Annotated in this window: 52 protein-coding genes and 1 tRNA gene (2 of these 53 cut by a window edge); 25 read left to right on the top strand and 28 right to left on the bottom strand. The window is 59.0% G+C overall.

Annotation, left to right across the window (positions count from 1 at the left end; genetic code table 11):
- The 4 genes in view from AC1DZ5_RS09305 to AC1DZ5_RS09290 are tightly spaced (at most 12 nt apart) and all read left to right on the top strand, a layout consistent with a single transcriptional unit that may run on beyond the window.
- Window positions 1–690: the 3' end of an ABC transporter ATP-binding protein gene (locus AC1DZ5_RS09305; RefSeq protein ID WP_477888319.1), read on the top strand. 864 nt of this gene lie to the left of the window's left edge; the window shows 690 of its 1,554 coding nt (coding positions 865–1,554); the start codon falls outside the window, past its left edge; it ends in the stop codon at window positions 688–690.
- Window positions 687–1,811, top strand: a complete 1,125-nt coding sequence (locus AC1DZ5_RS09300) for an ABC transporter permease (protein ID WP_477888317.1) — start codon at window positions 687–689, stop codon at window positions 1,809–1,811. Before AC1DZ5_RS09305 ends, AC1DZ5_RS09300 begins: the two co-directional genes overlap by 4 nt.
- The gene (locus tag AC1DZ5_RS09295) at window positions 1,804–2,772 is read left to right on the top strand and encodes an ABC transporter permease (RefSeq protein WP_477888315.1); all 969 of its coding nucleotides are present in this window, start codon (window positions 1,804–1,806) and stop codon (window positions 2,770–2,772) included. Before AC1DZ5_RS09300 ends, AC1DZ5_RS09295 begins: the two co-directional genes overlap by 8 nt.
- Before the next feature lie 12 nt (window positions 2,773–2,784).
- Entirely contained in the window at window positions 2,785–3,522 is a 738-nt protein-coding gene (locus AC1DZ5_RS09290; protein ID WP_477888313.1) for a hypothetical protein, read from the top strand.
- Here the strand turns inward: AC1DZ5_RS09290 and AC1DZ5_RS09285 are convergent.
- Window positions 3,519–5,237, bottom strand: coding sequence for an FAD-dependent oxidoreductase (locus AC1DZ5_RS09285; RefSeq protein WP_477888311.1), 1,719 nt, complete (start codon window positions 5,235–5,237; stop codon window positions 3,519–3,521). The genes AC1DZ5_RS09290 and AC1DZ5_RS09285 overlap by 4 nt on opposite strands.
- On the bottom strand, window positions 5,234–5,506 hold the full coding sequence (locus AC1DZ5_RS09280; RefSeq protein ID WP_029709568.1) for an oxidative damage protection protein: 273 nt from the start codon (window positions 5,504–5,506) through the stop codon (window positions 5,234–5,236). The genes AC1DZ5_RS09285 and AC1DZ5_RS09280 overlap by 4 nt, the downstream gene beginning before the upstream one ends.
- Before the next feature lie 128 nt (window positions 5,507–5,634).
- Here AC1DZ5_RS09280 and AC1DZ5_RS09275 point away from each other — a divergent pair, with 128 nt between their 5' ends.
- Entirely contained in the window at window positions 5,635–6,150 is a 516-nt protein-coding gene (locus AC1DZ5_RS09275) for a disulfide bond formation protein B (RefSeq protein ID WP_477888308.1), read from the top strand.
- On the opposite strand, the gene AC1DZ5_RS09270 is transcribed toward AC1DZ5_RS09275, so the two are convergent.
- Window positions 6,147–7,070: a sterol desaturase family protein gene (locus tag AC1DZ5_RS09270; protein ID WP_477888306.1), complete on the bottom strand. Its 924-nt coding sequence runs from the start codon at window positions 7,068–7,070 to the stop codon at window positions 6,147–6,149. The two genes, AC1DZ5_RS09275 and AC1DZ5_RS09270, sit on opposite strands and share 4 nt — an antisense overlap.
- Window positions 7,071–7,218: 148 nt before the next feature.
- On the opposite strand from AC1DZ5_RS09270, the gene AC1DZ5_RS09265 reads away from it, so the two are divergent.
- Window positions 7,219–7,797, top strand: coding sequence for a TetR/AcrR family transcriptional regulator (locus tag AC1DZ5_RS09265; protein ID WP_477888304.1), 579 nt, complete (start codon window positions 7,219–7,221; stop codon window positions 7,795–7,797).
- Between the two features lie 7 nt (window positions 7,798–7,804).
- On the opposite strand, the gene AC1DZ5_RS09260 is transcribed toward AC1DZ5_RS09265, so the two are convergent.
- The 3 genes from AC1DZ5_RS09260 to AC1DZ5_RS09250 are packed head-to-tail and all read right to left on the bottom strand — an operon-like array spanning window position 7,805 to window position 10,760.
- The gene (locus AC1DZ5_RS09260) at window positions 7,805–8,452 is read right to left on the bottom strand and encodes a rhodanese-like domain-containing protein (RefSeq protein WP_477888302.1); all 648 of its coding nucleotides are present in this window, start codon (window positions 8,450–8,452) and stop codon (window positions 7,805–7,807) included.
- Window positions 8,453–8,460: 8 nt separating this feature from the next.
- Window positions 8,461–9,816 carry a chromate efflux transporter gene (gene chrA / locus AC1DZ5_RS09255; protein ID WP_477888300.1) on the bottom strand — a complete coding sequence of 452 codons (1,356 nt, stop codon included), beginning with the start codon at window positions 9,814–9,816 and terminating at the stop codon, window positions 8,461–8,463.
- Window positions 9,813–10,760, bottom strand: a complete 948-nt coding sequence (locus tag AC1DZ5_RS09250; protein WP_477888298.1) for a chromate resistance protein ChrB domain-containing protein — start codon at window positions 10,758–10,760, stop codon at window positions 9,813–9,815. Before AC1DZ5_RS09250 ends, chrA begins: the two co-directional genes overlap by 4 nt.
- Window positions 10,761–10,860: 100 nt before the next feature.
- Here AC1DZ5_RS09250 and AC1DZ5_RS09245 point away from each other — a divergent pair, with 100 nt between their 5' ends.
- On the top strand, window positions 10,861–11,925 hold the full coding sequence (locus AC1DZ5_RS09245; RefSeq protein ID WP_477888296.1) for a DMT family transporter: 1,065 nt from the start codon (window positions 10,861–10,863) through the stop codon (window positions 11,923–11,925).
- Between the two features lie 11 nt (window positions 11,926–11,936).
- Here the strand turns inward: AC1DZ5_RS09245 and AC1DZ5_RS09240 are convergent, their stop codons facing one another.
- Both AC1DZ5_RS09240 and argA read right to left on the bottom strand, forming a co-directional pair.
- Entirely contained in the window at window positions 11,937–12,590 is a 654-nt protein-coding gene (locus AC1DZ5_RS09240; RefSeq protein ID WP_477888294.1) for a DNA-3-methyladenine glycosylase I, read from the bottom strand.
- Between the two features lie 67 nt (window positions 12,591–12,657).
- Window positions 12,658–14,007 carry an amino-acid N-acetyltransferase gene (gene argA / locus AC1DZ5_RS09235; RefSeq protein WP_310339022.1) on the bottom strand — a complete coding sequence of 450 codons (1,350 nt, stop codon included), beginning with the start codon at window positions 14,005–14,007 and terminating at the stop codon, window positions 12,658–12,660.
- Between the two features lie 141 nt (window positions 14,008–14,148).
- On the opposite strand from argA, the gene hrpA reads away from it, so the two are divergent.
- Both hrpA and AC1DZ5_RS09225 read left to right on the top strand, forming a co-directional pair.
- Window positions 14,149–18,096, top strand: coding sequence for an ATP-dependent RNA helicase HrpA (gene hrpA / locus AC1DZ5_RS09230; RefSeq protein ID WP_477888349.1), 3,948 nt, complete (start codon window positions 14,149–14,151; stop codon window positions 18,094–18,096).
- A 13-nt stretch (window positions 18,097–18,109) separates the two neighbouring features.
- Window positions 18,110–19,609 carry a C13 family peptidase gene (locus AC1DZ5_RS09225; protein WP_477888291.1) on the top strand — a complete coding sequence of 500 codons (1,500 nt, stop codon included), beginning with the start codon at window positions 18,110–18,112 and terminating at the stop codon, window positions 19,607–19,609.
- Here AC1DZ5_RS09225 and AC1DZ5_RS09220 read toward each other — a convergent pair.
- The 7 genes from AC1DZ5_RS09220 to lptF form a co-directional block, all read right to left on the bottom strand.
- The gene (locus AC1DZ5_RS09220; protein ID WP_477888289.1) at window positions 19,606–20,343 is read right to left on the bottom strand and encodes a DUF1223 domain-containing protein; all 738 of its coding nucleotides are present in this window, start codon (window positions 20,341–20,343) and stop codon (window positions 19,606–19,608) included. The genes AC1DZ5_RS09225 and AC1DZ5_RS09220 overlap by 4 nt on opposite strands.
- A gap of 59 nt (window positions 20,344–20,402) precedes the next feature.
- Window positions 20,403–21,572, bottom strand: coding sequence for a PQQ-dependent sugar dehydrogenase (locus tag AC1DZ5_RS09215; RefSeq protein WP_477888287.1), 1,170 nt, complete (start codon window positions 21,570–21,572; stop codon window positions 20,403–20,405).
- Window positions 21,573–21,650: 78 nt separating this feature from the next.
- Window positions 21,651–22,820 (bottom strand): pyridoxal phosphate-dependent aminotransferase, encoded by a 1,170-nt coding sequence (locus tag AC1DZ5_RS09210; RefSeq protein WP_477888285.1) that lies wholly within the window; start codon window positions 22,818–22,820, stop codon window positions 21,651–21,653.
- Window positions 22,810–23,775, bottom strand: a complete 966-nt coding sequence (locus tag AC1DZ5_RS09205) for a CysB family HTH-type transcriptional regulator (RefSeq protein WP_477888283.1) — start codon at window positions 23,773–23,775, stop codon at window positions 22,810–22,812. The genes AC1DZ5_RS09210 and AC1DZ5_RS09205 overlap by 11 nt, the downstream gene beginning before the upstream one ends.
- 50 nt (window positions 23,776–23,825) lie before the next feature.
- Window positions 23,826–24,203, bottom strand: coding sequence for a sirohydrochlorin chelatase (locus AC1DZ5_RS09200; protein ID WP_477888281.1), 378 nt, complete (start codon window positions 24,201–24,203; stop codon window positions 23,826–23,828).
- Window positions 24,200–25,306 (bottom strand): LPS export ABC transporter permease LptG, encoded by a 1,107-nt coding sequence (gene lptG / locus AC1DZ5_RS09195; RefSeq protein WP_477888279.1) that lies wholly within the window; start codon window positions 25,304–25,306, stop codon window positions 24,200–24,202. The genes AC1DZ5_RS09200 and lptG overlap by 4 nt, the downstream gene beginning before the upstream one ends.
- Window positions 25,303–26,418, bottom strand: a complete 1,116-nt coding sequence (lptF, locus tag AC1DZ5_RS09190) for an LPS export ABC transporter permease LptF (RefSeq protein WP_477888277.1) — start codon at window positions 26,416–26,418, stop codon at window positions 25,303–25,305. The genes lptG and lptF overlap by 4 nt, the downstream gene beginning before the upstream one ends.
- A 23-nt stretch (window positions 26,419–26,441) precedes the next feature.
- On the opposite strand from lptF, the gene AC1DZ5_RS09185 reads away from it, so the two are divergent.
- From AC1DZ5_RS09185 to AC1DZ5_RS09165, 5 genes are all read left to right on the top strand, one after another.
- Window positions 26,442–27,887 (top strand): leucyl aminopeptidase, encoded by a 1,446-nt coding sequence (locus tag AC1DZ5_RS09185; RefSeq protein WP_477888275.1) that lies wholly within the window; start codon window positions 26,442–26,444, stop codon window positions 27,885–27,887.
- On the top strand, window positions 27,884–28,315 hold the full coding sequence (locus tag AC1DZ5_RS09180; RefSeq protein ID WP_477888273.1) for a DNA polymerase III subunit chi: 432 nt from the start codon (window positions 27,884–27,886) through the stop codon (window positions 28,313–28,315). The genes AC1DZ5_RS09185 and AC1DZ5_RS09180 overlap by 4 nt, the downstream gene beginning before the upstream one ends.
- A complete protein-coding gene (locus AC1DZ5_RS09175) occupies window positions 28,315–28,614 on the top strand; it encodes a hypothetical protein (RefSeq protein ID WP_477888271.1) in 300 nt (99 codons plus the stop codon). Before AC1DZ5_RS09180 ends, AC1DZ5_RS09175 begins: the two co-directional genes overlap by 1 nt.
- A gap of 39 nt (window positions 28,615–28,653) precedes the next feature.
- Window positions 28,654–29,847 carry a branched-chain amino acid ABC transporter substrate-binding protein gene (locus tag AC1DZ5_RS09170; protein ID WP_477888269.1) on the top strand — a complete coding sequence of 398 codons (1,194 nt, stop codon included), beginning with the start codon at window positions 28,654–28,656 and terminating at the stop codon, window positions 29,845–29,847.
- 82 nt (window positions 29,848–29,929) lie between these two features.
- A tRNA-Ser gene (locus AC1DZ5_RS09165) sits at window positions 29,930–30,019 on the top strand.
- Window positions 30,020–30,231: 212 nt separating this feature from the next.
- On the opposite strand, the gene AC1DZ5_RS09160 is transcribed toward AC1DZ5_RS09165, so the two are convergent.
- Entirely contained in the window at window positions 30,232–30,714 is a 483-nt protein-coding gene (locus AC1DZ5_RS09160; RefSeq protein ID WP_477888267.1) for a hypothetical protein, read from the bottom strand.
- A gap of 89 nt (window positions 30,715–30,803) precedes the next feature.
- Here AC1DZ5_RS09160 and AC1DZ5_RS09155 point away from each other — a divergent pair, with 89 nt between their 5' ends.
- The 5 genes from AC1DZ5_RS09155 to AC1DZ5_RS09135 all read left to right on the top strand — a co-directional run bounded on the left by AC1DZ5_RS09155 (window position 30,804) and on the right by AC1DZ5_RS09135 (window position 35,921).
- Complete coding sequence (locus tag AC1DZ5_RS09155; RefSeq protein ID WP_477888265.1) at window positions 30,804–31,775, top strand: DUF932 domain-containing protein; 972 nt, start codon at window positions 30,804–30,806, stop codon at window positions 31,773–31,775.
- A 44-nt stretch (window positions 31,776–31,819) separates the two neighbouring features.
- The gene (locus AC1DZ5_RS09150) at window positions 31,820–32,821 is read left to right on the top strand and encodes a YqaJ viral recombinase family nuclease (RefSeq protein WP_477888263.1); all 1,002 of its coding nucleotides are present in this window, start codon (window positions 31,820–31,822) and stop codon (window positions 32,819–32,821) included.
- A gap of 111 nt (window positions 32,822–32,932) precedes the next feature.
- Entirely contained in the window at window positions 32,933–33,826 is an 894-nt protein-coding gene (locus tag AC1DZ5_RS09145; protein WP_477888261.1) for a recombination directionality factor, read from the top strand.
- A 287-nt stretch (window positions 33,827–34,113) separates the two neighbouring features.
- The gene (locus AC1DZ5_RS09140; RefSeq protein WP_477888259.1) at window positions 34,114–35,160 is read left to right on the top strand and encodes a DGQHR domain-containing protein; all 1,047 of its coding nucleotides are present in this window, start codon (window positions 34,114–34,116) and stop codon (window positions 35,158–35,160) included.
- A gap of 5 nt (window positions 35,161–35,165) precedes the next feature.
- Entirely contained in the window at window positions 35,166–35,921 is a 756-nt protein-coding gene (locus AC1DZ5_RS09135) for a hypothetical protein (protein ID WP_477888257.1), read from the top strand.
- A 153-nt stretch (window positions 35,922–36,074) separates the two neighbouring features.
- Here the strand turns inward: AC1DZ5_RS09135 and AC1DZ5_RS09130 are convergent, their stop codons facing one another.
- The 5 genes from AC1DZ5_RS09130 to AC1DZ5_RS09110 form a co-directional block, all read right to left on the bottom strand.
- The gene (locus AC1DZ5_RS09130; protein ID WP_477888255.1) at window positions 36,075–37,253 is read right to left on the bottom strand and encodes a GIY-YIG nuclease family protein; all 1,179 of its coding nucleotides are present in this window, start codon (window positions 37,251–37,253) and stop codon (window positions 36,075–36,077) included.
- Complete coding sequence (locus AC1DZ5_RS09125; RefSeq protein ID WP_477888253.1) at window positions 37,246–39,366, bottom strand: DEAD/DEAH box helicase; 2,121 nt, start codon at window positions 39,364–39,366, stop codon at window positions 37,246–37,248. Before AC1DZ5_RS09125 ends, AC1DZ5_RS09130 begins: the two co-directional genes overlap by 8 nt.
- Complete coding sequence (locus tag AC1DZ5_RS09120; protein ID WP_477888251.1) at window positions 39,363–42,161, bottom strand: class I SAM-dependent DNA methyltransferase; 2,799 nt, start codon at window positions 42,159–42,161, stop codon at window positions 39,363–39,365. The genes AC1DZ5_RS09125 and AC1DZ5_RS09120 overlap by 4 nt, the downstream gene beginning before the upstream one ends.
- A 245-nt stretch (window positions 42,162–42,406) precedes the next feature.
- Window positions 42,407–42,592, bottom strand: a complete 186-nt coding sequence (locus AC1DZ5_RS09115) for a hypothetical protein (RefSeq protein ID WP_477888249.1) — start codon at window positions 42,590–42,592, stop codon at window positions 42,407–42,409.
- Between the two features lie 104 nt (window positions 42,593–42,696).
- Window positions 42,697–43,053 (bottom strand): helix-turn-helix domain-containing protein, encoded by a 357-nt coding sequence (locus AC1DZ5_RS09110; protein ID WP_477888247.1) that lies wholly within the window; start codon window positions 43,051–43,053, stop codon window positions 42,697–42,699.
- 206 nt (window positions 43,054–43,259) lie between these two features.
- Here AC1DZ5_RS09110 and AC1DZ5_RS09105 point away from each other — a divergent pair, with 206 nt between their 5' ends.
- On the top strand, window positions 43,260–43,673 hold the full coding sequence (locus AC1DZ5_RS09105) for a hypothetical protein (RefSeq protein WP_477888245.1): 414 nt from the start codon (window positions 43,260–43,262) through the stop codon (window positions 43,671–43,673).
- Between the two features lie 257 nt (window positions 43,674–43,930).
- Here the strand turns inward: AC1DZ5_RS09105 and AC1DZ5_RS09100 are convergent, their stop codons facing one another.
- The gene (locus AC1DZ5_RS09100; protein ID WP_477888243.1) at window positions 43,931–44,425 is read right to left on the bottom strand and encodes a hypothetical protein; all 495 of its coding nucleotides are present in this window, start codon (window positions 44,423–44,425) and stop codon (window positions 43,931–43,933) included.
- A gap of 173 nt (window positions 44,426–44,598) precedes the next feature.
- On the opposite strand from AC1DZ5_RS09100, the gene AC1DZ5_RS09095 reads away from it, so the two are divergent.
- From AC1DZ5_RS09095 to AC1DZ5_RS09085, 3 genes are read left to right on the top strand one after another with little or no spacing between them, the layout of a single operon-like run.
- Window positions 44,599–45,039 carry a LexA family protein gene (locus AC1DZ5_RS09095; protein WP_477888241.1) on the top strand — a complete coding sequence of 147 codons (441 nt, stop codon included), beginning with the start codon at window positions 44,599–44,601 and terminating at the stop codon, window positions 45,037–45,039.
- A gap of 3 nt (window positions 45,040–45,042) precedes the next feature.
- On the top strand, window positions 45,043–45,900 hold the full coding sequence (gene cho / locus AC1DZ5_RS09090; protein ID WP_477888239.1) for an excinuclease Cho: 858 nt from the start codon (window positions 45,043–45,045) through the stop codon (window positions 45,898–45,900).
- Window positions 45,897–47,210 (top strand): Y-family DNA polymerase, encoded by a 1,314-nt coding sequence (locus AC1DZ5_RS09085; protein ID WP_477888237.1) that lies wholly within the window; start codon window positions 45,897–45,899, stop codon window positions 47,208–47,210. Before cho ends, AC1DZ5_RS09085 begins: the two co-directional genes overlap by 4 nt.
- Window positions 47,211–47,356: 146 nt before the next feature.
- On the opposite strand, the gene AC1DZ5_RS09080 is transcribed toward AC1DZ5_RS09085, so the two are convergent.
- A complete protein-coding gene (locus AC1DZ5_RS09080; protein ID WP_477888235.1) occupies window positions 47,357–48,076 on the bottom strand; it encodes a YagK/YfjJ domain-containing protein in 720 nt (239 codons plus the stop codon).
- A 317-nt stretch (window positions 48,077–48,393) separates the two neighbouring features.
- On the opposite strand from AC1DZ5_RS09080, the gene AC1DZ5_RS09075 reads away from it, so the two are divergent.
- Window positions 48,394–48,732: a hypothetical protein gene (locus AC1DZ5_RS09075; protein ID WP_477888233.1), complete on the top strand. Its 339-nt coding sequence runs from the start codon at window positions 48,394–48,396 to the stop codon at window positions 48,730–48,732.
- Between the two features lie 142 nt (window positions 48,733–48,874).
- Here the strand turns inward: AC1DZ5_RS09075 and AC1DZ5_RS09070 are convergent, their stop codons facing one another.
- From AC1DZ5_RS09070 to AC1DZ5_RS09055, 4 genes are all read right to left on the bottom strand, one after another.
- Entirely contained in the window at window positions 48,875–49,960 is a 1,086-nt protein-coding gene (locus tag AC1DZ5_RS09070) for a helix-turn-helix transcriptional regulator (RefSeq protein WP_477888231.1), read from the bottom strand.
- Complete coding sequence (locus AC1DZ5_RS09065) at window positions 49,957–51,168, bottom strand: tyrosine-type recombinase/integrase (RefSeq protein ID WP_477888229.1); 1,212 nt, start codon at window positions 51,166–51,168, stop codon at window positions 49,957–49,959. The genes AC1DZ5_RS09070 and AC1DZ5_RS09065 overlap by 4 nt, the downstream gene beginning before the upstream one ends.
- Before the next feature lie 290 nt (window positions 51,169–51,458).
- Window positions 51,459–52,367, bottom strand: coding sequence for an SPFH domain-containing protein (locus AC1DZ5_RS09060; protein WP_477888227.1), 909 nt, complete (start codon window positions 52,365–52,367; stop codon window positions 51,459–51,461).
- A 12-nt stretch (window positions 52,368–52,379) separates the two neighbouring features.
- Entirely contained in the window at window positions 52,380–52,805 is a 426-nt protein-coding gene (locus AC1DZ5_RS09055) for an NfeD family protein (protein ID WP_477888225.1), read from the bottom strand.
- Window positions 52,806–52,937: 132 nt separating this feature from the next.
- On the opposite strand from AC1DZ5_RS09055, the gene AC1DZ5_RS09050 reads away from it, so the two are divergent.
- Window positions 52,938–55,208 (top strand): Orn/Lys/Arg family decarboxylase, encoded by a 2,271-nt coding sequence (locus tag AC1DZ5_RS09050; protein ID WP_477888223.1) that lies wholly within the window; start codon window positions 52,938–52,940, stop codon window positions 55,206–55,208.
- Window positions 55,209–55,333: 125 nt separating this feature from the next.
- Here AC1DZ5_RS09050 and fabI read toward each other — a convergent pair whose 3' ends face one another.
- A protein-coding gene (fabI, locus tag AC1DZ5_RS09045) for an enoyl-ACP reductase FabI (RefSeq protein WP_477888221.1) crosses the window boundary here: on the bottom strand, window positions 55,334–56,046 show its 3' portion. The gene runs 76 nt beyond the window's last position; the window shows 713 of its 789 coding nt (coding positions 77–789); the start codon falls outside the window, past its right edge; it ends in the stop codon at window positions 55,334–55,336.

Here is a 56,046-nt window from a genome sequence, read left to right as displayed (position 1 = left end):
AACTTGCAGTTGCGCGCTGGAGAAATCGTTGGCGTGGCCGGCGTGTCCGGCAACGGCCAGAGCGAGTTGCTGGATGTGTTGTCCGGCTTGTTGGCCCCACAAGAAGGCAGCCTGCAGCTGGGCGGCCAACAGTTCGCGCCGCAACGCTGGCTGGACCCGCAAAGCGCACGCGCACTGGGCCTGGCCCATGTGCCCGAAGACCGCCATGCACGCGCGATGGTGATGGACTTTGTGGCATGGGAATCGGCCGTGCTGGGTTACGACGGGCTGACCGAATACGCCACGCGCGGCTGGATGGCCCATGGCCGCATGCGCCAGGCCACGGCCCGCATGATGGAGCGCTTTGACGTGCGCCCGCGCGACCCAGAGCTGGGTAGCAGCAAGTTCTCCGGTGGCAATCAGCAAAAACTGGTGCTGGCGCGCGAGCTGGGGCAGTCGCCCAAAGTGTTGCTGGTGGGCCAGCCCACACGTGGCGTGGACATTGGGGCGATTGAGTTTATTTATTCGCAGCTGCGCGCCATGCGCGACGCGGGCTGTGCGGTGCTGGTGGTATCCAGCGAACTGGATGAAATTTTGGCGTTGTCAGACAGGGTGATTGTGATGAACCAAGGGCGGGTCACCGGAGAGCTGGCCATACAGGATTGCACCGAGGCCGGCATTGGCCTGCTGATGACCGGAGGTGGGCAATGAGCGGCACCTATCCCTTGCCCCGATGGGCGGATCTTGTTCTACTGCCAGCCGTGTGCCTGTTGGTGGCCTTGCTGGCTGCTGCTGGCGTGGTGGCCCTGGTGGGGCAGGACCCGGTGGAAGTGATCTCGGTGCTGATCCACGGTGCCTTTGGTACTCAGCGCGGCATCAGCTACACGCTGTACTACGCGACCACCTTTATCTTCACCGGCCTGGCCGTTGCGGTGGCTTTCCACGGCGGCTTGTTCAATATTGGTGGGGAAGGCCAGGCTATTTTGGGTGGGTTGGGCGTGGGCTTGGTAGCGCTGTGGCTATCCCACGCATTGCCCGCCTGGATCATGTTGCCGCTGATGGTGTTGTCGGGGGCCTTGTTTGGTGCCGCCTGGGCGGCCGTGCCAGCCTACCTGCAGGCCTACCGTGGCAGCCATGTGGTGATCACCACCATCATGTTCAACTTCATTGCCAGTAGCTTGCTGGTCTACCTGCTGGTGAACCACTTGCGTCCCGCTGGCTCCATGTCGGTGGAGAGTGCAGCGTTTGCCGATTCGGCCAAGCTGCCTGCCATGCATGTGGCGCTGGGCTGGTTGGGTCTGGAGTGGGCCGATTCGCCCTTGAACCTGAGCCTGCTGCTGGCCCTGGCTGCCGCGCTGGGCGTGTACCTGTTTTTGTGGCGCACGCGGGCCGGCTACCACCTGCGTGCTGTGGGTTCCAGCCCCAGCGCAGCAGAGTACGCGGGCATCCGCTCGCGTCACCAGATCGTCATTGCCATGTCCATCTCGGGTGGGTTGGCAGGGCTGGTGGGCATGAACGAAATTGCTGGCGTGAACGGACGCCTGCTGCTGGAGTTTGTCAGCGGCGCCGGGTTCACTGGCATTGCAGTAGCGCTGATGGGGCGCAACCACCCGGTGGGAATCATTTTTGCCAGCGTGTTGTTTGGTGCCTTGTTCCAGGGTGGGGCCGAAGTGGCCTTTGAAGTAACCGGCTTCAGCCGCGACATGGTGGTAATGCTGCAAGGTTTTATCGTGCTGTTCTCCGGTGCCATGACATACGTGATTGCGCCCATGCTGGGCTGGGTGTTGGTGAAAGTGGCCAAGGTTTTCAAAGTGGGGGTGCGCCATGGATGACACGTTGTTTGTTGCCATGCTGGCATCTACGCTGCGCGTGTCGACGCCGCTGATCTTGTGCGCGTTGGCCGGCTTGCTGTCCGAGCGATCGGGTGTGGTGGACATTGGCCTGGAGGGCAAGATGCTGGCCGCCGCGTTTGCAGCGGGAGCCATGGGCGCCACCTACGAATCCACCCTGCTGGCGCTGCTGGTGGGGGTGCTGGTGGCCACCGCCTTGTCGTGGATGCATGGCCTGGCTTGCGTGAGCCACAAGGGCGACCAGGTGGTGTCGGGCGTGGCCATCAACATCATTGCCGCTGGCATGACGGTGGTGCTGGGCATCGCCTGGTTTGAGCAGGGCGGCCAGACGCCGCCCGTGAGCGCAGCTGTTCGTATCCAGCCGCTATTCCCGGCGCTGCAAGAGGCAGCCCAGAGTATTCCGGTGGTGGGGAATTTGCTGGGCCAGGGCTTGCTGAGCTACAACGCACTGGTGTACCTGGCGTTTGCATTGGTGCCGGCCACCTGGTGGTTGCTGTTCCGCACCCGCTTTGGCTTGCGCTTGCGTGCGGTGGGTGAGAACCCCCAAATGGTGGATGCCGCGGGGGTCTCGGTCAGCCGCTTGCGGTACACCGCGCTCACGCTCAATGGCGTGTTGTGTGGTCTGGCTGGGGGCTACCTGGTGCTGGCGCAGAGCGCCAATTTCTCGGCCAATATGACGGCGGGGCGGGGCTTTATGGCCCTTGCGGCGCTGATCTTTGGTCGTTGGCATCCGGTGAACGCGTTTTGGGCTTGTCTGCTGTTTGGCTTCTTGGATGCCGCGGCCATTCGCCTGCAGGGCGTGCACGTTCCTGGCATGGGTGAGGTGCCAGTGCAGCTGATTCAGGCACTGCCGTATTTGCTGACCGTGGTACTGCTCGCAGGCTTCATCGGCAAAGCCGTGGCGCCCCAGGCCCTGGGCAAACCGTACACCAAGGAGCGATAGACTCTCGGGTGTATGGCATCTACCGTTTGGGTCAAAGTTGTAGGGTTCAGTGATGTTGAGCGGCATTCGCTCAACACGCTATTTCGTTTGTCGGTACGCGACGGTCTGCAGTATTCGCTGTGGTCGCCCGAGTCTCCGGCATCGGCCCAGGTGGCCCTGATCGATGTTGATAGCTACGAGGCCGGTCTGGAGCTGGTCTCGCCCGGATTCAACCCCCATCTGAAGATGATTTGCGTGGGTGCCAAGGCGCCTACGCTGGCATGGCGCACCGTACAGCGTCCGGTGGACTGGACCGCCATGGTGCACATGCTGGACGAGTTGTTCGTGGCTTCGCCCGATGTGGACATCGACATCTCTTTGGACGAGCCCGCTGCGCCGGCCCTGCCGCCCGGTATCCGTGTCGCCTTGCTGGCGGCGCTGCCTGCCGAGGCGCGCCTGTACCTGCGGGCGCGGCTGGCGCTGGCCGGCATCACGGCGCTGGAAGAGGTAGACACCCTGAAGCAACTGGACGCGAAACTCAAAGAGCGTTCGTTTGACGTGGTGCTGGTGCATGTGGATGCCGAGCAACTGGATGCCTGGGCCATGGTCAAGCACTTGCAGGATTTGCCATCGCCCCAGCGCACCGTGATCGCGGTGGCGCAGCAACCGAACTGGAAGACCGTCAACCTGGCCGAGCGCATGGGCTGTATCGGTGTGATGGAAATGCCGTTCAACCCCCAGCAGGTGTTCAGCCTGCTGCAGCGCGTTTAGTCGTCCGACACTGGCTTGCGGGTCGCTCCGCGGCGGCGTCCGGTGCGGGCCACGTCCAGACTGCGTGCCAGGCTGGCCTCCAGCGGCCAGGGCTCGCCACACAGGCGGGCGGCCAGCAACTGGGCTCCCAAGGCCGAAAAACTCAAGCCCCGGGCACCCATGCCCACTTGCATCCACAGAGAGGGCTGTGCGCCTTCGGTAAGTGGCCCCACCAGCGGCAGCCGGTCGTGCGTCACACAACGGGTGCCAGACCAGTGGGTGACACGCTCGTTCTCAAACTCAGGCGCTAGCTGCGTGCCCACTGCGGGCAATAGTTCACTTAGTTTTTTCGCATTCGCTTGGTGTTGGTGGGCCAGCGGCGCGATGGCTGGGCCTGCGCGTTCGGGAATGGCTTCAGGTTCAAACGTGGCACCGGCAAGCCAGCTGCGGCCCGTGTCCAGCGGCACATCAGGAATAAAACTGCCATGGCCATTGACCGGGTGGGCTGGCCAGTCAGCAGGCAGGGGGAGCGGCGTAGGGCCCTGGCTGATAGTGCCGTGCACGGCCTGCAGGCTGGCAAGTCGCTGCAGCAGGCCGGTGCTGAGCAAGGGTGCCGTGTCTTCGTGGAGCAGCAGGGGCACGCTGCCTGTGGCATTGGCGCATACCACTACATCGGCCTGTGCCAGCGTGGTGGCCGATGCATCCTGCAACCGCCAGGTGGTGCCATCCCAATGCAGTGCAGCCACATGGGAGGAGCCTTGGTAGCGGATGTTTGGGTGGTCCAACCAACGCAAGATCAGTTGGGCAGGTTGGATCCACGCGGCCTGGGCGTGCCACAGGCTGCCTCCAATATCAAGCTGTTGCTCCTGCACGCCGGTCAGTTGCCAGTCGTGGCCTTCGGCAAGCAGCGTGCGGGCATGGTGCAGCATCAGGCGCACGCCCACGCGTGACATGCGGGAGCGCGGGCTGTCGTCGGCCGACACATGTGGCACGACCAGGCCGGCGGGCAGACCGGAGGCACCACCGGCGGGCGCCGGGTGCTGGTCCAGCACGGTGACCTTCCAACCACGCAGGGCCAGGGCCTGTGCCACGCTGGCCCCGGACAGGCCCGCACCGATGACGGCGCAATGGGCTGGTGTGCGGTTGGCAGGCTCGGCATCGCGCGGGCCCAGGGACCAACCTGGGTTGAATTCGGCACTCAGGTCCGTGCTGCCTTGCACGTCTACAAAGCCAGCTTCCGCCAGCCAGGCAGGGGCCGACCCGGGAGCTGCGTGCCACTGTAGGCGAGCACCGCGTTGGCAGCAGCGTGCCAGGCCTTTGGTGGCCCATTTGTCCCAAGTCGCATCGGGCTGCACCCACACGGTGTTGGCTTTGAAGGCCAGCTCGGCCAGCACCGGTTTGGCGTCGCCCACGCACAGCGTGAGTGAGACCAGGCCACCGTCCAGCAGCAGGCGGTGAAAGCCGGTGTCCAGGCCTTTGCTCTGGTGGCCAAGGGTCAGTGCCAGGTCTGCGTGGGAGGGGGATGTGTCAGGGGTATCGCTCAGAGCCTGCAGCTGTGCCAGGCTCAGGATGCCCACGTAATGCAGGACGCGTGGGCGCTGCGGGTCGGTGCGCCAAGCCAGCCAGCAATCGAAGAAGGCCGTGCCTGCCGCAAAGTGCGTGTCCAGCACGGTCCAGGCGGCTTGGCCTGCCCAGGCACCGGGCAGGTGGCTGGGCGTGAGGGGGCTCAGGGTCAAGCCGAAGGGGGAACGTAGCCCTGTGCGGCGTCGGCGCCGTCGCCAAAGAAATGGTTTTCCATCTGGCGAGCTAGGTACTGGCGGGCGCGGGCGTCGGCCAGGTTCAGGCGGTTTTCATTCACCAGCATGGTCTGGTGCTTGAGCCAGGCGGCCCAGGCCTCTTTGCTCACGCCTTCCCAGATGCGCTTGCCCAGCTCGCCGGGGTAGGGAGGGAAATCCAGGCCTTCGGCTTCTTTGCCTAGCTTGATACATTGAACGGTGCGTGCCATGGAGATGCCTTTGGATGGTGTGAAAATCAGAAGGCTGAATTTTATGGGGTTTGGAGTGTCCTGCTGTTCGCAGGGAACTTCGGACACCGCTGCGGCACCAATACGCTGCAATCAACCCTGGAACATTGATGTTGAAACTGGTACTGGACTGGATGGACCACACGCCGCGGCGTGTGTATGGCGTGGTGGCGCTGGCCTGTGTGGGGCTGTTGGCGTTTGGCCTGTATTTGCAGCACGTGGTGGGGCTAGAGCCTTGCCCGATGTGCATCGTGCAGCGGTACGCTCTTGTTTTGGTAGCAGTCTGCGCAGCGTTGACGGGGGCTAGCGGCCGAAAAGGCTTGCATATTGTCGGTGGTGTGCTGCTGGTGATCCTGTCCGTGCTGGGCGCCTATGTGGCTGCTCGCCAGAGCTGGCTGCAGTGGTACCCGCCCGAGGTGGTGTCCTGCGGGCGCGACCTGTACGGCATGATCGAAACCTTCCCCTTGAAGCGCGCGCTGCCCATGATCTTTCGTGGCGGCGGCGACTGCAGCAAGGTGGATTGGACCTTTTTGGGCGCCACCATCGCCAACTGGTCGTTCCTGTGCTTCTGTGGTTTGGCGCTGGTGGGCTCTTTGCAGACCTGGCGCAGCCTGCGCCGGGCTTAACCCTCGGACCTGAAGGGCAATGCCAAAACCTTGCCCAGTTCGCTGCTAGCGGGGTATTGGTTGGGTGTTTGCACTCCTAGCGCGGCGGGCAGGCGCTTGGGGGCATAAACAAAGGTGCCAAACACCAAATCCCAGAACGGCGTGAGCACGCCGAAGTTCTTGGCCTCTGCCATGTCTGCGCTGTGGTGAAAACGATGCAACTCGGCCCCCACCAGCAGGTAGTTCAGGGGCCCGGCCTTGATGTCCACATTGAAGTGGGACACCAGCCCCTGCAATCCCATCAGGGCATTGAACAAAAAGATGGACTCGGGACGCGCGCCCAGCGCCACCAGCGGCCACTGCACCAGCGCCAGCGAGATCAGCAGGTTCAACGGATGGCCGACCGGGTGCATCAGCAAATACACCTTGTCTGGCAGATGGTGGGCCACGTGGGCCTTCCACAGCCAGGCACCCCAGCGGCCCGTGCCGACATGGCTCAGGCGGTGGTACCAGTACTGGAAAAACTCGAATGCCAACAGCAGTGCCAGAAACTCCACCAGGACCGAGGTGTTGGCGACGATGCCCGTGTTGAGGCGGCTCATGTCCAGCGCCAGCCAGCCCAGGCCGAATTTCAGCAGCCCCATGAGGCCACCGTTGACGGCCATGTACTTCAGGTCACGCCTGAAGCTGGCCCAGGTCATCTTCCATTCAGACCTGGCCGGATAGGCAAACTCCACTGCCAGCATCAATGCCATGCGCGCACCGCCCATCCAGGCAAACACGGTGGCCAGATTCCAGCCGTGGGCCGATGCGCCGAAGTACAGCGCCAGCGTGCTGCCCAGCAGCAGGGGGTAGAAAAGGGTGGAGACCAAGGTGCCCATGGCGCCATGCGTTGGGGTGAGTGCCGGGTCCGGCGAGGCCGCGGAGGGAGAAGGGTGCATACAATTCCTTGCGAAGATAGCGGACACTGTGTCCAATAAAGGGCTTCGTGGCCGCTATCTTCCGGGCACTGGCAAATGCCTCCAAGCACCTTGCGCAGCCCTCCGGCCACTACCAGACACAACGCGATCTCGTGTTCAGGAGACCTCTATGAAAACCCGTTTACCTGCACCTGCAGAGGTAGTGGACCGCCGCATCCAGCGCACCCGGGACGCGCTGCGTGAGGCATTGATGCAGCTGATGGTGGAGTGCGGCTGGGACGCTATCGACGTGCTGACGTTGTGTGACCGCGCCAATATTGGCCGCTCGACCTTCTACCAGCACTATCCCAACAAGGAGGAGCTGCTCAAGGCCAACTTTGCCGGGCTGCGCGACGCCTTGTTGGCGCAGGCGCTTGCAGGCCCTGCGCAGCCAGGGCAACTGGCTTTTGTGTCGGGCTTGATTGCCCATGTGCACGAGGCACAGGATGTGTTCCGTGCCCTACTCGGGCGCCGCTCTGGCCACTACGTGCAAGACAGATTCCGGGAGCTGTTGATTGAGCTGGTGGTGGCCGGCACGCCGGGTAAGGCACGCGGTTGGCAGGCCGCTGCCCAGGCGCACTACCTGGGCGGGGCGCTGTTTGAACTATTGGCCTGGTGGCTGGGCAGTAACCGCCCCCACAAGCCTGCTGAAATTGAGGCACTGTTTGACCAATGGAGCCAGCCCGTGCTGGCCATGTCCGCGTCCTGACACAGGCCTAAACTGCTAAGGGTTTGGGCTCGACGGTCAGCCCAGCGGCTTGCCAGGCGTCAATGCCACCTGTCAGGTAGCGCGCCTTCAGGCCCGCGGCGTGCAGGCGCAGGGCGGTGACCCGGCCCACCTCGTGGCCATAGACGCAATAGACAACGATCTCTTTACCAGTGGGTAAATCCCGCGCCCAATTGCCCACGGTTGCGGGATCGTTCCACTGCGAGCCGGCCAGTTTGGTGGGCGCTTTCTCAAACACGCCAGCGCGGCGTACGTCCAACACCACAGCGCCTGCGATATCGGCGTGCCCGGCGCCCAGGGATTCAGTGGCGTCATGCACGGCGGTCTGATAGCGTTCATAGACTTGGCCCCATGGAAGGCTGCACATGAAATCGTCTGCGTCGCCAATGGCTGCAGCGGAGAGCGCCTCTTGGCCCAGTGCCAGCAAAACGACCTCATCGTCCCCAGCTGGGCTGGCGGTGGGGGACCACTGGTGTACCAGCGCCCCCGTCAGCGGCTGAAACACCAGCAACGCCGATCCTTTTGGGGTGGTCGCTGCTGCGGTGGACAGAAACGCGGCCAGCCAGGCCTCTTTGCTGCCGAAGTTGCTGGCGAGTGCCAGCTCCATGGCCGGTGTCATGGTGGTGGGAGTTTGCATGGGGAGCCTTAGACGGAGAGGGGTTGCAGAAAGGTCAGTGCCAGCCCGGCCAAGCCGGATGCCAGGACCACGGGAATCACGCCAACTTTGAAGCGGAACAGGGCGAGCGCCGCGGCAGCGCCAATGAGTAGCGACGCCCATTCAAAGTGCCCGCCCGGCCCTTGGGGCCAGAGCACGTGGTACGCAAAGAACACGGCCAGGTTGACGATGACTCCCACCACTGCGGCGGTGATGCCGCTCAGCGGTGCAGTGAACTTCAAGTTGCCATGGGTGGACTCGATGAAGGGCGCGCCCAGCAGGATGAGCATGAACGACGGCAAAAAGGTGAAGAAGGTGACCACGCTGGCGGCGATGGCACCCGAGAGCAGCAGCGAGTCAGCGCCAAAAATCGCCTTGGTCCAGCCACCCACAAAGCCCACGAACGACACCACCATGATGAGCGGGCCCGGCGTGGTTTCGCCCAATGCCAGGCCGTCAATCATTTGCGGCGCGGTAAGCCACTGGAAGTGCTCCACCGCGCCCTGGAACACATAGGGCAGCACGGCATAGGCGCCGCCAAACGTCATCAGCGCGGCCTTGGTGAAGAACCAGCCCATTTGCACCAACACCGAGTCCCAGCCGTAGGCGGCTACCAGCAGCCCCATACCGACCAGCCAGATGGCCAGGCTCACTATCAGCACGCGGGCAAAGCGCGCCCAGGTGAACAGGGCGTGGGGTGGGGTAGGCGTGTCATCGTCGATCAAGGCTGGGCCCAAAGACTTTGCTTTAGAGCCGTGGCCACCGCTCACCTTGAACTTGGCAGGTGCCAAGCGCCCACCCAGGTAGCCAATGGCGCCCGCGGCCAGCACGATGAGGGGGAAAGGCAGTTGCAAGGCAAAGATGGACACAAATGCCGCAACGGCAATGCCCCAGAGCCAGGCGTTCTTCAAGGACCGTGAACCCACGCGGTAGGCCGCATGCACCACCAGCGCGGTCACCGCGGGCTTGATGCCGTAGAACACGCCCGCAATGGCTGGCACATGGCCGTACGCCATATAGACCCACGACAGGCCCACCAGGATGAACAGCGAGGGCAGCACAAACAGCACGCCAGCCACGATACCGCCCCAGGTGCGGTGCAGCAGCCAGCCGATGTAGATGGCCAACTGCTGCGCCTCGGGGCCGGGCAGCAGCATGCAGTAGTTCAGCGCATGCAGAAAGCGGTTTTCCGAGATCCAGCGGCGCCGCTCTACTAGGTCCTCATGCATGATGGCAATTTGTCCTGCAGGGCCGCCAAAGCTAATGAAACCGAGTTTGAGCCAGTAGACAAAGGCCTCGCCAAAGCTCAGGCGGGCTGGCGGTGTTGCGGTGGTGGGTGCAGTCATGGTCGGGCCGCCAGGGCGGCGGCGTACAAGGCGTCAAAAAGAGGCAGGGCGGCGGTCAGCAGGGCGTCGTCCTTGGGGTGTTGGGTTTGCAGGCCGCGCACCAGGGTCTCGATGCCCGCGGCTTCGTCCACTGGAATGCCGCCCACATCGATGTAGTGCACCAACTGGCCCACGCGCTGCAGAGCGGGGTCAGCATCCAGCCCAAAGCTGCGTGCCACTACTTCAAACGTCACCAGCGCGCCCACGTGGGTAAAGCGGGCACCGTCGAAGTCAAAGCCCAGCGCAGTTTTGGGGCATTTTTTGGGATCGTCTAGCCACACGAAACGGGGCGCTTTGTCGACAAAGCGGGTGATGAGCCAAGCGGTGGCAATGCGGTCCACCCAGGGGCGCTTGCGCGTGGCCCAGGCTTTTCCCTGAAAGTCCGCCAAGGCCAGGTGTGGGATGGTCTCAGTGCGGGCATTGGGCTCACCGGGGGACAGCTTTTGTGCGACTTCCTGGCGCAGGGTAAGCAAGGCTGCACCGGTTTTTTCACCGGCTTTGCCAGGGAAGAAGTCACTGGCCTGAATGGCGTGGAGTTGCTGCTCCAGCCCGCGCAGGGTTTTGTGCAGCTCGCCCTCGGTGGCGGTCTTGATCTGCTTGCGGGCCTCTTTGATGGACTGCAGCAGCTCGGCATACAGCTCGCTGCGGTCAAACAGTGCCTGGAAGGCCGATTCCTGCGCAGCGTCTCGCGGGCTTACTTCCAGCATGTGTGCATCTGCCTCACTGTCGTGGATAAGTCTTTCAATGTCCCACAGCGCCTGAGCTGTGGGGGCGGTAGTGGGCAACAAGTACACCCCTTCGCGCAAGGTGCCGGCCCCTGTGGCCTTGAGTGCTCGCCACACCCGCACGCGCAGGGCGCTGGGGTGGGTGGGCAGGGTGGCGGTGAGCAATAGCCATGTGTTCATGTAGCAAATATCTCATATTGTGATGATTGACACAATACATTTTTGAACTTGTTTGGATTTGTTTTTGCATATCGGTATGCGGCTGTGTTTTACTTTCGCCATGTCCATTCGTTCCGCCTCACCCGCGCTGGCCGCGGCCCTGCTGTTTGGCGCCAGTACGCCATTTGCCAAGTTGTTGGTGGGCGACGTTCCGCCCTTGCTGCTGGCGGGACTGCTCTACCTGGGCAGCGGGTTGGGTTTGTGCCTGCTATTGCTTGTGCGGTATGTCCGGCAGCGCGTCCGAGACCAAGTCTTTGAGGGTTTGGAAATTCCTCGTACTGAGTTGCCGTGGCTGCTGGGTGCGATCTTGTTCGGTGGCGTCCTGGGGCCCGCCTTGTTGATGTGGGGGCTGACGCAAACCGACGCCGCCACTGCGTCCTTGTTGCTCAACGTGGAAGGTGTGCTGACGGCGTTGATCGCCTGGCTGGTGTTCAAGGAAAACGCGGACCGCCAGTTGGTTCTGGGCATGGTGGTCATTGTGGTCGGTTGCTTGCTGCTGTCTTGGCAGCCTGCAGGCGCCACGTTCTCTTCCGGAGCTCTGCTGATCGTTGGCGCTTGCTTGTGCTGGGCAGTGGACAACAACCTAACCCGCAAGGTGTCTACGCATGATGCGATGCTGGTGGCAGGACTCAAGGGCTTGCTGGCGGGCATCAGCAACATGGCACTGGCGCTGGTCGGCGGCGCGGTGCTTCCGTCGGTGGACACCGTGGGGGCCAGTCTGGTGGTGGGTTTCTTTGGGTATGGACTGAGCCTGACGCTGTTTGTGGTGGCCCTGCGCACCTTGGGCACCGCGCGCACAGGGGCTTATTTTTCGGTGGCCCCATTGTTTGGGGTGGCTATTTCTCTGCTGTTGTGGCCCGCGTTGCCCGGTGCGCTGTTCTGGTGTGCGGCCGCCTTGATGGCACTGGGCATCTGGCTGCATGTGCGTGAGCGGCATGCGCACCTGCACGCGCATGAGCCGCTGGCGCACAACCACCGGCACCGCCACGACGAACACCACCAGCACGCGCATGCATTTCCCTGGGACATGGCGAAACCGCACGCCCATCCCCATGCACATGCGCCGCTTACGCACGAGCACCCGCACTACCCGGATATCCACCACCGGCATCTGCACCCGCACTGATGCGGTCAGGCTCAGGGTTTGATGGGTGGCTTGAACATGGCCCGCGCGGCCAATGCGCGGTCGCGTGCGCCGCAGCCTTCCAAGTGGTCATTCATCAGGCCCATGGCCTGCATCAGGGCGTACATGGTGGTGGGCCCCACGAAGCTCCAGCCGCGTTTGCGCAGGTCTTTGGACAAGGCAATCGATTCGGGCGAGGTGGTCACGCCGCTCAGCGTCTGCTGCGTGATGGTGCCGGGGCGGCTGGCGGATTCGGGTTCAAACTGCCAAAAGTAGGCGGCCAGCGAACCAAACTCCTTTCGCAGTTCCTGGGCGCGCTGGGCGTTGTTGATGGTGGAGGCAATCTTGCCGCGGTGGCGCACGATGCCGGCGTCCAGCACCAGGCGCTTCACATCGGACTCGTCAAACGCAGCCACCTTGTCCATGTCAAAGCCTGCAAACGCCTGGCGAAAAGCCTCGCGCTTGTTCAGGATGGTGAGCCAGCTCAGGCCCGCCTGAAAACCTTCCAGGCAAATCTTCTCGAACAGGCGGATGTCGTCACTGGCGGGCAGGCCCCATTCGTGGTCGTGGTAGTGCTGATAGTGGGGGGTGGCGCGGCACCACACGCAGCGCAAAGTCTGGCTGTCGTCGGCAAAAAGGCCCGCTGGCGCCGTGGTCTCGTCAAGCATGGAAAGCTCCCGTATCTGAAATACTGTTGTTATTACCAGTATACGGGGTTCTGCGGCCCCTATACTTTCAAAGCTTTTTCACGAGCACTTGGCTCTTGCGGTCCCAGTTGTACTTGCGCTTGCGCGCTTCGGGCAACCACTCGGGGTCTACCTGCACAAAGCCGCGCTTGATGAACCAGTGCATGGTGCGGGTGGTCAGCACAAAGATGCTGTCCAGCCCGGCGGCCTTGGCGCGCTGCTCCACACGCTTCAAGACGCGCTCGCCGTCACCTTGGCCCTGCACATCGGGCGATACGGTCAGCGCCGCCATCTCCGCCGTCTTGGCTTCGGGGTAGGGGTAGAGCGCCGCGCAGGCGAAGATCACGCCGTCGTGCTCGATGATGGTGTAGTTGCCCGCGTCGCGTTCGATCTCGGTGCGACTGCGCTTCACCAGCGTGCCATCTTTCTCGAACGGCTCGATCAGCTGCAGGATGCCGCCCACGTCTTCCTCGGTGGCTTCGCGCAGCTCTTCGAGCTTCTCGTCCACCACCATGGTGCCTATGCCGTCATGCACATACACCTCCAGCAGGATGGCGCCATCCACCGAGAAGGGAATGATGTGGCTGCGCTCCACGCCGCCCTTGCAGGCCTTCACGCAGTGCTGCAGGTAAAAGGCCGTATCGGTGGGCTGGTGGTTGGCTGCGGGCAGGGCTTTGAGCAATTTTTCGGCGGCGGCCAGCGGCAGCTCGGTGTCGATGGGGTTGTCATCGCTGGCGGGCTGTGTCGGGTCCATGCGGATACCCGGTATCTCTGTCAAAAATATCAGCTTGTCGGCCTGCAGCGCGGTGGCCACGCTGGTGGCTACCTCTTCCATGGCCAGATTAAACGCCTCACCGGTGGGCGAAAAGCCAAACGGGGATAGCAGCACCATGGCGCCCATGTCCAGCGTCTTGGTGATGCCAGCAATGTCCACCTTGCGCACCAGGCCGCTGTGCTGAAAATCCACGCCATCCACAATGCCCACAGGGCGCGCGGTGATGAAGTTGCCGGAAATGACGCGCACCGTGGAGTCCGCCATGGGCGTGTTGGGCAGGCCCTGGCTGAAAGCGGCCTCAATCTCATAGCGCAGTTGGCCTGCGGCCTCCTGCGCACAGTCCAGCGCCACTTCATCGGTGATGCGGATGCCGTGGCTGTACTTGGGCGTGTGGCCCTTGGCCTTGAGCTGCTCGTTCACCTGTGGGCGAAAGCCGTGCACCAGCACGATTTTGACGCCCATGCTCTGGATCATCGCCAAGTCTTGTGCCAAGTGTGGCAGCTTGCCGGCCGCGATGGCTTCCCCCGCAATGCCCACCACAAAGGTCTGGTTGCGGAACTTGTGGATGTAGGGCGCGACCGACCGGAACCAAGGGACAAAGGTGAAGTTGAAGACAGAGGTCATTGCGGCGTGTGGCGGTCGGGTAAGGGGGTATCAGGGCGGGGATAATCTGCGATTCTCTACGAAGACCATCCTTTGACAGCCAGTACGTTAAAAATCGAATTCCCAGAGTCGCTCCCGGTGTCGGGCAAACGCGACGAAATCATGGATGCCATTGCGGCGCACCAGGTGGTCATCGTCTGTGGGGAAACCGGTTCGGGCAAGACCACGCAGCTGCCCAAAATCGCGCTGGCCATGGGCCGAGGCAAGCTCAACTACCCGGAAGGGGAGCGCGGCAAGCTGATTGGGCATACCCAGCCACGCCGTATTGCCGCCTCCAGCGTGGCCAAGCGCATTGCCGAAGAGCTGAAGACGCCGCTGGGCGATGTGGTGGGCTTCAAGGTGCGGTTTCAGGACCGGCTCTCTCGGGATGCATCGGTGAAGTTAATGACCGACGGCATCTTGCTGGCCGAGACACAGACAGACCCGTTGCTGAACGCCTACGACACCATCATCATTGACGAGGCGCATGAGCGCTCGTTGAACATCGACTTTTTGCTGGGCTACCTGCGCCAAATCCTGCCGCGCCGCCCGGACCTGAAGATCATCGTCACTTCGGCCACGATCGACGCGCAGCGTTTTGCGGACCATTTCAAGTCCAGCAAGGGGCCTGCGCCAGTGATCATGGTGTCCGGGCGCATGTTTCCTGTGGAGCAGCGCTACCGGCCGTTTGAAGAGAGCCGCGAATACGACCTGAACAACGCGATTGCCGATGGCGTGGATGAGCTGTGGCGTGATCCGCACAACCAGGGTGATATTTTGGTCTTCCTGCCCGGCGAGCGCGAGATTCGAGAAGCGGCGGACCACCTGCGCAAGCATCTGAGCCACAGCCCGGTGATGCGCAACGCGGAGGTATTGCCGCTGTTTGCGCGCCTGAGCCCCGCCGAGCAGGACCGCATTTTTGACGGACACTCCGGCCGGCGCATTGTGCTGGCGACCAACGTGGCAGAAACATCGCTCACTGTTCCAGGCACCAGATACGTCATTGATGCAGGTACGGCGCGCATCAAACGCTACAGTTTTCGTAGCAAAGTGGAGCAGTTGCTGGTGGAGCCCATCAGCCAAAGCTCGGCCAACCAGCGCGCCGGACGTTGCGGCCGCGTGGCCAACGGCATCTGCATTCGCCTGTATGATCAGAAGGATTTTGACGGCAGGCCGCGCTTTACCGACCCGGAAATCTTGCGGTCTTCACTGGCCGGCGTGATCCTGCGGATGAAGTCGCTGCACCTGGGCATCGTCGAAGATTTCCCATTCCTGGAGCGCCCCAGTGGCCGGGCGATCGCCGATGGCTACCAGTTGCTCAATGAGCTGGGTGCCGTGGACGATGCCAACGAGCTGACACCGCTGGGTACTGAGCTGTCACGCCTGCCACTGGACCCGCGGGTGGGGCGTATGTTGCTCGAAGCGCGATCGCGTGAGGCGTTGGACGAGGCACTGGTGATCGCTTCGGCACTGAGCGTGCAGGACGTGCGCGACCGGCCCATGGAAGCGCAGCAGCAGGCGGATGCGGCGCACCAGAAGTTTGATGACGAGAAGAGCGAGTTCACGGGCTATCTGAAGCTGTGGAAGTGGATTCACGATGCGCGGGGCGAAAAGTCTGTGACTGCCACTACGGGCACCACGGGCCAGCACAAGCTGACCAATCGCCAGTATGAGCAGCTCATGCGCCAGAACTTCGTCAATATGCGCCGTGTGCGGGAATGGAAGGACATCCATTCGCAGCTCCACACCGTAGTGGCCGAGCACAAATGGCGCTTGAACACCAAACCCGCCAGCTACGAGCAGTTGCACCTGTCCATGCTGTCCGGCCTGTTGGGCAATATTGGCTGCAAGCTGGAGGAGGGCCAAAACGGCGAATACCTGGGCGCGCGCAGCATCAAGTTCTTCGCCCACCCCGGCGCCCACCTGACCAAAAAGCCGGGCAAGTGGATCGTGGCGTCCGAGCTGGTAGAAACCACGCGGCTGTTTGGGCGCGGCATTGCCCATATCGAACCGCAGTGGCTGGAAAACGTGGGCGGGCATTTGCTCAAGAAGCAGCTCCTGGACCCGCATTGGGAAAAGAAGGCCGCCGAGGTGGTGGCGCTGGAGCGGGCCACGCTGTATGGCATCGTGGTCTACAGCGGGCGCAAGGTGAACTATGGTCGCGTGGACCTGCACGGCGCGCGGGAAATTTTTATTCGTGAAGCGCTGGTCGGCAAGGAGTGGGAGACCACCTTGCCATTTCTGGCCGCCAACCAAAAGCTCATCAAACAGGTGGAAGACCTGGAACACAAGGCGCGCCGGCAAGACGTGTTGGTGGACGACGAGCTGATTTACGCGTTTTACGACCAGCAGTTGCCGTCGGACGTGTGCAGCGGCTACAGCTTTGAGCGCTGGTACCGCGAGGAGGTGAAGAAGCAGCCCGACTTGCTGAAACTGACCCGCGAAGAGTTGATGCGCCACGAGGCGGCGGGTATCACCACCGCGTCCTTCCCGAAAACCATCCGCTTGGGCGGCGTGGACTGTGCCGCAACCTACCTGCACGAACCCGGCGACGCGCGCGATGGCCTGACCGTGACCGTGCCGCTGTTTGTGTTGAACCAGGTCAACGACGAGCGCTGTGAATGGCTGGTGCCCGGCATGCTGAAAGACAAGGTACAGGCCTTGATCAAGACACTGCACCAGCGCCCGCGCAGCCGCTTGGTGCCGCTGCCGGACACGGCCACCAAGTTTGCCGAGGCGCTGAATGCGCCCGAGAAGTTTGGCACCGGCGGGCTGGTAGAGGCGGTGTTGAAGCTCGTGCGCGACGCGACCAGCTTGGACATCGTCAAGGCCGACATCAAGGTCGACATGCTCAGCCCGCACTTCTTCATGAACTTCCGCGTCGTGGACGAGCATGGTCGCCAGATGGGGCAGGGGCGCAATCTGGGTGCGCTGAAGGCCGAGTTGGGCAGCCAGGCGCGTGGGGCCTTTCAGGCGCTGGCGTCCATGAAGCTGGCGCAGAACCAGACAGCGAACCAGGAGAACACAAGCCCTCGGGGCGCTGGGGCCGCTGAGCGCTTTGCGCAGGTCAAGGAGGAGCCCGCAAAGCGGGCGGGGGACACGGAGCAAAACGCTCAGCGGTTTCAGCGCCCAGCCCCCGCCAACACTGCGCTACCAGCTACAAAAAATGTAGCACCTTCCGGCCCAAGCATCCTCGACGGCCGCTTTACCGCCTGGACCTTTGGCGAGCTGCCCGAGCTGCTGGAGATCCGCAAGGGCGGGCAGACGCTGATTGGCTTTCCGGCGCTGATCGACGCGGGTGATGCCGTGACAGTGGAGGTGTTTGACGAACCCGAAGTAGCAGCCGCCAAACACCGCGCCGGCCTGCGCCGCCTGTTTGCCATCCAGATCAAGGACGCGCTCAAGTACCTGGAAAAGAACATTCCTGACCTGCAGAAAATGGCGGTGAGCTACATGAACGTGGGCAAGGCCGACAACGGCAGTGGTGGGGGTACGGTGGAAGAGCTGCGCGAACAGATCATCGCCGTGGCGCTGGACCGCGCCTTTCTGCTGGACCCACTGCCCACCGACGAGTTTGCCTTCAAGCGCCGCATTGAAGAAGGGCGCGGGCGCCTGACCTTGATCGCCAATGAGGTGGCGCGCATGGCCAGCGTCATCCTGCTGGAGTACGCGGCTGCAGCGCGCAAGATCAAAGACACCAAAAATGCGCCCGATGCCACGGCTGATGCCCAGCAGCAGCTCAACCGCCTGATCCCCAAAAAGTTTTTGCAGGCTACGCCCTGGGACCGGTTGCAGCACCTGGCGCGCTACCTGAAGGCCATCACGCTTCGCTTGGATAAATACCGCGCCGACCCCGCGCGTGACACCGCCCGCTTGACCGAGCTGCGCCCACAGGAGCAGCGCTACTGGCGCCTGGTGGCGGAGCGCAAGGGCGCGGTGGATGAGCGCATGGCCGAATTTCGCTGGCTGCTAGAAGAGCTGCGCGTGAGCTTCTTTGCCCAAGAGCTGCGCACGCCGCAGCCCGTGAGCGTGAAGCGGCTGGACAAGGCCTGGGCACAAATCGGCAATTGAACAAGGGAGCCCCATGAACCCCACCCCCGACGCGACGGAACTGCCGGACGCTCCAGATACCGAGCCCACCACGCTGGTTCCTCTGGAGTTTCGGGCGGCGGAGTCTGCACCTGCTGGCGATGCCGCTCCAACAGGGTGGCAATGGCTCGTCCAAGGTCTGCGCGCCGCAGCGTTGCACCCGGTGCGCGAGCTGCCCGAAGGGCCTACCGCTTGGCAAATGTTGCTGATTGCGGGCCTGACGACCGCGCTGATCACCGGCGCGGGATGGTTGGAGATTGCGGGCCCGGCCGATTTTCTGGTGCGCAACTGGCTGTTCAGCTGGGCGTCTACGGCGCTGCTGATATTTGCTGCATGGCTGGTGCTGAACTGGGGCCGCGCACAGGCGGCACATGCCGCGCCGGTGGCAGCTTGGCTACTGTTGTATTGGGTGGCGACCACGCCCATCAGCTTGGTGGCACTGGCCTTGGCCGCCGCGGCCGGACGGGAATGGTTGCCAGGCTGGTGGCTGGAATCGGTCTGGTGGGGCTGGGTGCTGTTTGGCGTGTTTTGGCTGTGGATGGCGCTGGCTGCGCTGCGTATCACCGCTGCGGTAAACCGCTCACGCCGGGTTTGGACGGCGCTGGTGCTGTGCGTTCTGGCGCTGCAGGGGCTGGACACCTGGGCCTTGCAGGTGCGCGCCTGGCAGCCCACCTACACCGCAGGTGATGCTGCAGAGCCCGTGACCCTACAACTGAGCCAGGAAGTATTCGAAGCCCAGCAAGACCTGCTGGATGACGCGCTGGATGCTTTGCGTCCCGCTACGCCGGGCCCGATTCAGGTGTTTGGTCTGGTCTACGCGCCCTATGCGCAGGACGTGTTTTTGCGCGAAAGCACCATGGTGCAGGACGTGCTGGAGCAGCGCTTTGGCGCCGAGGGCCGGGTGCTGCGGATGGTGAACCACGCCACCACAGCCACCGATATTCCCTGGGCCACCAACCGCAACCTGGAGCGCGGCTTGGCGGCGCTGGCGCAGGCGATGGACAAGGAGCGTGATGTGCTGGTGGTCTACCTCACCTCGCATGGCGGTGCGGACTTCCGGCTGGCCGCCCAGCACTGGCCGCTGGAGGTGGAAGACCTGACTGCCGCACAGTTACGGGAGGCGCTGGACCGCTTGGGCATCCGCAACCGGGTGGTGGCCGTGTCGGCCTGCTATTCGGGTGGCTGGGTAGAGCCACTGCAGGGCGACACCACGCTGGTGATGACGGCGGCCGACAAGGACCATACGTCCTATGGCTGTGGCAGCAAGTCCGAATTGACCTTCTTTGGCCGCGCGGTGTTTGACGAGCAGCTGCGCAAGACGCTGTCGTTTGAAGAGGCGTTCAAGGCGGCGGTGCCAGTGATTCGGCAGCGCGAGATCGAAGGCCGCAAGAGCGATGGGTTTTCCAATCCGCAAATAGCGGAGGGTGAAGGCATTCGCAAGGTGCTGCAGGCCTGGACGGCAGAGCGTTTGGCAGGCGCACCAACCAAACCTTAGGACCCTGCAGCCAGCGGGCAGGACAGTGTCAGCGCCTGTAGCGGCGCCTGGCTTTGCGCGTCGGACACCACCAGGTTGATGTGTTGCGCATGCCCCGGCGTGGGCGCAATGGCGGCCAGGCGCAGCGTTTGCGCGCCCTGGTAGCGGCCAAGCGGTACGTACTGGCGCACCACAAAGTCATGTTGCAGCAACTCGCCCGCGTTTTCACCGGCCTTGACCTTGGAGCTGTGGCCGTCTTCCGTCACGGTCCAGTAGGCGCTCCATTGCGCCACACCGGCTGCGGGTGCCACTTGGGCTGTCACGCTGCCGTCCGCGGCGCGTTGCACGGCAATGCTGGCGCGTGCGGCCTGGGTGTTGTCGGTCAGCGGGCGGCGCCAGTCGCGCCAGTCCTGGCCGTTGCGCACCAGCTGCGGGGTGTAGATGCTGCTCAGGTGGTTGGTTTGCGCCACTTCGCGCTGGCGTTGGGTGTGGGCGGCGTTGGCAAAGCGGTCCACCCATCCGATGTAGTCCCAGTAGCCCACATGGAAGGCCTGGGCCACCACCGGCTTGCCCTTCAGCGTGGACAGCCATTGGTCTGCAGGCGGGCAGGAGCTGCAGCCTTCCGAGGTGTACAGCTCGATGACGGGCGTGAGCCGCTCGCCCGAGCGTGCTTCGCACACGGGTGTGGCGGCCAATGCTGCCGTGGTCAGGCTGGTGAGCAGAGGGAACAGAACGGTGGTGAAGGCGGTGCGCATGGTGGGCTGGAGATTGGCTTCGGTGCCAGTTAGTCGCGCAGGCCACAGTTGTTCTTACATCAGCGCGGCAACATGCGCAGCAGCCGGCCGTTGGGACTGTCGGTCAGCAGGTAGAGCAGGCCGTCCGGACCCTGGCGCACATCGCGCACGCGCTCGCCCAGGTCGGGCAACAGCTTGGTTTCGCGCGCCACCTTGCCACTGAATGGCGCGGAGAGTTCCAGCCGCGCCAGGTAGCCAAACTTCAGCGAACCCACGACCAGATTGCCCACCCAAGCCTTGCCATAACGCTCGCTGGTGATAAAGGCCATGCCCGAAGGCGCGATGGACGGTACCCAGTAATGCAGCGGCTGTTCCATGCCGACCTGCGCGGTGATGCCCGCGCCAATCTTGCCGCCGCCATAGTTCTCGCCATAGGTGATCACGGGCCAGCCGTAGTTGCGGCCGCGCTGTATGAGGTTGACCTCGTCACCGCCCTGCGGGCCATGTTCGTGTTCCCACAGCGTGCCATCGGGCGCCAGCAGCAGGCCCTGCGGGTTGCGGTGGCCGTAGCTCCAGATCTCGGGCAGCGCACCGTCGCGCCGCGCGGCGGGCGTGTTGAAGGGGTTGTCGGCAGGCACGTTGCCGTCTTTGCCGATGCGGATGAGCTTGCCCAGGTGGTTGTCCAGGCGTTGCGCGTCTTCCTTGCGGCTAAAGCGCTCACCCAAGGTCAAAAACAGCGTGCCATCTGGTTGGCCGGCTTTGCGGCCCTCCGCAATGCGGCAGCCAAAGTGGGCGCTGCTGGCCACCTTGGGTTGCTGGCTGAACAGTACCTTCACGTCTTGCAGGCTGCCACGGTCGTCGGACAGGGTGGCGCGCGCCAGCGCCGTGCTGTTGCCGCCGGTGCCGGGCTCGGCGTAGCAAAAGTACAGCGTCCGGTTCTTGGCAAAGTCGCTGTCCAGCAGCACGTCGAGCAGGCCGCCCTGGCCACCGGCGGCAACTGCAGGCACGCCAGCCAAAGGCGCTGACACGGCACCCGAGGGTTCCACCACGCGCAGCGTGCCAGGGCGCTCGGTGACCAGAAAGCGGCCTTCGGGCAGAAAGGCGACCGCCCAGGGGCTTTGTAGCTGGGTGGCGACCACTTCCACGCGTAGGGKGGGGGCGGCGGGTGTGGTTTGCGCCAGCGCGGCGCTGCCACTCAGGGCGGCGAGCCAGAGGCCAAGCCCGTGCCAGACAAGGTACTTCCGAATCATCGTTGCCCTCCTTTTGAAGACAAATAGGCCTCTAGCCTCCGTGGAATATGCGCGAGCAGCTCCTGAATCAATAGCAGATCAGAGTTTTTGCAACCGCTCCAGCGCGGCGTTCAGCGTCGCGTCCTGCTTGGCGAAGCAGAAGCGCACCACACGCTGGTCAAAGCCATCGCCATAAAAAGCCGACAGCGGAATCGCCGCCACGCCCACCTCGCGCGTGAGCCACTGGCAGAAGTCGGCTTCGTTCAGGTCGCTCACTGCCGAGATGTCCACACACTGGAAATAGCTGCCCTGGCTGGGCAGCAGTTTGAATTTGGTCTGGGCCAGGCCGGCGCGGAAGAGGTCGCGCTTGCGCTGGTAAAACGCGGGCAGCTCCAGGTAGGGCGCGGGGCTGACCAGGTAGGCGGCCAGCGCGTGCTGCACCGGGGTGTTCACGGTGAACACATTGAACTGGTGCACCTTGCGGAACTCGGCCATCAGGGGCGCGGGCGCCACCACGGTGCCGACTTTCCAGCCGGTGACGTGAAAGGTCTTGCCAAAGCTGGACACAACGAACGCACGCGCTGCCAAGCCGGGGTAGCGCGACACGCTTTCGTGCGGCTGGTCGTCAAACACCATGTGCTCGTAAACCTCGTCGCTGATCAGCAGCACGTCGGTGGGAGCCAGAAGTTCCTGCAGGGCCAGCATGTCCTCTTTGGACCAGACGGTGGCGCTGGGGTTGTGCGGGGTGTTGATGAGCAGGGCGCGCGTTTTGGGTGTGATGGCGGCGCTGATCTTGGCAAAGTCGGGCCGAAAGGTGCCGGGTGTGAGCGGCACGCGCACCACCACGCCACCGGCCAGCTCGATGTTGGGCACATAGCTGTCGTAGCAGGGCTCCAGCACGATGACTTCGTCCCCCGGGTGCACCACGGCCAGGATGGCGGTGATGATGGCCTGGGTGGCGCCAGCGGTGATGGTGATCTCGGTGTCCGGGTGGTACTGCTTGCCATGCAGCGCCGCAATCTTGGCGGCCACGGCCTGGCGCAGCACGGGTACGCCAGTCATGGGCGGGTACTGGTTGTGGCCGGCTTGCATGGCGGTGGTCACGGCGTTCACCAGCGCGGGGTCGCAGGCAAAGTCAGGAAAGCCCTGGCCCAGGTTCACCGCCTTGTGCTCGGCGGCCAGCGCCGACATGACGGTGAAGATGGTGGTGCCCACCTTGGGCAGGCGGGAGGTGAGGGCTGGCGTGCGGGCTAGTACTTCAGAGTTCATAGTCGTTCACATGGCCTTCCATGGCCTTGGCGATGAGGGCGCGGTCCAGACGGCTGCTGAGCAGCTCGGCAAACGTGTAGACAAAGTTGCGCAAATACGCGCTGCGCTTGAAGGCCACGCGGGTCACGTTCTGGCCAAACAGGTAACCTGCCGGGCGCACCACCAGGCCACCCTTGCTGTCGTTCTTTTCCATGTCCTCCACCACATCGGTGACCGCCATTTCGGCGGCAATGCCAATGCCCAGGCCCAGGCGCACATAGGTCTTGATCACGTCCGAATCGATGGCTTCCAGCGAAATGCGTGGCTCCAGCTTGCGGGCCGCAAAGGCTTGGTCGATCTTGGTACGGCCGGTGAACGAGGGGTGGTAGGTGATCAGTGGCTCGGCGGCCACTTCTTCCAGCGTGACACGCTCTTTCTGCGCCAGCGGGTGGTCGGTGGGCAGCACCAGCACGTGCTGCCATTCGTAGCAGGGCAGGGTCACCAGCTCGGAGTAGTTGGCCAGTGATTCTGTGGCAATGCCAATTTCGGCCACATCGTCGATCAGCATGCGCGCCACCTGGTCGGGCGCACCCTGGTGCAGGCTCACGTTCACTTTGGGGAACGCGGTGCGCAGCTTGGCCACTTTTTCGGGCAGCACGTAGCGGGCCTGGGTGTGGGTGGTGGCAATGGAAAGCGTGCCACTGTCCTGCGAGCTGTATTGCTCGCCAATGCGCTTGAGGTTGCCCACCTCGCGCAGGATCAGCTCAATGCTTTTGAGGACATGCTGACCCGGCTCAGTGATGCGCTTGAGGCGCTTGCCATGGCGGGCAAAGATGTCAATGCCCAGCTCTTCTTCCAGCTCGATGATGGCCTTGGACACGCCGGGCTGCGAGGTGTGCAGCGCCTTGGCGGCTTCGGTCAGATTGAGGTTGCGGCGTGCGGCTTCTTGGACGAAGCGGAATTGGTGCAGGTTCATATCAAATTCCACCTAAAGATGAAATTTATTATGCATCAAAACATCTATCGTTAGACGCTGTCCAGGGCAATATGAGCCAGCAGCTCCACCATGCGGGGGTTCTCGCCCACGGCGTCCTGCAGCAGGATGGGAATGTGGTGGTACTGCACGCGCAGGCTGTGCACCAGGGCCGGCAGGTCTTCGCGGGCATGGCGGCCTACACCCAGAAACATGGGCACGATGCGCACGGCGCGCGCACCTTGCGCCACCAAGTCGGCCACCGCGGCGGGCAGGTCAGGCGTGCTGAGCTCCAGGTAGGCGCAGACCACCAGGGTCTGGGGCGCAAGCTGGCGCATGTGTGCGGCCACCGCCTCGATGGGGCGATGCCACAGTGGGTCGCGCGAGCCATGGGCAAACAAAACAATACCGGTGGGGTGTGGGGTTGTCATCGTCGCAGTACCAGCCATGCAAAAGCAGTGAGTGAGATCACCGAATAAATCAGCCCCGGCAGCGCCGCAGTAAACCAGGGCTGCCAGCCCTGCAGGTTGCCCAGGTCGTTCATCACGTTGTTGAGCAGCACAAAGCTGATGCCCGCCATGACGCCGCCAAAGGTGTAGCTGGCAATGCCGCCGGAGCGGAAGTGCAGGTAGGCAAAGGGCAGGGCCAGCACCACCATCACCAAGCAGCTCAGCGGGTAAAACACTTTTTTCCAAAACTGGATTTCGTACTTTTGCGCGGACTGGCCGTTGGCGCTCAGGTGGCGCATGTATTGGAACAAATCAATGGTGCCCATGCGCTCGGGGCGCAGCACGGCGGCGGCCACCATTTCGGCGCTGATCTGCGTGGGCCAGCGGAAGGTTTCAAATTGCGCGCGGTCGATATGGGCGGCCTTGGCCTCGGGCGTGTCGAACTCGGTGCGCTCCACGTCGCTCAGCTCCCAGGAATCGTGTTCGCTGAACTGCCCGGTCTTGCTTTGGGTTAGCGAGACCAGGCTACCCTGGTTGTTGAACTCGAAAATGCGGATGTCTTTCATGCTGGCATCCGGTGCCAGTGCCCCTACGTTGACCGCGTAGTGGCCATAGGCTTGCTTTTCTTTCAGCCAGGCACCGGTCTTGCCCACGGTAATCTTGCCCTGGAAGCGGGACTTGAGCAGTTGCGCGGTCTTGTCGGCCAAGGGGGCTACATAGTCCCCCACGGCAAAGGTGAAAAACACGAAGCCCATACCCAGCAGCAGCAGCGTGCGCAGCGCCCGCCACGGGCCCAGGCCGCTGGTGCGCAAGATGGTGAATTCTGAGCTGCGGGCCAGCCGCGCCATCACAAAAATGGTGCCGATGAGCACGGTGATGGGAAACAGCTCGTACACATGACTGGGCACCATCAGCGCCACATAAATCAGCGCCTGCGGCACCTGGTAGCCCAGGGCCTTGATACGGCCCACCGACTGCAGCTCTTCCACCACATCAAAGAAAAAGAACAGTGCGATAAAGCCCAGGGTGACCAGAAACACGGCCATCACCACTTCGCCGTAGAGCAGGCGGCGCAAGGTCTTCATGCTGCGTCTCCGGAGGGCAAAGTCGCAGCCGCAGGGCGGCGGCGCAGGCGAACGGTCCAGTGGTTATGCCTTTTGGCTAGCCATAGGAGCGCCACCAGCAGTGCCCCGCCGTGCAAGGCGAGCAGGAACAGCCCTAGGCTGACCTGGCCACTCTGGATCCAGCTTTTGCCCAGCACCAGCATATTGAAATAGACCACAAAGGCCAGAAAGGCGAACGCCAAGTTGCCAGTGCGTCCGGCCCGCGGGTTGACCCCGGCGGCGGCCAGCCCAATCACCACGAAGTTCAGCGCCGCCAAAATCAGTCCGGCGCGCCAGGCGATCTCGGCCAAGTGCAGCGGGATCGGGTTGCGAATCAGATCCAGTGTGGTCATGGCGCTGGTGGGGGCGTAGTCGCGTGTGGATTGGTCGTCGGCCCCTACGCGTGCGCCATAGCGCTGAAACACGCTGATGGTGATGTCCTGCTTGCCATGGGTTTTTTCCAGGCGCTGACCGTTGTCCAACACCAAAAACTTGTCGGGGCCAATCACTTCCACGGTGCCGGTGCGTGCCGAAGTGACGGTTTCCTTGCCCGCTTCGTTGGTGGCAATGAAGACGTTGTTGCCGGTTTGCTGGCCTTTGGCATCTTTCTCGATGAAGAACACCCGGTCTCCATTGCTGGACTCCTGAAATTGGCCGGGCTCGATGCGGGCGATATCGCCACGCTTGTCGTAGCGGTAGCGCAGGTCTTCAATACGGCCAAACGCCCACGGCAGAATGAAAAATGCCAACGCCAGAATCACCACCAAAATGGGCCAGGCAAAGCGAAACAAGGGGGGGAGCAAGGACGCCAGCCCCCGGCCGCTGCCAAACCAGATCACCATCTCGCTGTCCTGGTACATCCGCGTCAGCACGCTGAGCACGGCAATGAACAGGCTCATGGACAAAATGGTGGGCATGTCCGAGAGCACGGTGTAGCCCATGATGATGAGCACGTCCGACGGATTGAAGGTGCCGCGCGATGCCTCGCCCAGCGTGCGGATCAGCGTCATGGTCATCACCACGGTCACCAGTACCACCAGGGTGGCACCGAAGCTGCGTGCAAGCTCTCTGCGGATGGAGGAATGGAATAACATGGCGGCGAAGGAAAGACCGAATTATGAACTTTGAACTCAAGGCCTTGAGCCTGGTGGCTGTAGCCAACGAAAAATGTGACCTAGCCGTGCTATTGGTGCCGGTTGACTTCAAGGCCGGCAAGGACGAGCTGTCCCTGTTGATCGCGCAGGCCGTCAAGGCGGGGGACTTTACCGGCAAACCTGGACAGGTGCTGTCGCTGTACCGGCCAGGCCAGGCGAATGCCACGCGCTTGGTGCTGGCTGGCGTAGGTGAGGGCGGTGCCAAGCAGGTGCGTGGCGCAGTTGTCGCGGCCCTGGGCGCGGCAAAGTCTCCTTCGAACAAAAAGCTGGTGCTGGCCTTTGCCGCACCCGCGCAGGAAAGCGCGGTACGCGCGGCTGTCGTAGCCGTGGCCGATGCCACCTACGCCTATGTGCACACCAAATCCAAGCCCGAGCCCCGTGTCTTGCAGAAATGCCTGGTGGTGGCCAGCAACGCGTCGGAGGTCAAGGCCTCGTTTGACCGCGCGACAGGAACCGTGTTGGGCATGGAAATGGCCAAGGAATGGGCCAACCGCCCGGCCAACCACGCAACACCCACGCTGCTGGGGCAGGCCGCCCAAAGCCTGGCCAAGTTCGCCAAGATCTCCTGCGAGGTGTTGGGCCCCAAAGAGGTGGCCAAGCTAGGCATGGGCTCGTTCATGGCGGTGGCCCAGGGCTCGGACGAGCCGCTGCGGTTCATCGTGTTGCGCTATGACGGTGCGGCCAAGTCCCAGGCGCCCACGGTGTTGGTGGGCAAGGGCATCACTTTTGACAGTGGTGGCGTCTCCATCAAGCCTGCGGCCGAGATGGACGAAATGAAGTTCGACATGTGCGGTGCGGCCAGCGTGCTGGGCGTGTTCCGCGCGCTGGCCCAGCTCAAGCCGGCCATCAACGTGGTGGGGCTTATTCCCTCCTGCGAAAACCTGATCAATGGCCATGCCGTCAAGCCGGGCGACGTGGTGACCAGCATGAGTGGTCAGACCATCGAAATCCTGAACACCGACGCCGAAGGCCGCCTGGTGCTGTGCGACGCACTGACCTATGCCGAGCGCTTCAAGCCCACGGCCGTGGTGGACATTGCCACCCTGACCGGAGCCTGTGTGGTGGCGCTGGGGGGTGTGCGCAGTGGCTTGTTTTCCACCAATGACGCGCTGGGCGATGCCCTGTTCGCTGCAGGCGAAGCGAGTGCTGATCTGTGCTGGAAGCTGCCGCTGGACGAAGACTATGCCGAGGGGCTGAAGACCAATTTCGCCGATGTGGCCAACGTGGCGGGGCGTGCCGGTGGCGCCATCACTGCGGCCAAGTTCCTGCAGCGCTTCACCGAGAAATTCCCCTGGGCGCATCTGGACATTGCCGGCACCGCATGGAAGAGCGGTGGGGCCAAGGGCGCCACCGGGCGCCCCGTGGGTTTGCTGGTGGAGTTTTTACTGGCCAAGGCTGCGTCCAAGTGACAGAGGTTGCCTTCCACTTTGGTGCCCCAGACAAGCTGGACTATGTGTGCCGCTTGTTGCGCAAGGCCACGGGCCGGGGAGCCAAGGTGGTGGTGTTGGGCCCGCAAAGCCATATGCAGCAGCTGGATGCCAAACTCTGGGCCCTGTCACCCACCGATTTTCTGGTGCACAGCCTGGATGGTGGCGCCTTGCAGGCGCGCAGCCCGGTGGTATTGACCACGGCACTGCATGCGGGGCTGGCGCAGCACGGTGTGCTGGTGAACCTGACCGACGCCGTGCCCGAAGGTTTTGCGCAGTTTGAGCGGGTGATTGAGGTGGTGAGCACCGATGAAGCCGACCGCAGCGTGGCCCGCGGCCGCTGGCGCCAGTATGCCCAGCAGGGCATCAACATTCAGAAACATGACCTGAACCTCAAAGGAGCGGGTTGATGGGGTCGCCCAAGACCACGCCACGCTTTTTGCCCACGCTTACCGAGGTGGTGCAGCCGCGCCATGCCCAGGCCGCACCGCCACGCGCAGAGCCGCTGTCCATTGACGTGGATGCACTGGTCGACCGGGTGATGCTGTCCGTAGCCCCCCACATTGAGAACCAGTTGCGCGAACTGGTGACTGATGTGGTACAGGAGCAGCTGCGTGAACTGACGCCGCGCATCCAGCATGATCTGGAAGTGGTGGTTCGCACCGCCGTGACCGGTGCGTTGGCGGACCTGTCGTCTTCGGGTACCTAAGCCTGCGCCGCAGCGCGCGTGAATTTTTCGGGAGTTTGTATGTATTTCAGAATGAAAAGTACGTTGACCGTGGTCGCTGCTGCGGTCCTGCTGGTTGCTTGTGGCAAGAAGGAAGAGGCTGCTGCACCATCGGCTCCTGCAGCTGCGTCTGCAGATGCTGGCGCCGTGGTGAAGATTGGCCACGTGGGCCCCACCAGCGGCGCGATCGCCCACTTGGGCAAAGACAATGAAAATGGCGCTCGCCTCGCCATTGAAGAACTCAACGATGCGGGCGTGACTATTGGTGGCCAGAAGGTCACCCTAGAATTGGTCGCCGAAGACGATGCCGCGGACCCCAAGCAGGGCACCGCAGTGGCACAAAAGCTGGTCGACTCCAAAGTTTCAGGCGTGGTTGGCCACCTGAATTCGGGTACCACCATCCCTGCGTCCAAGATTTACAGCGATGCTGGCATTCCCCAGATATCTCCCTCGGCCACCAATCCCAAGTACACGCGCCAGGGTTTCAAGACGGCGTTCCGTGTGGTGGCCGACGATACCCAGTTGGGTGGCACCCTGGGCAAATATGCCGTGGGCTCGCTGAAGGGTAAATCCATCGCGGTGATAGATGACCGCACGGCCTACGGCCAGGGCGTGGCAGAGGAGTTTGCCAAGGCCGTGGCGGGGGCAGGCGGCAAGGTGGTGGCCAAGGAATTCACCACCGACAAAGCCACGGACTTCAGCACCATCCTGACCACCATCAAAGGCAAAAAGCCCGATGTGGTGTTCTTCGGGGGCATGGATGCGGTGGCCGGCCCCATGCTCAAGCAAATGAAGTCCTTAGGGCTTAATGCCAAGTTCATGGGTGGTGACGGCATCTGCTCCACCGAACTGGTGAAGCTGGCTGGCGACGCCATTGCCGACGACCAGGTCTTCTGTGCCGAAGCCGGTGGTGTGGAAGGCGAGGCCAAGGTCGCCATGGAAGCGTTCAAGACCAAATTCAAAGCCAAGTTCAACGCCGATGTGCAGGTGTACGCGCCCTATGTGTACGACTCGGTGAAGCTCATGGTCGCTGCCATGGTCAAGGCAGGTTCTTCAGACCCTGCCAAGTACCTGCCGGTGCTGGCAGCAACAACCGACTACCAAGGCGTGACGGGCCCCATTTCGTTTGACGCAAAGGGCGACATCAAGAACGGGGCCCTGACGCTAAAGACCGTGCGCGCTGGCAAGCTGGAAACTCTTGTTGTGATTCGCTAAATTCGCAAACGGCAGTTTTTTGCGCAGTTTGTAGGCTGCGAGCCAAAACAGCTCCAAAAGGCAGGTTAGAATACGAGGCTCTGGAGCGGTGGATGAGCGGTTTAAGTCACACGCCTGGAAAGCGTGCGTGGGGTTAAACCCACCGCGGGTTCGAATCCCGCCTGCTCCGCCAGTAAGTAAGTAAAAACGGCCCTTCGGGGCCGTTTTTCATTTCTTTCTACCATTGTTTCTACCAATATCCGATGCGCTTAAACAGACGCAGTTGGATGCACCTTGAAGATTTTTTGAGTCATATATATTTTTCCTGACCTTCAGCAGGGAATAGCCGCAAACAGGCCTTGAGCCTGTCCATCTCTCACATTCAGCCCTTCCGAGGTGCCTGAATTACAGATCCGCGTTCTGCAGATCTGATTCCTCCATTACCTCGCTGTAGTCACTCCAGACCGTCCAATCTCGTTGGGCGGCACTGGGCTTTGTGCCGCACTTCTCTATGCCTGTCCCTTTTGGGATGGCAGGGAGAGGTGCGTCTGTCATTTCTTCTCTACAGAAAGCATTCACATGAGCATTCAATGTCCCCAATGTGGTTCCACACACATCACAACGAGAGATCTCGGCCGCCGGACCTGTGGCGCAGTTGGCACCTTGGCGGGTGGCCTCACCGGCATCAGCGGAGCCCTGGCCGGTGGCCGACTCGGTATGACCGTCGGAATTGTTGCTGGTCCCGCAGGTTCTGCTATCGGCTGCGTTGCGGGCGCAATTCTCGGAGGCCTCATTGGCGCTGCAACTGTCGGTGTCGCCGGAGCCAAACTGGGTGAAGTGATTGATGCGCGTGTCCTGGACAACCACCTTTGCATTCGCTGCGAACACACCTTCAGCACTCCGGAATAAGCCGGTTCACATCACTTTCGGTATCCGTTCTCCCATTTGAACCTTTTCCCACATTCAAGGAGCCCTCCATGGCCCATCAAGTTCAAACCATGGCCTACTCCGGCCAAACCCCCTGGCATAGCCTTGGCAACGCACTCCCTCCCAAACAGTCCATCGATGTCTGGGCCAAAGAAGCCGGTATGGACTGGCAGATCTGCTCCAGCCCGGTGCGCTACATGACCGAACAAGCTGGCAGCCTGGGCAGCATTATGTCCTTCGATGAGCAAAAGGTGCTCTACCGCAGCGATACCAAGGCCGCACTCTCCGTTGTCTCTGACCGCTACCAAGTCGTCCAACCCCGTGAAGTCCTGGAGTTCTACCGCGATCTGACTGAGGTGTCTGGCTTCGAGCTGGAAACAGCCGGTGTCCTGAAGGCAGGCAAGAAGTTCTGGGCATTGGCCAAGACCGGCAAGGAAACCGCACTGAAGGGCAAAGATGTTGTCGGCGGCTACCTGCTGCTGGCCACGTCCTGCGATGGAACCCTGGCCACCACGGCAACCCTGACCTCGATCCGGGTGGTCTGCAACAACACCCTGACCGTGGCGCTCAATGGTGCAGCTAGTGCTGTCAAAGTTCCGCATTCCACCGTGTTTGATGGTCAAGCGGTCAAGAAGCAGTTGGGTGTCGCTGTATCGCATTGGGGCAGCTTTATGGTCCGCATGAAGACCCTCTCAGAGCGCAAGGTGAAGTCCCACGAGTCCATGAACTTCTTCCTCAACGTCCTGTGTCACTCCGACCGGCAACCCAGCTCCAACAAGTCGGGTCTGGTCAATGAGCGTGCCTTGAAAAGGGTGCAGGAGCTTTACGACGGCGCAGGGAAGGGCTCAGACATGGCATCCGCATCCGGAACCGCCTGGGGCCTGCTCAATGCGGTCACCGAGTACGTCGACCACGAACGCCGTGCCCGCAGCCAGGAATACCGCCTGGACAGCGCCTGGTTTGGACAAGGTGCAGCCCTGAAACAGCGTGCCCTGGACCAAGCCATGCAGCTGGTGGCCTAAGGCCGGTGCATGGTCCCATCCAACTCTCAACCCAAGGAAACACCATGGCCCATGCCAACCCCGTGGATCGGGCCGCCCGACCACGCCCAGCCTTGAAGCTGGTGAAGACCAATGACCTCAGTCGGGAAGACTGGCTGTCGGTACGCAGAAACGGTATCGGCAGCTCAGACGCAGCAGCTGCGGTGGGCTTGAGTCCCTACAAGTCGCAGCTCCAACTCTGGATGGAGAAAACCGGTCGTGATGACCTCTTTGCCCCCATCGACGTCAACGATGAATCCACACCGCTGTACTGGGGAACCCTGCTGGAGCCCATCGTAGCCGCCCACTACACCAAGCGTTCGGGAAACCGGGTGCGGCGTGTCAACGCGGTCCTGCAGCATCCAGACTACCCCTGGATGCTGGCCAACCTGGACCGAGAAGTGGTGGGTGTCCCGGAAGTCCAGATCCTGGAGTGCAAGACGGCAGGGATTCAGGGGGCCTGGCTTTGGAAGGACGGAGTGCCTGAGTACGTCCAACTGCAGGTGCAGCACCAACTGGCCGTCACCGGCAAGCGGGCGGCAGACGTAGCAGTGCTGATAGGAGGCCAGGAACTGCAGATCCACCGCATCAAGCGGGATGCCCTGTTGATCGAACGCCTGATCCAGCTGGAAGAGGTCTTCTGGGGCTACGTGCAATCGGATGTAGCCCCACCGGTGGATGGTTCTGACTCTGCGGACAAGGCACTTCGGTGCCTGTATCCCAACGACGTTGGTTCTACCCTGGACCTCAGTCACGATCTGGAAATGTCGGCTGTGTTCTCCGACCTGATGGCAGTACGCCAACAATTGGAAACCCAGTTGCAACTGGAAGCGCTCTTGAAACAGCGTATCCAGCAGCGCATGGAGGATGCCTCCAAAGCGGTGTTCGAGACCGGCAACGTGACCTGGCGGCGCAGCAAGGACGGTGTGGATGTCGATCTGCCCAAGCTCCTGGAAGACCACCCGGACTACCAGCAGACCTATGCCATCCCCCGACCGGGGAGCCGACGGTTCTTGGTGAATGGATGACAGACAGCCTCCAACACCCAGCACCAAGCCTTCGATTCACTTCAACCCACAAGCCCCACCCCGGAACTGCCGGTGTGGGGCTTCTTTTTTTTACCAACCAAGGAGAGCAGCATGCTCAAAGGACTCGCAATTACACCGCCCATCGTGGGGCGCATCTCTATCGGCAAGGTGGTCGAGAAAAACGGCAAGCGTCTGCCCGAGAAAGACGACGAATTCACCATCACCACGCAGGTGCAGACCAAGGAGGGCTGGATGCTGCATCCGCTGAGCCAAAGCCTGCGCAAGGACGCCAATGCCAAGCTACAGTCTATCCCGGTGCGGGTCATGTTCAACGATCCAGACCTGAATCTGCGGGCCAGTTACCACTACTTTGATCGGCAGACGGGACGGCCGCTGTGTGTGGGCAATGGAGAGACCTGCAAGCGCTCTACGGTGGATGGAATCAAGGAACTGCCTTGTCCTGGACCGGATGGCTGTCAGATGGGGCAGGGCGGACTGTGCAAACCGTATGGGCGGCTCAATGTGCTGATTGGGGATGAAGATGAGCTGGGTTCATTCATCTTCCGCACGACGGGGCACAACTCGATCCGGACGCTGGCTGCACGGTTGAAATACTTCCATGCGGTGTCGGGTGGTCATCTGGCCACACTGCTTATGGAGCTGAGGCTCAGAGGGAAATCGACGACCCAATCACACCGTGCACCGATCTATTACGTCGATCTGACCATCCGGACGGGTATGACGATGGCAGAGGCGGTGACTGAAGCGCGCAGGCTGGACAGTGAACGCAAGGCTGCAGGGATTGACCAGGTTGGGTTGGATGCTGCGGCCAGTCAGGGCTTTATGGCTGGGGCGTTTGAAGAGTCTGCAGACGATGGCGGGGCAGTGGTCGAAGAGTTCTACACCGCTACTGACAAAGTAGTCGACCAAGTTGCCGGAACTCTTCCTGTCCGTGGCTCGCTTCACCAAAAGCTGAACTTAAAGCTGCAGAACAACTCCGTCTAAATGTGGAAATAGCACTGTCGGACGCATTGCTTCAGGGCTGAAGCATGCGCCACAACTCAGATCCGACGGTCTCAGCCAACTTTTCATTGTTGACTTCCGAGAAATTGCGTTCCCCGCGCACGAGCTGACCAATATAAGTCCGGTCCAACCCCGCAAGCTCGGCTATGGTCGCTTGTGTTTTCACGAAGTGGGGCGGGCGAGAGTCGGTCAAAGCCCTGCACGTTTGTACATGGGTAAACTGTTACCCATTGTCTGTACTAAATTTAAGACCTAACAAGGGACAGTAGATGGCCACCAAAAAATCAGTCAAGGCACCCTACATTGAAACAAAGCAAGGAGACCGGAAATTTCTGCTCACAAAGCTACCTGCATCAACCGTTACTGCAATTAGCTACGCTGCGATTCGGGGGCAAGACAATGAGGAAGGCGCTGTACAGCGCGTATTAAACCAGGGGCGCATAAACAGCATTAAGGCCTTTACCCTTCAAGGCGGTGACTACCCAAATGCAGTGGTCCTCAATTGGGTGAGCAAGACGAACAAAATAACCATCAAAGATGGAATGCTGGAGTTCACTATTGGCGAGGGACTTGCGCAACTCATTGATGGGCAGCACCGCATTGCGGGAATCAAAGCTGCTATTGAGGAAAACAAGGCCCTCGGAAAGCAACTCGAACTTCCAGTTGTGATTTACCCCAACCTTTCCACTAAAGAATGCGCGGACATCTTTCTCTCCATCAATACTGAACAAAAGCCCGTTCCGCGAAGTTTGGTCTTTGATCTTTACGGTGTCGCGAGTGACAGTATTGTTGACCACGCAGCAGTGCGTGCGCGAGACATTGCCATGTTTCTACATGAATTTGAATCACCGTACGAGGGTGAAATCAAAATGCCAGGTTCAGCAAAGCGCCAAGGTGGGATTCCGCTCTCGTCAGCTGTTACTGGTATCAAGCCCCTTGTCGAAGACAATGGGGTATTCGAGCAGATCGCAGTCAAAGAGTTGGAACTTCAGAAGCAGATTATTTTGAATTGGCTTATTGCACTTAAAAATACTTACGGTGAAGCCTGGGATGATAAAGACAACGTTTTTCAGTATGCATCTGGTTTCCTCGCGGCGATGGAGTTTCTCAGGCTCCAACTGATCCCCTTCTGCAATACTCAGGAATCTTTCGAGGTTAAGACAATTCAGTCAGCATTGAAGTTATCAGGTTCCCTGATCTATCAATCAGAAGTCAAAGGGCAAGGTGGAGCAGGGGCGCAGAAGAGGATTTACGCTCGACTACAGGAAGCGTTCAAGCCCTCGAAAGTGAAGGCGTCCACCAAGTTCAAATTTTAAGTCGTATGCACCGCGCGCAAGGCGTTGCTAATCGCTTTTTGGCAGGAATACCATCTAACAATATCTCGTCACGTGCACTTACTGCCAGTGAGGCGGCGACACTTGCAGCATCGCTGAACGACGATGCGCGAGATGCCGTCTATTCCGGAAGTCTTTCCATTGCGGAAGCGGTACAAGGTCTCGACAAAAAGCTCTTTACTTGGACTACGGTGAAGCTGTACTACAGCGTCTTTTACTTGGCTCGTGCTGCACTTGCCTTACATGGCGTTGGAATCATCTATCCAGACAGGACGCCCTACACATGGCGGGCTTCCGCTGGTGAAACCCCCACAAAACGTTCCGGTACAACGCATAAGGCTGTGTTAAGCGCATTTAGTCTTTATCGACAGAGCAGTATCCTATTATCTCAACAGATAGGTACAGATGACCCCTTTGCTTGGTTGATGGCAAAGCGAGAAGCTGCCAATTACAAGCATCCGAAATTCTGTGAACCGGGTGCGCCACCTCACTTTAAATTCATTGAACGACATGGTGTGCGGCGCTTGGTCAATGACTACATTGCGGACAACAGTCATCTCTTTACATTCGATCCAGACCACGCGATGCTTGCTTTTCCGATTGCCGGATTGAAGCTACTACTTAGCGACCTAAAGATGTCTCCGGCAGGAGGGATGCCTCCTGAGGATGGAGCATTTCTAGCCTCACAGGTTTTCGACAGCCAAGGGCCGCTTGCGGAGTTTCGAAAGCTGTTTCTCTCGTAGCTGGCCAAATTGCACCTGCGTATGCAATGAGCAGATGGGGAGATTGGCGATTACGCTGTAACGACATAACCAATCTTCGTTTTACGCCGCATACCCAGTTGGTCAGAGTTCGACGGAGTTCAACAGCATCCTTCTTGCATTTAAGGAGCTGCACTAGACCAATCTTGCCGATTTCAAGTCATACACGACGTCCACGATAGATCCACTCTGAATTCTCTGAACAGCCTCGTCAATCACGCTCAACGGCACCAAGAACCACTCGCGTGGCTTCACAGGGTTACCAAAGCGGTCTTCGATTGTTATGTCAATTTGAGCAGCGCCGAAGAGACGATGAAAAATGCCTTCGAGCTTGGTGCGATTCAAGTTGTGCAGTTTGTAGGTCGCAACGATCTCCACATCTGCCAATAGGTAGGTGGAATCCTTGGCAGCTCCCGCAATTCGGGTCTCGACTTTGCCGCCAGTCACCCCAATTTTGTGAATCAGTTCGCGGTGTCCAGACACAAATGGGTGTTTGGACTGGCTACGCAACACGTAGATGGTTCCAGACTCGATATCGTCAGGCTCTGGTGCATCCCCAAACAGTGGCCCCATATCTGGATCAGTCAAGCGACGGCCAGTATCGTCCTTATAAAGCGCCCGTTGCAGAGACCGACGCAGCAAGTTGCTCTCAGTTCCATTTGCATAAACAACACGCAGGCGCGCATCGCTCTCCCCGTTTGGTGCTTTGATGGCTTCACCCACTTCGGCCACATACGCAAGCTGCCCACCGAGAATGAAGAAATTTCCAAAGGCAATGCTGGCGTCACGCCCAAAGCGCAACGATTTGCGCACGTGGGATTTCAACTCTCGTTCGACCTGCTCAAACAAGGGTTGGAACTGATCGAAGTCTGTGCAACGTGTACGGTCGGCAACTTCTTCAGCGGCACGCTTCTCGGTATTTGAACGTACATGCCGCAGTACCGTGATGTCGCTCTGGTCAGAGGGCTCATCTCCAATGCCAAGTTCGGCAAGCAAGGCGTCCTCATCGAGGTCATCCACATTCGTTTGAACTATGGTTGCACCAGACAACAGGCCCGGACTATCGAGTTCGGCCAACAGCGTCTGCGCTTCTGGCAATTTGCGAAGCTGATCCAAGCGCACCGCATACAGGCGCTCAAAGATGTCGCGTTCCTCGCCATGCAGCGGCGCACGACCATGCGTCTGGTGAAAGCGCAAGATGTCCTCAAAACCCGCGATGATGCGTTCCTCGCGCGGTGTACGGCTGGAGACTTTGAGCGGGGCGACATCAACGCCCAACGCGTCAAGTAGTTCGTCGTCGTCCAAATCAGCCATTGCTAGGCTCCCCTTGCATTTGTGCAGCCTTGGCTTGAGCACGGTAACGGGCAAAGGCTGCAACGCCTTCGGCCATGCGTTTTTCCCAAGCGTCGGCAGAATTGATGTCTGGCAAACGGCCACGTTCGTTCTTGAACTGCAAGGCCCGCTTAGACAGATCACGCGCTTCTTCTTCGGGAATGCTCACCTTTTTGGCTGCAATGGCGGCCTGCACCTGGCGCAGCGATTTTTCATCCATGGCCTTTGCCAACACCGCATAAGCGGCATCGAACGGATTGATGCGGTCAATCAGGTCAATATCTAGGTCACGTACGTTGACAAACCTGCGTACACCATCAATCAAAGCTGTGCTGCCCTGTGCCATGTCTCCGCCATTGGCATCCGCCATAGACAGCGCCAATTTTGCCTGTTGGGTGATGTTCATGGCCGCAATGGCGTGTTGCCTAATGGCTTCCTGATCGGTGTCGCTCAGGTCGGGATAACGCTCACGAACAATCTTGCCCATGCGCAACTGGGTCAGTTCTTCCGGTAGGGTGTTTTCCTTGTCAAACAGACCTCGTTCCAAAGTGGTCTTGTCTTGCAGGAAACTGGTGACGACTTCGTTCAAATCCTCTTTGCAGATGCGTGTGGCTTCCGGGGTCTGCGGCGTTGTCAGGCCGTTGATTTCCACGTGAATCTGGCCCGTGTCCTTATTCACACCAATGTTGTGCCCGCCATCCTTGTAGCCATCGTCGCCATAATCGAAACCGTCTTTCGGCCCCATGTTCTTAGGAGTGAACTCATAGCGGGGGGCAAGTACCTGCTCCATGAGCAAGCTCGCGGAAATGGCTTTGAGCATGTCATTTACCGCTTCCGCTACTGCGGTCTGGTCTGCGGTGGGTTCGGCAATCAGATTGGTGAAGCGTGAGCGTTCTTTGCCCTCCGCATCACGGGTGGCACGGCCAATGATCTGAACGATTTCAGTCAGGCTGCTGCGGTAGCCAATGGTCAGCGCGTGTTCGCACCAAATCCAGTCAAAACCTTCTTTCGCCATGCCCAGAGCGATGATCACGTCAACGTGGTCGCGGTTGTTCTTCTGCGCCGGGTCTTTCAATGCGGTCAGAATACGCGAACGTTTGGCCTGGTCGCTGTCGTCCACCAAGTCCGCCACCTTCAAGGTACGGCCATCACGGGCCAATACCAAGTGAAAACCTGTGGCGGGGTCAATGCCCTTCCATTCGCCCATGCCGTGCATGATTTCATCAACCTCGCGCTGCTTGTCTTTCAAGCTTTCGCGGGCGTTCACGTTGGGGATATGGACAATGGTTTTCAGTGCCGGGTCCAGCACTTTGCCAACGGCATCGACGTATGGGCCGGTGTAAAAGAAGTAGCCAATGTCTAGCGACTTGAGCCATTGGTAGCCATTGAGCTGCTCGTAATAAGTGTAGGTGACCGTTTCGAACCGTGCCTCATCAGCCGGAGCCAACACCGCTTCGCTGTCTCCACGGAAGTACGATCCAGTCATGGCCACCATGTGTACCTTGTCGCGCGTGATGAATGCACCCAACTGACTGCCCAGCTTGTTGTCGGGGTTGCTGGATACGTGGTGAAACTCGTCGATGGCGATCAACCGGTTGTCAAAGGCCTGAATACCCAGCTCTTCCACCGCAAAGCGGAACGTGGCATGGGTGCAGACCAGCACTTTGTCGGTACTAGCCAAGAACTCTCCCACAGCCTTGACCTTGGATTTGTCTACTTTGACATCGTCCGCACCGGGGGCATTGCACAGGTTCCACTGCGGAGCCACTTTCCAATTCCAAGTGAAACCGAACTGACTCAGAGGTTCATCGGCAAAGCTGCTGCCAATGGAGCGCTCAGGCACCACCACAATCGCCTGCTTCAAACCCTGATTGTTCAGCTTGTCCAATGCGATAAACATTAACGCGCGGGACTTGCCCGATGCGGGTGGTGATTTGATCAATAGGTATTGCTCGCCACGCATGGCATAAGCGCGTTCTTGCATAGCGCGCATGCCAAGTGCATTGGCTTTGCTGGAAACACCAGTGCGCGCCGTGGTGATGGACACCGATGGGACGGTGTAAGAATTGGTTGGGTTGGCGGTTTGATCGCTCATGATGTTATTTTCCCCTTTGTTGCTTTTGCTGCTGGCTTGGCCTTGGTGGGTGTCGCAGTCATTTTTGTGTATAGCTCAAACAGTTTTTCCAACCGCTCAGTATCATTTTTGAAACGGCGGCCAATGTAAATGCGCTCAAGGACCTCGTCGTTGCGCTCGTGGGCGTGGCGCAGGTTTTCCGGCATGGTGTCCGGTTCGTACAAATCGGCAATGGTGGCTGGAAAATGCGCTTCTCGTGCCTGCAGAATATTTCTGGCGCAAACTGAAAGGTCTGCCTTGTTCTGTTCTGTTAGAAGTGGCACGGGGAAAGTGTTCCAACCCAAGGTATTTGAGTAGCGGTAATGAATGCGCATTTTTCCGCAAACTGTGGCAACCCAAACTCGATGCAAGCTGGAAGCAATAAGAGCCAAGCACCACAGAGGCGCATCGTATAGGGCGAAAGCTAGATTACTTATAGTGGCCCTATTGTCGATGAGACCAACCGGCAAGTACTTTCTTGACTCAGTTGATACGCTGGGAACAATTATGGTACTCATGGAGCCAATATTCATTTCCCTCATTTGATGCGGACGCATCGCCAAATCATTGGTTCCGGAATCACTACTAGCTAATCGCATCTCGCGAACTTTTTGTATCCGCTCGTTAATAGCGGGTATTTCTAGAGCCTTTGGCAAATTATGAGACTCAATCCAAAGACAGAATCTAGAGAGGCCCCGAGTAAATTCTGCTGAACCATATATGCGACGGATAAAGAGTGAGTGTTGTTCTTGAGTTAAGCCCAGTCCAACAACTTCCTCAGAAGAGAGCAACAAATGCCCTCCATCAACTGGCATATTTCCAAATGACATGTCAGGAAGGCCAGCAATGCTTACACGTTGCCCTTTTACGACGACGTTTTCCCCAATCGTTAAATATGGTGTGATATTTGACGCCTCACGTACGGTGGTTTCACCGTCCCGCGACAAGTCATAGAGCATTCGTCTTTTGTCTACTTGCGTTGAGAGGCCAACAATCGCGACAGTTACTCCAGCATTGCTACTTGCCAGATTTGCCCAAGTGAACGATGTGTGGCCGAACCGAATGACAGATCCAAGTTTGAAAATTTCGGGCCATAGTAAAGGCACGATTCGGCCTTGACAAATTGAGTTCGTACTTACAAAAGCTGACTCCGCTGTAGTTGCTTTTGCATAGGCGGCAGCTTTAATGAACCAGCCACCCACATAGTCAATTTGCTTAGGGGAAATACCGTAAGGCGAAAAAACTGAACTGAGATCGGCTTTTTGTTCCAGCGACTGTGTTTGGCTACCTTTGTACGGCGGATTTCCACAGATATATGTCTCCCCGCCTTCGTTCACAAAATCAATCTCAGATTGATCCAACGGAGTATCAAACAAGTCATCAGCTACTAATTTCACACCTGTGCCGGTAGGAGGACAGATACTTAACCAATCCAGCCGGAGCGAGTTACCACAAACAATCCAGTTCTGCGCATCCAACGGCAAAAACTCGGCTAATGCATCCTTTTGTCCACGATACAGCACGTCGCACTGGAATTCGGCAATGATGAGAGCCAATCGAGCTATTTCTGCAGGAAAGTCGCGTAACTCGATACCTCTGAAGTTGGTAAGCGGAATTTCACTACCCAAGTGTTCCTCATCCCGGCGGCGATTTATTTCTGACTCGATTTCTCGCATTTGCTTGTAGGCAATGACCAAGAAGTTTCCGGAGCCACAAGCAGGGTCAAAAACGCGGATGCGCGCCATGCGTTTGCGCAGGTTTAGCAGTTTTGCTTTGTTGTCACCTGCCGCTTCCAGTTGCGTGCGGAGGTCGTCCAAAAACAAGGGATTCAACACCTTCAGGATGTTTGGCACGCTGGTGTAGTGCATACCCAGTGCGCCGCGCTCCTCGTCGTCGGCAACGGCTTGGATCATGCTGCCGAAAATGTCGGGGTTGATTTCACGCCATTTCAGACTCCCAGCATGCAACAGGTAAGTTCGGGCCATGCGCGTAAAGCGTGGCACCTCTGTGCTGCCGGAGAAAAGTCCTCCGTTCACATATGGAAAGCTGTTGACCCATTTTGGCAAACGGGGCTGCGCATTGGCGCGGTCTGCAACCTTGATGTTCATGGCACGGAAGATTGCTTCCAGCACCTCACCAGTATTTGAGCCATCCCGCTCGCTCATCTGCTCCACTGTTTTGGTGAACAGGCCCTCGCCATTGAAGATGTCGGTGTCTTCGGCAAAGAAGCAAAACACTAGCCGCGCCATGAAGTGATTCATGTCGGCGCGGCGCTCTTCTTTTGCCCAATCGGGGTTTTCATTCAACAGTTCGACGTATAGCTTGTTAAGCCGCCCAGTGGCGCGCACGTCGATGGGGTTGTCTTTGATTTCCTTGATCGTGGAAATGCCCGCCAAGGGTAGGAAAAATCCAAAGTGATCCGGGAAGTCCGTGTAGGCACAATTTATGGTTTCGCCACCGATCAGTTCCTCAGCTTCAAGGGTCTGACCGTCCGTGGCCAGGATAAATTTGGCCTTGGCTTTTGTAGTGGCTGGGCTGGCACGCAGCGATTTGAGGACTTCACCCACAGTACCGCTTTCGCATACGGCCATGTGAATGTTGTTGCGTAGTAGAACCCCACCGGGCACATCGGACGCATTGTTGTTGCCGGTGCGCAAGCGCTTGAGGGTGGTGTCCTTATTGCCGAATGCTGCCAGAAAAGCGAACGCGAATTCCGCAGAGTCGAAGCGCTCAAGGGCGAGATCCGATATTGCTTGTTCTATTTCTACCGCGTTCATACAGTTACGCGTCCGAGCAAAATCTTCACAGACGTACGCTTTCTGCGGGTCTTTCGCTCAGCTTTTCCGTTTTCGGCATGAATTTGGTCCATTGGGTTCATTGACCCTAGTTTATCGGCACAGGCATTCATCCTTCGCACTACAGGGCACAACTCAATACGGACCTTGGCTGCACGGCAGAAGTACTTCCATGCCGTGTTGGTGTGATTGATTTTTTACTGGAACATGGGACGGCTGATCGGGTATTAGCGCTTGCCGCCCTCGCGCACCGCATTCAGCCAGTTCTTGACGTGGGTGCCATGCTCATTGAACCGATCCTGGAACAGGATTCGTCGAACGTTGACAATGTCGCCCCACAAACGATGTGACTGCTCCAGAAACTGCTCAGCCGCATCCGGCTTGCCATGCCAGGAAGCTTTTGCATTGCTCATCCAGCGGAGATACTGGAGCCAGGATTCCTTTAGGAGTCCACACTTAACTCTCTTCAGATGTAACCTGACAGATGCCTGCCAGGTATTTTTTTGCCTAAGTCGGATCACTTGCGCGTTTGATGTACCAAAAGCTCCGCAATGCCCAGTAGTAGTGTTCTGTCAGTAGTCTTAAGCACGCCCATGAGCTCTGCCAAGCGTCTCATCTGATCGCCGTGAATCTGACTGGACTGACCTAACAGCTCAGCAATACCAATGTCTAAGGACTTGGCCAATTGATCCAGGCGACTCAATGAGGGCAGGGTGACGCCTCGCTCTATGCGGGAAATGGTCTCAGCATCTACGCCAACCTTTTCGGCCAATTCATCTTGGGTGAACTCGCACTTCTTGCGCTGTCGAGCAATCGCTCTGCCCAGCGCAAGGCCCAATTCTTGGCTGTCAACTGTCTCTGTTCGTTTCCGCATTCACTTGCTACCTTTGTTGCAGCAAGTGTTGACAGACAACAGTTTTAGTTGAATGATTTAATATGTTGACTGTCAACTAAATATGTTGATATTTGACAAAAACTATCAACGCACATCAGGTATGGGAGGACTTGTGTGCATCCGAGAACGCCAGTCCTATGGCTGTTCATGACCGTTTATTCAACCAATTTCAGGACTTCTAGACCATGGACTACTCCGTCTATTCCATTGACCGCATTTCAAACGACGAGATTGAGGAACTGATTGCCTCACGCGCCTCCTTTGTGCTGGGGGGCATCGCACGCCTCAACATGCCGGAAGCCGTCGCATCAGTCGAAAAAGCCATCGAAGGCCATGGCCTGAAGTGCCGTGTCTACACCAAGGGAAGAGCCGCAGCGCTGGCCGGTGAGTTGGCTGTACCTCTTGTGGGATGGGCCGCTGCCGCTGCCATGGGGATTCACAACGTGCTGACTTGGGACCCGGACTACGAGATCGCCAAAAACCTGATCACCGGGACCCTGACCGTGGAATGCAAGCGGAAACCCGAGTCCAAGACCGCAGTGCCTGCCGGTCAGGACAAGGAGCCACAGCCAATCCGCACGTTCACTTTCAAGAGGTAAAAATGAAGAAAATTTAGATCAGCGGTGTTGTCGCCGCATTCGCCCTAACGGGGTGCTTTGAAGCGGGGGACATGGCCCGCGTTAAGGACGGCGTGATGGACTTTGACAAGTCCCTCAAAGTTGGCGATGCATTTGAGAATTGGAGTGAGTGCACGCAAAAGCGCTGGAGCGAATTCAAGAGCTCCAACGGAAAGAAGATTGTGCAATTCGAGTGCAAATCGTCCCACGTAGTCGCCAGCTGGCGGCCATTCGTGAGACTAATGCGCACCTTCAACTTCGTTGCCTGGCGCAAACCAAAGTGGTCTATGCGTACTGCCAGCACGCTTCCTATGCCAACCCCAGTATTCATCGGTTTCACCTGCGCCGCGGTTGTCCCAATCCACCAGTAATCGGCATTCGTAGTCCCCATCGGGCAAGTCACGCAAAGCCTCTTCCATTGCCACAAAACGCGCCTCCACCCAGACATTACCCCATTCACTCATCTCGTAGTAGTAGGTCAGCGTTTCCTCTGTGACGTTTGGGTCTTCAAGGTCATCGTGTTTCTGAAGTGACAGAAGAAAGTTCGAGCAATACGCGACATAAGCGCTTACGCCGTTTTGCTCAAACACTGGGAGCGCCGCTTCCAAGCCGCGTTGCAGGGCATCCCCCGCTACTGGGACCTTGGTATGCAGGTCTCGAATGTCAATCACCAAGCGCGTGTCAGGGCGCGTAAGTAGCGGGCTCTCAGGAAGGTCCGGGTAGAACTCGTCCATAACAACCTCCTTTGATAAGGCAAGACGCCCCGTTTTCCCTGCATGCCGAAGGGGCGTAACGTACAGGTTGTACATGCGTGCATGGTAGCCCACCAGTGGGCGACATATCGTCGTTCTCTGGTAGCGGGCATTGCGACATTGCATAGTGCGGCTTCGATGGTTAAACTGTATTTATGTACAGTATATTGCCAGCCGGCCCCCCGAAACCCATTTCCGCCTTTCCGTGCCTGATTGACTCGGTGCCAAACGCCGTGTGCGCAGGCTTTCCTAGCCCAGCAGAGGATGAAGGTGAGGAACGTATTGATCTGACCAAAGTCCTGATCATCCATCCCCAAGCCACCTATGTGCAGCGCGTCGCCGGTCACTCCATGCGGGATATTGGAATCTTTGACAATGACATTTTGGTGATCGACAAAGCCATCAAGCCTAGGCACAACATGATTGTCGTAGCGGTCGTGGACGGAGAGTTCACCGTCAAGCAGCTCTACCAGCGTGCGGGGCGGGTCAAGCTCATGGCAGCTAACCCCACGTTCCCGGACATAGTTCCCAAAGATGGACAGACCATCCAAATCTGGGGTGTGGTCACCAGTTGCATCAAGCAGTTTGGAGCCTGACCTATGCAGCTCCCACGCCGCCGCCGTCCTGAGTTCGATGAGACGCGCATTTACGAATACCCACAACACCTCCGAGAAGCCATTGAGGACCTTCCCGCCGCACCGGGTGTCTATGTCTTTCATGGGGAAGAAGGTGACCTGCCGCTGTACATCGGGAAGAGCGTGAACCTGCGCAACCGAGTGTTGTCGCACCTGCGCAATGCGGAGGAAGCCCGCTTGTTGCGGCAAACCAAACGAATCAGCCACATCCGCACCGCTGGTGAGATTGGAGCCCTGTTGCTGGAGGCCGCCATGATCAAGCAGCAGAACCCGTTGATGAACCAGAAGCTCCGGCGCAGTCGCCAGCTCTGCTCGCTCCGACTGGTCCAGGGCAAACCGGAAGTGGTCTATTCCAAGGACGTGAATTTTGCGACGGAGCCAGACCTACATGGTTTGTTCTCCAGCAAGCATGCGGCGCTGCAGGCCCTGCGCGATCTCGCGGATCAACACAAGCTCTGCTACGGCTCCCTTGGCCTGGAGAAGCTGGTGAAGGGGAAGCCCTGCTTTCGGGCCATGATTCACCACTGCGCTGGGGCGTGCCGGGGCGATGAAAGCCTGGAGGCACACCAGGCACGGCTACAGGATGCCCTGGACGGTCTGCGCGTGGCCTGTTGGCCGTTTTCTGGAGCGGTGGGCTTGGTGGAGCGCCATGGGGATGATTGCCAGGTGCACGTGGTTCTTAACTGGACCTACCTGGGCAGTGTCAGTGATGTGAGCCAGGCCAAGACGCTGGACACCATGGCGGCAGGGTTTGATGCGGACGGCTACAAGATCCTGTGCAAGCCCATCCTGACGAGCGGCGTCGAGATTGTTGTGCTGTGAATGCCAAGCCCCTTTACGCGCTGGTGGACGGCAACAACTTCTATGTGAGCTGTGAGCGTGTCTTCCGGCCCAGCCTGAACGGCATTCCGGTGGTCGTGCTGTCCAACAATGACGGCTGTGCCATCGCCCGCAGCAATGAGGCCAAGGCACTGGGAGTCGCCATGGGCGCCCCCTGGTTCCAAATCAGGCACCTTGCCGAAGATGCGGGCCTGGTTGCACTCTCGGCCAACTTCGCCCTGTACGGCGACATGTCCGACCGCATGATGAGCCTGGCGGCGGGCCTAGGGCCGGTGCAGGAGATTTACAGCATCGACGAGTCCTTTATCGAACTCACGGGGGTGCGTGGTGACCTGGTAGCCCGGAGCCACAAAATCCGGGACCGCATCCTGCAGTGGGTGGGCATTCCCTGCGGGATAGGTATCGGCTCCACCAAGACCCTAGCCAAGCTGGCCAACCACATCGCCAAGACTGCCGAACGCAAGCCGGGCAGCTACCCCGAGAAGCTGGCCCAGGTTTGCAACCTTGATGCGTTGAACCCGGAGGAGCGGGATGCCATACTTGCTGCCACGGCCGTGAATGAGGTTTGGGGTGTTGGGCGGCAGATCACCAAGCAGCTCAATGCGGACGGCATTCACACCGCCCTGGACCTTGCCCGGTTGGACGCCGCCACGGTGCGGGGCAAGTGGTCTGTGGTGTTGGAGCGTACGGTCCGCGAATTACAGGGAACACCCTGCGTCGACCTGGAGCACACCCCTGCCGCCAAGAAGGAAATCGCCTGTACCCGGTCGTTTGGCCACTATGTACTGGAGCAGCATCACCTCGCCGAAGCGATCACCGAGTTCGCATCACGGGCGGCCGAAAAGCTTCGTAAGCAAAACAGCCTTGCTGGTCGGATACTGGTGTTCATTCGGACCAGTCCATTTCGCCCGGAGGCACAGTACAGCCGCACCACTGTCGTGCCACTTCGATGCCCCACGGCAGACACTGCAGCGTTCGTGAGCGCCGCCCTCGCGGGTCTACGGCAGATATACAGACCTGGCTTCAAATACGCCAAGGCGGGTGTGATATTGCTGGAACTACAGCCTGACTCGCAGCACCAGTGCGAGCTGGACCTTGAGGATGATCATGGGGAGGATCGTGGCAAGCTCATGTCCGCCTTGGATGGTCTGAATCAACGGTATGGCAAGGGGACGGTGTTGATGGCCAGCGCGGGGGCAGAAGGCAAGCGCCGGGTCTGGTCTATGAAGCAGGAGCGTCGGACTCCTGGTTACACCACAAGGTGGGCAGACATGCCTGTGGCTAGGGCGTGACCGGCACCATTCCAAATGGTCAACGAGGTTACAGTAAATGGCACACGTTTAACCGCAGAAACTGAAAGAAGAGTGCAGGTCACCACAACAACATCTGGCGTTGGTGTGTATGGTGTCGGAAAGATGAGGGCTTTCAGTGCCCGTTACTAAAATCTCAGCGGGAGCACTGGAGGCCGTCCTCTACGCGCTATATGTGGATAGATAGGGGGAGGCATTCTGGTTTTTCCAAAGGTATGAAATTCACCCGAATCCGTGATGTCAGAATGCACTTCAAACATACCATTCTTTTTTAGCAGGTAAGCTACCACGCGCTCAATGAGATTAACTCGCAACTGAAAATCAGTCCGATGGATATGACCAATACCACATTGACCAAGAGCCGTAAACTTGGCTTCATCTCTATTTGACAGGAAGCACTTTCCCATGCCTTGGGTGATACGGTAGCTCCAGAGGTCGTCCACCTGATTCGAGATTGCCATGCCGCTTGATCTCACCTTTGCATCGTAAATCAGCAGTAAATGGTAATGATATCCCGTACCACTTTCTCCGTATTCGAGAACCCAAATATAGGCGATGAATCCATGAAAAAGCTGAGGATGGTTTCTCCTATCTGAAAGAAGCTGCTCCCTATGTCGTTGTACTTCTTCGAGGGAATGGTAGTTGATATATTCCTGCTTGTAAGACAGGTCAACGCGAACGAAGAGAAGATCAGAGTGATAATAAAAATGTCGATTGATGAACTCAATCGTATCTTCCAACAGATACCTGGCTTTATAGAGGTAATGCGGATGCGTCAGATGCGAGTAGTTGTCCAGTTTGTAGGGGTAGTTGCAGAAGTATTCATATTGACTGATTAAGTCGTGCATGGTGAATCCTTTTCATTTGAATGATGAGAATGAGTCTTCCATGCAATAGCTGTACTCGGTATTAATTTCCTGGTAGCCTTGATTTGATAGGTTGTGTAACGCAACAATCACTCATAATCAATTAATGATGATGTAGTCCCTAGAATACTTATTAGGCATCTCTAATTGCGCGACATCAATTTCACAGGAATGCCAATACGCATTCATTATGGATATCGATTTTTTACTAGATTTTCAATCGATTTTTGAGCTGATTGAATTACAGAGTTTCGGAAAAGTATTAATGCGTTGATCAACACTCAAAACACATGCCAAAAATGAAAAATGCCAAAGGCACTACGAATCCTCTCGATAAGAGTGAATATCGTGTAACCTTGTCAGTGCTAATAGATGCGCTCACGGTGGAGTCCAGAATCAACCAACTGAACAAGGTCTTCTGCGCTTCCGAGGATGAACTTCTCAAGCGTCAAATATGGAGTGTCTTGGAGATGCTCAGGTATATTGTTTTGAATATGCCAAAGAGTATCCAACCAAAAGTGTTGGATTTGTCTGATTCCCGTGTCGGAAATCTGCTTCACTATTGTGCCAACGGACTTACTTCTGCAAAGCCGCAATGGCAGATCATTGCCGAGTCCAGTGGCTGGCGACCGCACTGACCAGTATTCATTCCCGGTGATCTGTTGGTCACCCAGTACGTATGATTAAATGTGGTGCAAAAAAAGAAACCTGAAAACACCCGTTTTAGACAAGGATGGCACCCTCCGCTACATCCACATAGTGGAACAAGACCTGATACTTTTAGGTTTTAGATTTTGTACGAGTGCTTCTAGGTTTTTCTTTTTGTTGAGCCTGCCAAGTTTGAATGGCATTGAGACTCCAACGAGACGCCGAAGACCCTGGTCGCTTCGGCAAGTCTTTTGGAAAGCTTGGATCGTAGGCGGGGTCTTTTTCATTCATCATTCCGAAGACGGTTGTCCTTTTATAGCCAACTAAATCCGTTACCTCCGCTATGCCGATAAACCTGTCTGGAACATTGGATGCAGCTTTACCTTGATTGTCATTTGCAGGTGCTGGGAGCTTTGACTCTAAGTCTTCGAGATCAGCGTTGACGGTTTCAACAACTTGATTAGCCACTTTCTGATGATGCTTTTTGAGATTTAGTTGGTCCGCATGTAATGTTGATTTAACTTCTGATTGAATCTCTGTAGTATCTGCAACTAGGCTCTCAGCGGAGAAAGTATTACTTTTCTGTGCCAAATTTGATACTACGTGATTGTGATCACCAGTTAATGTTGCTGGTTCTGCGTTTGAAGCTTCTCTGTTTGTTGCTTCAGCTTTGGAGTGAAATTTTCTGACCTCGCCAGTACTTTGGAGAACGTGCCCGCTGTCCTCCAAGTATCTAACGGCTTCCTTATAGGGAATGAAGGCGCCTACGCTGAGTACCTTGCACCTTATATGGCCCCCATTCACTGCAATAAGCTTTGATTCATCAACGCTGCGTTTGAGATCAAGTAAATACTCTCTGTGAAAATACTCTCGCCTTTCTTTGCGGGTAAGTCGAGCATCTTCATTCACTATGCTTGGTATCCAATTGCACATTGGTGCCAGTTTTTTGAATGCTTCTAAAAACGTCTCAATTTCAACGTCATGCATTTTCCCGTGTAGGGTAGGGAGCTGCGGCAGCCGTTTGACTATCTCCTCTCTTTGCGCTTCAGTGATTGCTACCGGCAGTGAAATTCCTGCCATGAGAACTCTGGTGCCAATGACGCAATCCATTCCATGCAACAGCTCGTATTCGGGATACTTTGCATCTACGATTGCTTGGGCAATAACCTCAGGCTCAAGAAGTGGCTTGTCGGGCAGTCGAACGATAGGTACTTTCATTGTGGGTCTTGGGCATTTTCTTTGAAACAGAATATAGCCCAGTCCTCCATCATCTGCCGTCGCTTTTCCAGGGCATCACCGCGGCGGTATGCGGCTTCAACTTTGCTTTCAATCGCATGCGCCAACGCTTGTTCCGCAAGATCTCTGGGGTAGTGTGTGCATTCGCTGCACCAGTCTCTGAATGTGGATCGAAAGCCGTGGGGTACTGCATTCACCTGCATTCGCCGCATAACCGCCGTCAATGTCATATCCGATAGTGTTCCCCCTCTAGGCGCCGGGAAAACCAAGGCGTCGCCAGAGCTTTTCGGCTGAGTTAAAAGAACTTCCATGGCAGCTTCAGACAGGGGAACCCGGTGTTCCCGGCCAGCTTTCATCCGGTCTGCGGGTATGGTCCAGATGGCATTGGTCAAATCCATTTCTTGCCAAAGTGCGCCTCTTACCTCGCCAGAACGCGCGGCTGTGAGTACGGCAAACTCCAATGCCTCTGAAGCGATGCCGTTTTGGGTGCGCAGAGATCGCATAAACGTACTGAGTGCATCCAGCGCAAGCGCTTTGTGATGCTCGACCTTTTGAATCTTTCCTGGCGCTGGCAAGAGCTTGTCCAGGTGTCCTTTCCATCTGGCAGGGTTGTCTCCACTGCGGTATTTGCGGACCGTGGCCCAGTCCAGCACGCTTTCGATTCGCCCCCTTAGCCGGGTGGCCGTCTCCGTTTTGATCTTCCAGATGGGCTCCAGGGCGTTGAGTACGTGCTCCTGCGATACATCTCTTACTAACAGCTTGCCCATTGCCGGGTAGGCATATGTGGAAAGCGTGCTTAGCCATTGCGCTCTATGTTTCGGATTTTTCCAGACATCTCCGTGGGCTTCAATATAGGACTCTGCCGCTTGCTCGAAAGTCACTTCCGTGGCCTGTTGCGCTCGCAGGGCACTGGCGGCAAGGGTTCGTTGATGAATCGGATCATTTCCGGCGGATACATCTCCCCGTGCGTTTCTGGCTTTTTCTCGTGCTTGCGCTAGTGACACGTCTGGAAAACCTCCAAGCCCCATGTGGCGTCTTTTTGATCCCACCATCACACGCAGCACCCATGAGCGAGCCGAGGTTTCGTTCACATAAAGATACAGCCCAGCCACCCCGCCGACGGCGTGGTGTCCAGGTTTGGTGAGTCGTCCAACTTCGAGAGCTGAGAGTTCTTTGGCTTTGCGAGACATGGCGGAGGGTAGTTGATTTCTACCATCCTTTCTACCATAGATTACCGGATTGGGGCGAACGCTGGCGAACGGCTACGAACGCCCCATGAGGTGACTTCCTAGCAATATCAATGGGTTACAGGTTGGTTCGAACGGTGGCGAACGGTCAGGAGCCAAAAATAGGCAGACGCCTGCTCCGCCAGAACCAAGTCCGATCTGCCCTTTCCAGGCGGGTCGGCACCGAAAACCCCGTAGTGTTCGCACTGCGGGGTTTTTTATTGCCTGGGCGCAGCCGAAGCTGCGCTTGCTTTCTACTTGTTGGCCTGCACCATCTTCATCGCGGTGGCGATGAGTGTGGAGACTTCGCTCATATTGGCGGGAATGATGAGAGTGGTGGTCGCATCGGCAGCCACCTGGCTGTAGGCCTCGACGGCTTTCTCGGCCACCTTGAGCTGCACGGCCTGTTCGCCACCAGGCTGGCGGATGGCGGCCGCAATGCGTTCAATGGCGGAAGCCGTGGCATCGGCCACCGCCGTGATGGATGCGGCCTCGCCTTGGGCCTTGTTGATCACGGCCTGCTTTTCACCTTCGGAGCGGGCAATAAATGCTTCGCGCTCACCGGTGGCGATGTTGATTTGCTCCTGGCGGCGGCCTTCGGACGCGGCAATCAGCGCGCGCTTCTCACGCTCGGCGGTAATCTGGGCCTGCATGGCATGCAAGATTTCTTTCGGAGGCGTCAGGTCCTTGATCTCGTAGCGCAGCACCTTCACACCCCAGTTCAACGCGGCTTCGTCAATCGCAGCTACCACCTGGGCGTTGATGATGTCGCGCTCTTCAAAGGTCTTGTCCAGCTCCAGCTTGCCAATGACGGAGCGCAGCGAGGTTTGGGCTAGCTGCGAGATGGCGACGATGTAGTTGCTGGAGCCGTAGCTGGCGCGCATGGCGTCGGTCACCTGGAAGTACAAAATGCCGTCCACCTGCAGCTGGGTGTTGTCGCGCGTGATGCAGACCTGGCTGGCAATGTCCAGTGGGATTTCTTTCAATACATGCTTGTAGGCCACGCGGTCGACAAACGGCACCAGGATGTTGAGCCCTGGTGTCAGTGTGCCGTGGTATTTGCCCAGGCGCTCGATCACCCAGGCGTGCTGCTGGGGCACCACCTTGAGGGATTTGAAAACGAAAATGACGGCGATGAAGAGCAGCGCAATTGCAATTTGCATAAGGGTTCCTGTTTAAGCTTTGTCGACCAAAAGGCGGTTGCCCACGACTTCTGACACCCGGTGTGCACCGGCACTGGGCGTGATGCCGGTGCGGTGCATGGCGGTCCAGTTGGCACCCCGGTACTGCACGCTGGCAGTGCCGTCCGGATTCCAGGCGGCGATCTGCACAGATTCGCCGATGTCCATATTGACATTGGGGTTGGCTTGGGCGGGCAACTCGGCCCGGCCAGACGGGCGTTTGAGGTGCCAGGCCACCACGGATCCGCCACCCACCAGGGCCGCGACCATGATTTGTACGGTAGTGCTGGCGCCACCGTGGGCGGCCAGGGCCGCCGCGGCGGTACCAAGGGCCAGCATCAGCAGGTAAAACGTACCGGTCAGCAGCTCGGCCGCGACGATGGCGCCTGTGACCAGCCACCAGAGGGTGGGTTCCGACATGGGGGAGGCCTCCTTTGTATTGATGACGCCACATTGTGGGCCAAATGCGCGACGGCGCCACGACGTTGTCGCCAGAAGTCCTTACACTTCGCGCCTGTTTTGCATTTTTAGCCTGTCCGCTGGAGCCATTCGATGAAGTTTCGCTTTCCCATCATCATCATTGACGAAGATTTCCGCTCGGAAAACACGTCAGGGCTGGGCATCCGCGCCCTGGCCCAGGCCATCGAAACGGAAGGCTTTGAGGTACTGGGCGTTACCAGCTATGGCGATCTCTCGCAATTTGCCCAGCAGCAATCGCGTGCCAGTGCTTTCATCCTGTCCATTGACGACGAGGAATTCACCCCCGGCCCGGACCTGGACCCCGCGGTGCTGAACCTGCGCCATTTCATTGAAGAAGTGCGCCGCAAGAATTTGGATGTGCCTATCTATGTGTACGGCGAGACCAAGACCAGTCGCCACATCCCCAACGACATCCTGCGCGAGCTGCACGGCTTCATTCATATGTTTGAGGACACGCCGGAATTCGTGGCGCGCCACATCATCCGTGAGGCCAAGGGCTACCTGGAAGGCGTGCAACCACCTTTCTTCAAGGCGCTGCTGGACTATGCCGAAGACGGCTCTTACAGCTGGCACTGCCCGGGCCACTCCGGTGGCGTGGCGTTTCTGAAGAGCCCCGTGGGCCAGATGTACCACCAGTTTTATGGTGAAAACATGCTGCGCGCCGACGTGTGCAACGCGGTGGAAGAACTGGGTCAGCTGCTGGACCACAACGGCGCCATTGGCGCGTCGGAGCGCAATGCAGCGCGCATTTTCAATGCCGACCACTGCTTCTTTGTGACCAACGGCACCTCCACTTCCAACAAGATGGTCTGGCACCACACGGTGGCGCCGGGCGACGTGGTGATCGTGGACCGCAATTGCCACAAGTCCAACCTGCACGCCATCATCATGACCGGGGCCATCCCCGTGTTTCTGAAACCCACGCGCAACCACTTCGGCATCATCGGCCCGATCCCGCAAAGCGAGTTTGAGCCCGCCACCATCCAGGCCAAGATCAAGGCCAACCCCTTGCTCAAAGGTGTGAATGCCAAAACCGTGAAGCCGCGCATTCTGACGCTGACGCAAAGCACCTACGACGGCGTGCTCTACAACACCGAGACCATCAAGAGCATGCTCGATGGGTATGTGGAAAACATCCACTTCGACGAGGCCTGGTTGCCACACGCGGCTTTCCACCCGTTCTATGGCACCTACCACGCCATGGGCAAGAACCGTGCGCGCCCCAAAGAGGCCGTGGTCTACAGCACGCAGTCCATCCACAAGCTGTTGGCCGGTATCAGCCAGGCCAGCCATGTGTTGGTGCAGGACTCGCAAACCGTCAAGCTGGACAAGCACTTGTTCAACGAGGCCTACCTGATGCACACCAGCACCAGCCCGCAGTACAGCATCATCGCCAGCTGTGACGTGGCCGCTGCGATGATGGAGCCGCCCGGTGGCACCGCGCTGGTGGAAGAAAGCATTGCAGAGGCGCTGGACTTCCGCCGCGCCATGCGCAAGGTGGACGAAGAGTACGGCGACGACTGGTGGTTCAAGGTCTGGGGCCCCGACCACCTGGCCGACGAGGGCATTGGCAAGGCTGCGGACTGGATCATCAAGGGCGAGAGCAAGAGCGCCAAAGCCAACTGGCACGGCTTCGGTAAGCTGGCCAGCGGCTTCAACATGCTGGACCCGATCAAGTCCACCATCGTGACGCCCGGCCTGGACCTGAACGGCAAGTTTGCCAAGACCGGCATTCCCGCTTCCATCGTGACCAAGTTCTTGTCCGAACACGGCGTGGTGGTGGAGAAGACGGGCCTGTACAGCTTCTTCATTATGTTCACCATCGGCATTACCAAGGGCCGCTGGAACAGCATGTTGACCGCGCTGCAACAGTTCAAGGACGACTATGCCAAGAACCAGCCCATGTGGCGCGTGCTGCCCGAGTTTGTGCAAAAGTACCCCCGCTACGAGAAGATGGGTCTAGCCGACCTGTGCCAGCACATCCACCAGCTGTACGCCAAGTTCGACATTGCCCGCCTGACGACTGAGGTGTACTTGAGCGACCTGACCCCGGCCATGAAGCCCAGCGATGCCTACGCCCACATCGCCCTGCGCAAGACCGAGCGCGTGGAGATCGACCACCTGGAAGGCCGCGTGTCGGTCGGCATGGTCACACCGTACCCACCCGGCATTCCCTTGTTGATTCCGGGCGAGGTGTTCAACAAGAAGGTGGTGGACTACCTGAAGTTCTCGCGCGAGTTCAACGCGCAGTGCCCCGGCTTTGAGACCGATGTGCACGGCCTGGTGGACGAGGTGGGCGAGGACGGCAAGGTGCACTACTACGCCGACTGCGTGAAGGCCTAAGCCAACACGGGCCGGCACATGTCGGCAGAACCAAAAATAGCGCCAGTGCGGTCTGCACTGGCGCTATTCTTTTAGGAGCTTCTCGCGCAGCCTCTACGCGGGCTAGAGGCCTATTTGGCTTGAAATCAGGCCAGGTCGGTGGTCACGCCCATGGTCTGGCTGTAGCCGCCGTCCACATAGGTGATCTCGGCGGTTACGCCACCGGCCAGGTCGCTCAGCAGGAAGGCGGCCACGTTGCCCACGTCTTCGATGGTCACGTTACGGCGGATGGGCGACGCGTCGGCTACTGTGTGCAGCAACTTGCCGAAGTCCTTGATCCCGCTGGCGGCCAGGGTCTTGATGGGGCCGGCGCTGATGCCGTTGACACGAATCCCCTTGGGACCCACGGCTTCGGCCAAGTAGCGCACGCTGGCCTCCAGGCTGGCCTTGGCCAGGCCCATGGTGTTGTAGTTGGGGATGATGCGCTCGGCACCCAGGTAGGTCAGGGTCAGCAGCGCGGCCTTGTCGCTCAGGTAGGGCAGGGCGGCCTTGGCCATGGCGGGGAAGCTGTAGGCGCTGATGTCGTGCGCGATCTTGAAGTTTTCGCGCGTCAGGCCATCCAGAAAGTTGCCAGCAATCGCTTCACGCGGCGCAAAGCCGATGCTGTGCACGAAGCCGTCAAAGCTGGGCCAGTGGGCGGAGAGGTCCTTGAACAACTGGTCGATCTGTTCGTCATTGCCAACGTCGCAGTCGAACACCAGCTTGGAATCAAAGTCGGCCGCGAACTCGGTGATGCGGTCCTTAAAGCGCTCACCCACGTAGCTGAATGCGAGGTCTGCGCCTTGCTCCTTGCAGGCCT

The organism is Rhodoferax sp. P1_F3 (genome assembly GCF_056405715.1).
Note: the sequence above shows the minus strand (reverse complement) of the source record. Positions and strands in the feature narration are given on the sequence as shown.

Coding starts and splice junctions, on each gene's coding strand:
- AC1DZ5_RS09220 (WP_477888289.1), bottom strand. CDS start 20,343: ATGCGCACCGCCTTCACCACCGTTCTGTTCCCTCTGCTCACCAGCCTG.
- argA (WP_310339022.1), bottom strand. CDS start 14,007: ATGACCTCTGTCTTCAACTTCACCTTTGTCCCTTGGTTCCGGTCGGTC.
- chrA (WP_477888300.1), bottom strand. CDS start 9,816: ATGACTGCACCCACCACCGCAACACCGCCAGCCCGCCTGAGCTTTGGC.
- AC1DZ5_RS09120 (WP_477888251.1), bottom strand. CDS start 42,161: ATGAACGCGGTAGAAATAGAACAAGCAATATCGGATCTCGCCCTTGAG.
- AC1DZ5_RS09225 (WP_477888291.1), top strand. CDS start 18,110: ATGAACCCCACCCCCGACGCGACGGAACTGCCGGACGCTCCAGATACC.
- AC1DZ5_RS09150 (WP_477888263.1), top strand. CDS start 31,820: ATGGCCCATGCCAACCCCGTGGATCGGGCCGCCCGACCACGCCCAGCC.
- AC1DZ5_RS09290 (WP_477888313.1), top strand. CDS start 2,785: ATGGCATCTACCGTTTGGGTCAAAGTTGTAGGGTTCAGTGATGTTGAG.
- AC1DZ5_RS09055 (WP_477888225.1), bottom strand. CDS start 52,805: ATGTCGGAACCCACCCTCTGGTGGCTGGTCACAGGCGCCATCGTCGCG.
- AC1DZ5_RS09100 (WP_477888243.1), bottom strand. CDS start 44,425: ATGGACGAGTTCTACCCGGACCTTCCTGAGAGCCCGCTACTTACGCGC.
- AC1DZ5_RS09145 (WP_477888261.1), top strand. CDS start 32,933: ATGCTCAAAGGACTCGCAATTACACCGCCCATCGTGGGGCGCATCTCT.
- AC1DZ5_RS09115 (WP_477888249.1), bottom strand. CDS start 42,592: ATGAGCAATGCAAAAGCTTCCTGGCATGGCAAGCCGGATGCGGCTGAG.
- AC1DZ5_RS09070 (WP_477888231.1), bottom strand. CDS start 49,960: ATGAAAGTACCTATCGTTCGACTGCCCGACAAGCCACTTCTTGAGCCT.
- AC1DZ5_RS09295 (WP_477888315.1), top strand. CDS start 1,804: ATGGATGACACGTTGTTTGTTGCCATGCTGGCATCTACGCTGCGCGTG.
- lptF (WP_477888277.1), bottom strand. CDS start 26,418: ATGTTATTCCATTCCTCCATCCGCAGAGAGCTTGCACGCAGCTTCGGT.
- AC1DZ5_RS09250 (WP_477888298.1), bottom strand. CDS start 10,760: ATGAACACATGGCTATTGCTCACCGCCACCCTGCCCACCCACCCCAGC.
- AC1DZ5_RS09110 (WP_477888247.1), bottom strand. CDS start 43,053: ATGCGGAAACGAACAGAGACAGTTGACAGCCAAGAATTGGGCCTTGCG.
- AC1DZ5_RS09265 (WP_477888304.1), top strand. CDS start 7,219: ATGAAAACCCGTTTACCTGCACCTGCAGAGGTAGTGGACCGCCGCATC.
- AC1DZ5_RS09050 (WP_477888223.1), top strand. CDS start 52,938: ATGAAGTTTCGCTTTCCCATCATCATCATTGACGAAGATTTCCGCTCG.
- AC1DZ5_RS09275 (WP_477888308.1), top strand. CDS start 5,635: ATGTTGAAACTGGTACTGGACTGGATGGACCACACGCCGCGGCGTGTG.
- AC1DZ5_RS09240 (WP_477888294.1), bottom strand. CDS start 12,590: ATGCTTGACGAGACCACGGCGCCAGCGGGCCTTTTTGCCGACGACAGC.
- AC1DZ5_RS09210 (WP_477888285.1), bottom strand. CDS start 22,820: ATGAACTCTGAAGTACTAGCCCGCACGCCAGCCCTCACCTCCCGCCTG.
- AC1DZ5_RS09065 (WP_477888229.1), bottom strand. CDS start 51,168: ATGTCTCGCAAAGCCAAAGAACTCTCAGCTCTCGAAGTTGGACGACTC.
- AC1DZ5_RS09095 (WP_477888241.1), top strand. CDS start 44,599: ATGTACAGTATATTGCCAGCCGGCCCCCCGAAACCCATTTCCGCCTTT.
- AC1DZ5_RS09140 (WP_477888259.1), top strand. CDS start 34,114: ATGGCCACCAAAAAATCAGTCAAGGCACCCTACATTGAAACAAAGCAA.
- AC1DZ5_RS09300 (WP_477888317.1), top strand. CDS start 687: ATGAGCGGCACCTATCCCTTGCCCCGATGGGCGGATCTTGTTCTACTG.
- AC1DZ5_RS09260 (WP_477888302.1), bottom strand. CDS start 8,452: ATGCAAACTCCCACCACCATGACACCGGCCATGGAGCTGGCACTCGCC.
- AC1DZ5_RS09170 (WP_477888269.1), top strand. CDS start 28,654: ATGTATTTCAGAATGAAAAGTACGTTGACCGTGGTCGCTGCTGCGGTC.
- AC1DZ5_RS09060 (WP_477888227.1), bottom strand. CDS start 52,367: ATGCAAATTGCAATTGCGCTGCTCTTCATCGCCGTCATTTTCGTTTTC.
- cho (WP_477888239.1), top strand. CDS start 45,043: ATGCAGCTCCCACGCCGCCGCCGTCCTGAGTTCGATGAGACGCGCATT.
- AC1DZ5_RS09200 (WP_477888281.1), bottom strand. CDS start 24,203: ATGACAACCCCACACCCCACCGGTATTGTTTTGTTTGCCCATGGCTCG.
- lptG (WP_477888279.1), bottom strand. CDS start 25,306: ATGAAGACCTTGCGCCGCCTGCTCTACGGCGAAGTGGTGATGGCCGTG.
- AC1DZ5_RS09245 (WP_477888296.1), top strand. CDS start 10,861: ATGTCCATTCGTTCCGCCTCACCCGCGCTGGCCGCGGCCCTGCTGTTT.
- AC1DZ5_RS09075 (WP_477888233.1), top strand. CDS start 48,394: ATGAAAAATGCCAAAGGCACTACGAATCCTCTCGATAAGAGTGAATAT.
- AC1DZ5_RS09175 (WP_477888271.1), top strand. CDS start 28,315: ATGGGGTCGCCCAAGACCACGCCACGCTTTTTGCCCACGCTTACCGAG.
- AC1DZ5_RS09155 (WP_477888265.1), top strand. CDS start 30,804: ATGGCCCATCAAGTTCAAACCATGGCCTACTCCGGCCAAACCCCCTGG.
- AC1DZ5_RS09205 (WP_477888283.1), bottom strand. CDS start 23,775: ATGAACCTGCACCAATTCCGCTTCGTCCAAGAAGCCGCACGCCGCAAC.
- AC1DZ5_RS09080 (WP_477888235.1), bottom strand. CDS start 48,076: ATGCACGACTTAATCAGTCAATATGAATACTTCTGCAACTACCCCTAC.
- hrpA (WP_477888349.1), top strand. CDS start 14,149: ATGGATGCCATTGCGGCGCACCAGGTGGTCATCGTCTGTGGGGAAACC.
- AC1DZ5_RS09280 (WP_029709568.1), bottom strand. CDS start 5,506: ATGGCACGCACCGTTCAATGTATCAAGCTAGGCAAAGAAGCCGAAGGC.
- AC1DZ5_RS09105 (WP_477888245.1), top strand. CDS start 43,260: ATGGACTACTCCGTCTATTCCATTGACCGCATTTCAAACGACGAGATT.
- AC1DZ5_RS09125 (WP_477888253.1), bottom strand. CDS start 39,366: ATGAGCGATCAAACCGCCAACCCAACCAATTCTTACACCGTCCCATCG.
- AC1DZ5_RS09130 (WP_477888255.1), bottom strand. CDS start 37,253: ATGGCTGATTTGGACGACGACGAACTACTTGACGCGTTGGGCGTTGAT.
- AC1DZ5_RS09135 (WP_477888257.1), top strand. CDS start 35,166: ATGCACCGCGCGCAAGGCGTTGCTAATCGCTTTTTGGCAGGAATACCA.
- AC1DZ5_RS09270 (WP_477888306.1), bottom strand. CDS start 7,070: ATGCACCCTTCTCCCTCCGCGGCCTCGCCGGACCCGGCACTCACCCCA.
- AC1DZ5_RS09185 (WP_477888275.1), top strand. CDS start 26,442: ATGAACTTTGAACTCAAGGCCTTGAGCCTGGTGGCTGTAGCCAACGAA.